The organism is Xanthomonas sp. LMC-A-07 (assembly GCF_030208825.1).
Lineage (GTDB): Bacteria > Pseudomonadota > Gammaproteobacteria > Xanthomonadales > Xanthomonadaceae > Xanthomonas > Xanthomonas campestris.
Genome location: NZ_JARVTF010000014.1, coordinates 113849 through 170247 on the forward strand (window position 1 = coordinate 113849; position 56399 = coordinate 170247).

The following is a 56399-nucleotide window of genomic DNA, read 5'->3' on the forward strand; positions in this document are numbered from 1 at the left end:
CAGCACTTCCAGGGTCTGCCGGGCGGTGGAGCGCAGGATCTGCGCATGCAGCTGCGCGCGCTGTGCCGGTGCCAGTTCCGGGTAAGCCAGTTCCAGGTTGCGCCGCGCCACGCGGCTTTCGCGGGCATCGAGCTTGCGCCAGCTCCAGGCCAGCGTGTCGGCTACGCGCTTGAGCAACGGCCAGGGCAGCCGGCCCACGGTGGCGGCGGTGACATACAACAGGCGGGCGCGGACATCAGGTTTCATCCGGGCAATTCTAAACAGCGCTGCCGGCGATGACCCGTACGTGACAGCACTGGCCGCACTCGGCATGCTCGTGCCGCCCGACTGACTGAGGTGTTGCCCATGCTTGCACTGATCCAACGCGTCACCCGGGCCTCGGTCGCGGTCGAGGCGCAGGTGGTCGGGCAGATCGGCCCCGGGTTGCTGGCCCTGATCGGTATCGAGCCCGGCGACACCCCGCCACAGCTGCGCCGCCTGGCCGAACGCCTGCTGGGCTATCGGGTGTTTTCCGACGAGGCCGGCAAGATGAATCGCTCACTCGCCGACACCGGCGGTGGGCTGCTGCTGGTGAGCCAGTTCACCCTGGCCGCCGACACCAAGGCCGGTATGCGGCCGAGCTTCAGCACCGCCGCGCCGCCAGAAGAGGCTGAACGGGCGTTCAATCAATTGGTGGCGATCTGCCGCGAAAAACATTCCGGCGGGGTGGAAACCGGCCGCTTCGGTGCCCATATGGTTGTCGACCTGGTCAATGACGGCCCGGTGACCTTCCTTCTCAGGCCCTAGCGCGCCTCACTCAACCAGCTGCCTGTCTTGATTCCGGCAGACCGGGCTTCACGCTGGTATAATGCTAGGTTCTCTTTCCAATCTCAAAGCCGGTGGCGCGAGCACTCATGGCCAACGAACGTCCTGCCCAGCAATCCGACATCAAGCTACTGATCAGCAAGGGCCTGGAACAGGGCTATCTGACCTACGCCGAAGTCAATGACCACCTGCCCGACGACCTGGTCGACCCGGAGCAGATCGAAGACATCATCAGCATGATCAACGGCATGGGCATCGATGTCCATGAAGTTGCGCCCGATGCTGAAACCCTGCTGCTCAACGATGGCAACACCGGCAACCGCGAGGTTGACGACACTGCCGCCGAAGAAGCCGCCGCCGCGCTGACCGCGCTGGACACCGAAGGTGGTCGCACCACCGACCCGGTGCGCATGTACATGCGCGAGATGGGCACGGTCGAGCTGCTGACCCGCGAAGGCGAAATCGCCATCGCCAAGCGCATCGAAGAGGGCCTGAGCCAGGTTCAGGCCGCACTGGGTACGTTCCCGCTGTCGACCGAAATGCTGCTCGCCGATTACGAAGCGCACAAGGAAGGCAAGAAGCGTCTGGCCGAGATCGTGGTCGGCTTCAACGACCTGATTGAAGAAGCCGACGCTGCCGCCGCTGCACTGGCCGCTGCCGGCCCGGTCGCCGTGGACGAAGACGCGGTCGATGAAGATGACGACGAAGACGGCGACGACGACGCTGCCGAGGAAGAGGCCGGCCCGACCGGTCCGGACCCGGTGGAAGTCGCCACGCGCATGGAGAACCTGGCCAACGAATACGCCAAGTTCAAGAAGATCTATGCCAAGAACGGCGCCGAGCACAAGCTGGTGGTCAAGGCGCGCGAAGACATGGCCGCCATCTTCACCACGCTCAAGCTGCCGCTGCCGCTGACCGACGCGCTGGTCACCCAGCTGCGTGGCGTGGTCAACGGCATCAAGGACCACGAGCGCAAGGTGCTGCACCTGGCGACCACCGTGGCACGCATGCCGCGCAAGGACTTCATCCGCTCCTGGGAAGGCAACCAGACCAACCTGGAATGGGTGGAAGACGCCCTCAAACGCAAGCAGAAGTGGTCGTCGGCGCTGCGCGACGTCAAGGACCAGATCGTCTCCGAGCAGCAGGGCTCGATCGAGATGGAAAAGGCCAACTACCTGACCCTGGGCGAGATCAAGGAGATCAGCCGTGCGATGGCTTACGGCGAAGCCAAGGCGCGCAAGGCCAAGAAGGAAATGGTCGAGGCCAACCTGCGTCTGGTCATCTCCATCGCCAAGAAGTACACCAACCGTGGCCTGCAGTTCCTCGACCTCATCCAGGAAGGCAACATCGGCCTGATGAAGGCCGTGGACAAGTTCGAATACCGCCGCGGTTACAAGTTCTCGACGTATGCAACGTGGTGGATCCGTCAGGCCATCACCCGTTCGATCGCCGATCAGGCGCGCACCATCCGTATTCCGGTGCACATGATCGAAACGATCAACAAGTTGAACCGCATTTCCCGCCAGATGCTCCAGCAGTTCGGCCGTGAGGCCACGCCGGAGGAGCTGGCCAAGGAAATGGACATGCCCGAGGACAAGATCCGCAAGGTGATGAAAATCGCCAAGGAACCGATCTCGATGGAAACCCCGATCGGCGACGACGAGGATTCGCATCTGGGCGACTTCATCGAGGACACCAACGTGGAGTCCCCGATCGACAACACCACCAACATCAATCTCTCCGAGACGGTGCGGGACGTATTGGCCGGTCTGACCCCGCGGGAAGCCAAGGTGCTGCGCATGCGCTTCGGTATCGACATGAACACCGATCACACGCTGGAAGAGGTCGGCAAGCAGTTCGATGTCACGCGTGAGCGGATTCGCCAGATAGAGGCCAAGGCGTTGCGCAAGCTGCGTCACCCGAGCCGTTCGGAACAGCTGCGGTCGTTCCTGGACATCGACTGATCGCGTAGCGGTCAGCGCACCTCGGTTCCACAACAGCCCCGCTCATGCGGGGCTGTTGCGTTATAGGTAGGCATCCACGCTCTGCAGTTCGCAGGAATCAACGCAGGCAGTACACCAAGCACGCTGCCTGGCGTGTTCACGGCACGCGCACGAAGCTACACAGGCCCGCAACATTAAGGGCGCGTTTCCCGATTACTCACGTATTTTTCTAGCGCCACGCCCTACCGTGCTAGTCGAATGGAAACGAGAGCGCCACCATGAGCAGGCAAAGCCGATTCGAAACCACCACCTACCGCGACAGCGAGATCCGCGTGCGTGTGGAACAGGCGTCTGTCGGTGCGAAGTGGACGCTATGCGTGGATGTGTACGTTGCCCGCGGCAAACGGTTGCCACGGATCAGCGAGCAGAACGTGGAGTACGACAATTACCAGGATGCCATCGCGCACGGCTTTCGTACCGGCCGCGCGCTGGTGGATGCGCAGCAAGAAGTGGCCGATGCGTGAGTGGTTGGTTGTTGTCGAGGACCACGAGTGCAGCGGAACAACCAGTACAGCAATACGCAAGTGCGGCAATGAGCGCGTTGTAGTGCTGGCCTGAAGCAGCCGGTGACGAAGGTCCGATGCGCAGCAGAGACGCCCAGCCAACCGCTGGGCTTTTTTGTGGGCGTGGCACAGCCGGGCGGCTGTGCTTTTTGCAGGTAAGCGCAGACAGCGAAGCGGCCGGGCAGGTAAACTTTGCCGACTCTGGGGGTAGCTGATGCATGCAGCACCGACGAGCCACGCGACGCAGGGCCTATAGCTCAACGGTTAGAGCAGAGGACTCATAATCCTTTGGTTCCAGGTTCGAATCCTGGTGGGCCCACCATTAAAACAGGCGCTTAGTGGCGAGCTGAGCGCTTTTTTTGTGGGCTCTGGAGAAATCCCAGGGAGTAATAGCGGTGCTTGGGAGCTTTTACGAGCGCGGGCGAATGGTCGTAGCGCTGTATGGTCGTGGACGAGACATGATCGTCTTTTTTAATCGATCGTCTTAAGCAGCGCGTCAATCGGCGCTTGTGGATTGAGCGGATCATCAGCGATCTGTCTGTCAGGCGTCAGCCACGTCGGTCGCCGAGCTCCGGACGGGCGATCCAGCACGAAGCGTGGATAGGACAGTACAAGGCCGGAGTTCGGAAGTATCAGGGTCCTGACGCCGCCGCTCTGTCGCGTCCTGACCGATTGACCGACACCGACCAAGTTCCCGAAGCGGTAGTCTTGGACGACATTAGAGAACAGCACTGCGGAGGAGTAAGTCAGTGGGCCGACCAGCACGTTGACCTCTCCCGTGAAGTGCGCCGCTTCCGAGGTTGCTGGTTGCACGATGGACTCGATCGTTCCTTCCACAAGCTGCCCGGCGACTTCGCCCGGCCCTGGTGTCAGCACGCGTTTGATGTAATGCGAACCGTGCCGGTAAGGTTGATCGGCGATATAGCGGAGAATGCCGTCGCGCCACATGTCGTCATCCCCACCGCCGTTTTCGCGAATGTCGATAACTAGGTGATGGACCTGTTCTTTGGCCATTTTCGTAAAGCATGCTTCCGTAAACGCGAAAAAGCGGGCCTTGTCTGGCCAGAAGAACGTGCTCACTGTCAGCACGGCGCCTGTACCTCTCATTTCGCAGCGGAACAGCCGCTCGAAGCTCGCGTCGCGCTGCAGGACAGCGGGGAGTACCGTGCGTGAGGCAGGCAGCTGCTCGCGACCTCGCCGGTCAGCAAATTCCAGATCAAAGGTCGCTGGTGTGCCGTAGACCTTGGCATAGAAGAGCCACCAACGTTGAGACAGAAGCGCTGCGCGGGAACTTGGCGTATCGCCGTGAGTGCGATTCAGCAGCGTACGTACGACTTCTTTGGCCGGCACGCCATTGATACGACTGATAGAACGCCCGGCATCGGCGGACGGGGCTCCACCGAGTAGCGCAATGAGGCGCAGACGTCCGGATGCCGCTACGGAGACCTCGAAAGGAAACCACGGTGCCCCGTGCTCGGTGGCTGAAGCGGCCGAAGCTCGCCAGTCGGGCAGGCCGATGAGAAGGTGGCCGTCGGCCAGCACGGGATTGAGCTGGGCCAGCACAGACCAAGCCTGTGTCTGATCCATCGGCCGGTCCAGCTCACGCGCGATCAACCTGGCGGTGCGGCGTAGTGTCGCTTTGTCCACCGAGTGTCCAAGGTCAGGATGATTCTTCTCGATGGCGTCGATCGCGGTCTGTAGGTCGGCACGCAAATCCGCTGCAGAAATGACGGAAGCAGGGGGTGCGGCAACTGCGGATATGGCAGGCGCTGTCACCAGCACCAGGGCTGCCAGGCCCAGGGTCTTCCATAAATCGATCGACACATTTGCTCCAGGCGGTTGATGAAGCGCGTCTTGCCGTACGCTGCTTGTGTTTAAATAATGCACACATATTTCAACAAGCGTCTATAGCCATGCGTACATCACCTCGGCATCTCATTTCCCGGCCCGAGCAAGTGAGACTCCTTAGCTCGTCAGTGCGGCAGGAGATTGTCGACACGCTCGCGTCTCTTGGAGGAACGGCAAGTACGGCCGAACTCGCTGAGCAGTTGGGTCGGCCTGCGGACGGCTTGTACTACCACCTGCGCGAACTGGTCGCCGGTGACTTACTCACGGAAGTGGCCGAAATTGGAGGCGAGCGTGTCTTTCGCCTGGCGGGCGAAGGCGCCGGCCCGGTTCGCCTGGTCTACGACCTAAGTCGCCACGGCAATGCAGACGAGTTAGCACGTTTCGCGCGTTCCTTGTTGCAAGTGGCGCAGCAGGACTTCGAGGCCGCGCTCAAGGCTGACGGTGTGGTCACTGAGGGCAAAAGGCGCGAACTGTGGGTCTCACGCAACAAGGGCTGGCTCAGCGACGATGACATCCAGGAGGTCAACGTGTTGCTGGAGCGACTCAGCGCGCTGACCAGCCAGCCCAAAGCCGAAGGCCGCAATCGACTCGCGAGTCTTGCGTTCGCCCTCGCGCCGACCAAGCCGCAGCCAAAGCGGCGCGGCACGCAGAGCGCCAATCCCGGTAAATGACAAGCAGCTCACGTGTTTTTGCGACGTCTGCGGGAAGCGCAATCGTCGCCCCGTCACGCCTGCGCTCTTCATAGGGCCATCTCGATGCGCTGCTGCAGGGGGCAGAAGTGCCCGCCGATCTTGGTGACATGGGAGCTACTGTTCCTTTACTAGAGCCTGCCGCCCCCCGATTTTTTCGCGGGGCGGTGCAAGGTGTCGCCGCTGCACTCCTAGTCCTGAGAAGGGACGGTATAGAACGCACCGCTAGCGCAGAGAAAGCGGAGATTCGCTTTGTCGAGGTTGCGCTACAGCCGCTGTCATTCCAGGCAACGTTTGGGGCTGATCCGCAACAGATCTACGCGCGGGCAGAAGACATGATCGAGGACGCGATCGTGCTGCTGAAAGCGCGAGGAGATTTGACCCCGTTGCATTGACTGCTTGCACATCAACACCTGCCTTCGATGTGCAGCGTTTCGCGGATGACAACGCGCCATCGCATCCTTACGGCGATCAACCCTGTCAAGCAAGGAAGAAATTGCTGCCATCTACCGCACTTAGTCGCACCTAAACAACGTTCGATTAAACGGACGACCTGTGGATGACCAATGGGCTTTCCAGCACGCTAGTTCGCAGCATTGTCGCAGGTGCGCTGCCTACGGTGACTGCAACAAAACGTGTAGTTTCGGCTTGCGTGCCACTTTCAAAAAGCTTCGACCTTCTAAGCGCAATAATCAATGGATGACGAAGAGCGTCGTGCAATATCAAGCCAGTGGCCCACTACAACAAGAAGACCAAACGTCTGAAAGAGATGTCCCGTCAAATTACCGAAGGCTTCGACGGGCAGCTTCCCGATGCCAAGGAGGACCTGCTGAAGCTTCAGGGCGTAGGGCTCAAGGCTGCCAGCCTGATCATGAACTTCATTTTCGACGAGCCATTGATCGCGGTCGACACGCATATCCATCGGTTGCTCAATCGTTCGGGCATCGTCCATACCACGTCTACCGACGTCACGACGCGAAAGATCGATGAGCTCACATCAAAGAACTACAAATGCCATGCACATGAGTGGTTAATCCAGCACGGCATGCAGATCTGCAGCGCTAGAAACCCCAGGTGCCAGGAATGCGTGATCCAGTCCCACTGTGAGTTCTACGCTGAGCGACAAGCGGTTTGAGCCGCCCACTGCTCTCGGGCAAGTAGATGACCGCGAGGGACTAGGGAAGAGCCCCGCAGAGCACCCGGCGTCAACGGTTCTGCGATCGGGTTGCAGCAAATTTTAGTGGCTAACCCATTGATCTGTTGGGTAAGTTGCCTTGCTTCATAGTCGTCGGTTCCAGGGTTCGCATCCTGGTGGGCCGTCACGCTTTCAGTCGCGTCCCGCACCGCCCATGCCGATACGTGCGGCGATGTCGCCATAAGTTCAAAGCTGATAGAGCACAGCCCTGGCCGAAGACGGATCTGCAGAGGCGCTTCGTGGTCTGCACGCCACTAGCCTGCATGCGTCTTGGGTTCCTCGGTCTTTGCTGTCAAACGAGCACGACCGCATTCGCGGTCTGCAGGGCGCTATGATCGAGACTGCTTCCCTGGTCCTCGACTATGCTCATTGCACCGTATCCGAAGAATGAGCAGGCGCGACTTCGCCTCCTGCGTCAGCTCGATATCCTGGACACAGCGGCAGAAGAGGTCTTTGACGAGATCACGCGCGAGCTGGCCGAGAAATTGCAGGTGTCCACTGCATTGATTTCTCTGGTGGACGCAGACCGGCAATGGTTCAAATCCAGAGTCGGTCTCGATGTCTGCGAAACATCGCGGGACGTGTCGTTTTGCGCGCATGCAGTGGGTGCGGGTGACTCGCTATTTGTGCATGACGCTTTGACGGACGTTCGATTCAAGGACAACCCGCTCGTCCAAGGTCCGCCCTACATTCGCTTCTATGCAGGGATACCGCTGCGCAGCGAAAACGGTCTGGTCGTAGGAACCCTCTGCGCCCTCGACGCACAGCCAAAAGAGCTGAATGAGGACGAGCTGCGGTTGATGAATCAGCTGGCGGAAAAGGCCAGCCATTATGTCTTTAGCCGTTTGAAGAGCGACCTGTCATCGAACCAGGAAGCGGATGCGAAGCAGATAGGCTTCGACTTCTCGCCAATCGCCATGGCGGTGTTCGGTGCCGATGAGGCGCTGGTCGCTGTCAACGCAGCGTGTTGCGCGTTATTGGGAACGACCAAGGCGGCGTTGCTTGCTTCTTCCGCCAATGCACTCTGGAAAGGCGATTCCGACGAACGCTTAAGCTTGAAAACGCGCGCCCACGATAGCGGTGTCCTTCCCGTCACCTTGAACGCGGGCAGCTTCTCGGGCAAGCGGGTCTGGCTGCAGGTGGTGACGAATGCGCAAACCGCACCGTCTTTTGTTGCACTTCTCTATCCAGAAAACGTGGGTGCGTCGTGGTCGAAACTCTAGGCTTTGCGCGTTTCGGGTTAGGCCGCCTCTTCGGATTCAGATTCCTTTCCTGTCGACAAGTAGATGCATGAGCGGCACACCTCATAGGGCGGGAAGCGCATGGTAGTTCCCTTCAATTGGCAACGCGTCATTCTAAGATCTGTTCCCTATTTTGCGGCGGCAATGATCCTGTTGATGGTCGGCACCAACGCCTACCAGACATGGACGGGATACCGTTCCGCATTGGACGCGGCTCGTAGCACAACTGAGAATCTTGCCCACTCTGTGGGGCAACATGCGGATGATGCAATCAAGGACGCTGACATACTCTCCATGAGCGTGGTGGAGCGAATCGAAGGTGATGGATTCGAGAACATCGACAGGAATCGGCTCCATCTTCTCTTCCAGCGTCAGGTACGCAGCCTTCCGCAATTGCACGGAATCTTCGTCTACGACGAAAAGGGTAACTGGATAGTCACCGACAAGGACAAAATTCCTGCGTCAGCCAACAATGCCGACAGAGAATATTTCCACTATCACAAGGCGCATGCGGGTGAGCGTGTGCACGTCGGCCCTGTGATTGCAAGTCGTTCGACCGGCGAGCTGATTATTCCGGTGTCCAGGCGAATCAATAACAAGGATGGAAGCTTCGGCGGGGTTTTTCTAGTGACTCTTCGCGTGCAGTACTTCAGTAGGTTCTATGCCGATTTCAGAATGGACGAGCAAGGTGTGATCGTTCTCGCAGATCAAAACGGAACCATCATGGTGCGTCATCCATTCGACACGAACATGATTGGCAGAAGTATCGCCAAGGGCGATATCTTTTTGAAGTACCTGCCGCATGCATCGCGGGGCGTGCACATGGTGGTTGCGATCACTGACAAGGTGGAGCGTATGTATGGCTACGAACGCCTCAATCGCTATCCGCTTGTCGTACTGGCCGGCAAGTCAAAGCGTGCAATTCTTGCGTCGTGGTACGAGAGTTTGTATGGCTCATTGATCATGCTCTGTCTGATCCTTCCGATTCCAGTCCTCTTTGCGACCCTTATTTCGCGCCAGATAAAGACAGCGCTGAAAGTCGAAGATGAGCTGCGACTGGCGTATGCCGCAGTGGAAGCCATTGCCATGCAGGACAGCCTGACCGGTCTGGCGAACCGCAGGCAGCTTGATGTGGTGTTGCCCGCCGAGATCAAGCGCGCAAAGCGAACATCGCAGCCGCTCGGCGTGATCATGGTCGATATCGATTATTTCAAGCGGTACAACGACTATTATGGCCACCCTGCAGGCGACCTCTGCATCAAGGCAATCGCCAATGTTCTGAAGAACCACACGCGGCGCGCTGGCAATCTCGCTGCCAGGTACGGTGGAGAAGAGCTGACTGTGTTGCTTCCCTCATGCGACCGGGCTGCGGTGATAGCAGCAGCCGAGCGCATTGTGGAGAGTATTCGTGGGCTGCAGATTGCGCACGACGACAGTCCGGAGGGCTACGTCACTGTCAGCGTCGGGGCATATAGCTATAGCGCGTTCAACAAGGAGGTCGATGCAAGCGGGCTATTGAAATGCGCCGACGATGCGCTTTACGCGGCAAAGCAGGCTGGACGCAATCGCGCCCGCTTGAGCGCGTAGCCAACGCGTGCCGCAGTGGGCTCAACCGCTCAGGATTGGGTGCTAGGAATCTGCACTCCGCACGCTATTCTTACGGCGCTGGAAAAACGAGGCTAGGTGGCTCTGCGCCAAGGTTTTCCGGCGGGAGTCAAATAAAAAGGAAAGCACTTAGCGTATTGGTCGATAAGGCAAATTGTGGGACTCGGCTTTTCGCTTTGCCCAGCGAGGTCAGTGCGTGAACTTGTGCAGTAAGCCCGAAAACAGCGCAAGTTCCTCTTCACGCCAGCCTTTCAATCTCGAATAGAACGCGGTTGCTTTCACCGCTGCGGCTGATGCGACACGAGCGGCGCCCTCAGGCGTGAGCGCGTAAAGGGTTCCCCGCCCGTCCAGTGGATCGGCCGATGACGTCACCAGGCCTCGATCGCATAACGCCTTGGTCAACCGGCTGATTGCGCTTTTGTCCATCTCCAGCCGCTGCACGAGCTGCGAAGCGCTAGCGCTACCTTGAAGCGAGATGACTACTGCGACGCGATAGGCGGCTGGTTGCATGTCCGGGTCAAATGCAGCAGAGGACGCAGCCATGACCGCACGCGACGTGGCCAGCAACACATTCAATTCTTCGCCGATCTGTCTGACCAGCTTTTCGCGCTTAGCCACGGTACTGCCTCACTAGTTGCGTTTCATCAACTACCTGTACAGTTGACATGAAGCAACTATAGCCGAGGGCTGCGATATGTCTAGTAGACCGATAATCCTCATCACCGGAGCGACGAACGGCATTGGCTTGCTGGCTGCCATCGAACTGGCCCGCAGAGGCGCCGACCTTATTCTGACAGCACGCACCGCCGTGAAGGCTGATGCGGCGAGGTCGGCGATCCTGGCCGCAGCGCCAAAGACGAAGATCGATATCTATGACGTCGACTTCGGTGACCTGGCATCGGTGGCAGCTTGCGGTGCGGTGATCGCGCAGCGTCATCCGCGCATCGATGTCATGGTCAACAATGCGGGAATTCACGCATTCAAGCCACGTGTCACCAAGGACGGTTTCATTGAAATGATCGCGGTCAACTATTTCGCGGCCTGGCTGCTCACAGACACTCTTAGGGAGACCATCGTCAGGTCAGCGCCATCCCGGATCGTTAACGTAGGGTCGGAGGCCTCCCGGCAAAGCGGGGGAGTCGACATCGATCGAGACCTGACAGACATCGCCGGGTTCTCCGCCCGCGGCTCGTCCAAGATCTATGGGCGAAGCAAGCTGCTCGACATCATGTTCTCTCTCGAACTGGCGGAGCAGCTGGCAAGCGCGCGCGTCACCGTGAACTGCCTATGTCCGGGATTCAACGTGACCGGGCTTGGGCGAGAGTTGGGCGTCTTTTCGGTCGTGTTATCGAAGGCGCTTAATCTGCTCGGGATCGGCGGTCCAGCGCGGGGGGCAGGGATGATTGTGAAGTTGGCGACGGATCCAGCCTTCGCGCTGCGCACGGGCGCCTATGTGAAAGGCGACAGGGACATCACGCCCCTTCCTCCTGCAGATAGCATGGAGGCGCGCCACCATTTGTGGGCTGAAACCAAGCGACTGCTGTCCCCGTTTTTGCCCTAGCGCCAACGCATTGGATCGAGATTGCCTTAGGGCAGATATCGCGCTTGGAGAAACTGACGCAAGCCACGCGATGCTTGACGCCTGGTCTTATGGCTCACGAAGGTTGCGAAGAACTGACCTGAAAGTTTCCTCGTGCCGGCGCTTGTTCTCGTATCAGTGGATCGCCATCGGTTGTCCCACCAACGCATAAATGATGGGCATCTTTTGTTCGCTCTCGCTTGGATCAATACGGCGCCGAAGTTACATCGCGCGGCGGTGGTGCGTGAGCCGCAACATCGAGTTGCGACTGCCCAGCCACACTGGAATAGAAGGCGCATCCCGTGACTCACGCCGCCGACGGATCAAGCTCTGCTTCAGTCAGTTTCGCCCACTTCACAAGCGCTTCGAAGGATGGGCCGAGTGCACGCCCCAGCGCGCTCATGGTGTATTCGACCTTGGGCGGTACCTGGGGATACAGCGTGCGGATCACGATGCCGTCTTCCTCCAGTGCTTTGAGTTGCTGGATGAGCATCTTCTGGGTGACACCTGGTATGCGGCGTTCCAATTCCGAGAAGCGTAGCGGCCCGCCTGCAGCGAGCAGGTGGACGATGATGGCAATCTTCCATTTGCCTTCAAGGACGCGCAGCGTGCGTGCTGCTGCATCGGCCCACGCGCGCTGCTCTTTGGGGTCCTGACAATGCTGTTCCTGTGCCATGTACTTACCTTCTGGTGGGTACCCTACCGTTCGGTAGGTTCTTGCTGATTCTACTGCATGCGATTAGCGTGGCGTCCTACATCGAACGCTAGGACTTAACGTGAAAATCGGCATCTTAGGCAGTGGCCACATCGGCAAGACATTGGTCCGCAGGCTTGCTGCGGCAGGACATGACGTGAAGGTCGCCAACTCGCGCGGGCCGGAGACGATCGACAGCGAGACGCTCGCCAACGGTGGCCGTGCGGTCACCGCAGAGGAGGCGATTGTCGATGTTGAGGTGGTCATCCTCTCGATCCCGTTCAAGCATATTCCGGCAGTTGCGCCGCTGCTGTCCTCGATCCCGTCCGAGACGGTTGTGATCGACACGTCCAACTACTATCCGGCACGCGATGGTGAGATTGCGGCGATCGATCAGGGGCAGGTGGAAAGCCTCTGGGTCGCAGAGCAACTTGGCCGCCCGATCGCCAAGGCCTGGAATGCGATTGGTTCGGGATCCTTCGCAGACAAGGACAAGACGGCGGGTGATCCGCAACGCATCGCGATCCCGATCGCGGCCGACCGCGAGCAGGACCGGCGCGTGACCGTGGAACTGGTCAACGACACCGGCCTCGATGCGGTCGATGCCGGCAGCCTGTCCGAATCCTGGCGGCAGCAGCCTGGAAGCCCGGTGTATTGCACCGATCTGACACGCGAACAGATCCCGCAGGCGCTGGCCGACGCTGACAAGGCGCGCCTGCGCAAGCGGCTGGAGCTGGTGATGGCGGTGATCGTCGAACGGTTTGGCCCCACCGGTTACCCGGATGGCGATTATCTGGTTCGTATCAATCGCGCCGTTTTCATGTAAACCCGCGTTACTGCGCGAAGACCGGTATTGCCTCGGTGATACCGATCTTCCACATGGCATGGGTCACGGAGCGTAGCCATGCCATCGCACTGTGCGCAGACGCTGCTGCTCCGCCATGCAGTGAGACGTGACTGGCCATCGCATCCATGCGCGGCTGTCTATAGGCCAGTGAGAAATGAAGTCACGCGCCGTGCGCGGCTGGCGCCTCAGCACATGCAGCTGAAAAAATATCTGACCTAACTGCGGGTCGTTGCGCATGCGCGTGGCGACGCGCACTCCTTGGTTTCAGGTCTGAATCCGGTTGCACCCGCCGCATACAGCGTGGTCGTTGCTGTGCGTGATTGCGAGCTGCCGTGGTCGCCACTGAAAAGTGGACCTCACCGCTTTTCTATACCTCTTCATTCACGTGTGGACCGTCGCTAGTGCGGCAGAGGTCCAGAACCACATTGGCAACGGTCGACCGACAGCTCGCGAACGCCGAGCCCGTCGGTGAGGCAGCCACGCCCTATGCAATAGGACTGCGCATGAGCGGCGCTTGATGACGTTGGACCGGCTTCTTGCGCGCGGAGTGCGAGCTGGCTGCGATAGTTACCGAATGTGGAAACAGTCAATTTTCGCCATCTGATCTTCTCGAACACCAAGCGCTTGCGCATAGTGCGTTCTGTCCAGCTGATCCTCTGCTCTTCGATGTGAAAGAAGGCGCATTGGTCAACGACTTAATTCATATCGCCTCATGGCGCAGCGAAAAGCAGGAGAAGAGAAATGGCACGGCATGTTCGTTTCCACACAACTGGTGGTCCTGAAGTTCTGCAAATTGATGACGTGCCCACCCCGGAGCCGAAGACTGGTGAAGTACGCATCAGCGTGCGTGCGCTTGGTTTGAACCGCGCAGAGAGCATGTACCGCAGTGGTCGCTATGTGATCGAGCCCTCATTCCCGGCCACCATGGGGTATGAGGCATCGGGTGTGATCGATGCGGTTGGGCAAGGGGTCAGCGATTTGGCGGTGGGCGACGCGGTTGCCGTCATTCCTGCCTTCATGTTTGACCAGTACGGCCTCTATGGCGATCTGGTGGTCGCCCCGGCCCGCGCCGTTGTCAAGAATCCGGCCGGTGTCAGTTGGGAGGCGGCCGCAGCGACCTGGATGCCGTTTACGACTGCATGGGGTGCGCTGATCGACCTGGCCGGTCTGGGCAAGGGCGACTTCGTGGTGTTATCGGCAGCGTCGAGCAGTGTTGGGCTGGCCGCGATGCAGATCGCCGAATCGGTGGGCGCCACGCCGATCGCCATTACCCGCAACGGCGAGAAGCTCGATGATCTGAAAAAGGCGGGCTTCGCCCACGTGCTGCAAACCGGCCTGGACGATATCACTGCGGAGATCCTGCGCATCACCGGCGGCGCTGGCGCACGCGTGGTATTCGACCCGGTTGGTGGTCCCGACTTCGAACACATCGTAAAAGCCACGAGCAAGGATGCAATCGTGTTCATCTATGGCGCACTGAGCCACGACACTACGCCGGTCCCCGTGCTGCACGTCTTGGGAAAGCACACCACGATCCGCGGCTACGAATTTATCGAGGTCACTGCCGACGACGAAAAACTTGCCCGTGCCAAGGCATTCATCACAGAGGGCTTGAGCGCTGGGAAATTCAAGCCTCAGATTGCCAAGGTCTTCCCGTTCGATGAGATCGTCGAAGCGACGCGCTTCCTTGAGTCCAACGCGCAGTTCGGCAAGATCGTGGTCAAACTGTAAGAGCCATGTTGGTGCCGGGCACCTGCGTTGGAAGCGCTGCATGCTGCGGGGCTTCTGTCAGCCGGCGACACGCGTGTGCCTATTCCTTGATTACGCGAGCCAGGTGCGGTCGATGCCAGGGAAGTGCTGCTGAAGCCAGTCCGAGAATGCCCACAGGGGTGGCGGAACATGCGACCGGCTGGGATACACCAGCGAGACCGGGAGCGGGACGGGGCGGAAATCCTTCAGAACCTCCACCAACGTGCCATCACGGAGATAGTGGTCAACCAGCATTCCGGGAACTTGAATCACACCGAAGCCAGCGCGGGCGCACTGGACATAGGCAGACGCATCGTTCACCGACAGCGAGCTTTCAGGCTGAAGCGACTTGCTCACTCCCTCGGCGCGGAAATGCCAAGGCATCGTGCGTTTGCTGATACCGGACAGGAATCTGATGCATGCGTGCTGGTCAAGCGAATCCGGGTGCGTGAGTGGTGGCGATTTCTCAAGATAGGCTGGCGCCGCGCAGGTGATCATCACGAGTGCGCCCAGGCGGCGAGCGACAAGGCTGGAACTTGGCAGTTCGCCGATGCGCAACACACAGTCAACCCCTTCTGCGATGAGATCGACCGAGCGATCGCTCACGCCTAACATGATTACCAACCGTGGATACGTCGCCCGAAACTGGCCGAGCAACGTCATGAATCCCTCCACTGCAAACGCCGACGGGATGTCGATTCGCAATCGTCCGCGAACCGCATCCGCAGGCGCCTGGAACATCGCTACCGCGTCCTCGACCCCACTCAGGATCTCCTCGACCTTCGCAAGGAAGGCTTCGCCTTCTGCCGTCAGACTGACCTTGCGTGTGGTGCGCTGAAACAGACGTACATCCAGGGATGCCTCCAGCTGGTTGATGGCCAGCGTGACCTGCGGCCGGCCAATCTGGAGAGCGTCGGCGGCCTTGGTGAAGCTTTGAAGTTGCGCCACCTTGGAGAACAGACGCATTGATTGAAAGAGCTCCATCGGCACCTCGACTGATGATTTGCGCTGCGGTGGTATCAGGCCGCCGACGCAGCAGTGAGAGTGTAGATGGGTCAATGGGCAGCATTACATGATCATCATGATCGATACGAGGCAATGGATGAAAACCGGAATTCTAGGAACCGGACACATCGGTAGATCGCTCTGCATGCGCTTGAGTGAGGCCGGGCACGAGGTCAAGGTGGCCAACTCACGTGGCCCGGAGACGATTGATGCCGAGCTGCTGTCCTTTGGCGCACGGGCTGTGGCGACTGAAGATGCACTCATCGATGTGGATGTGGTCATCCTGTCCATTCCTCTCAGCCGCATCCCCGGCATTGCGCCGTTGGTGGCCCGGCTTCCGCAAGACACGGTGGTCATCGACACCTCCAACTATTATCCGTTCCGCGATGAAAAGATCGAAGCCATCGAGCGCGGCCAGGTCGAGAGCCTTTGGGTTGCCGAACAGCTCGGCCGCCCGATCGCCAAGGCATGGAACGCGATCGGCTCGGACTCGTTGGCCAGGAAGGCAAAGCCTGCTGGAGCGCCAGATCGGATTGCCATCCCGGTGGCTGCGGATCGAACGCACGATCGTCACGTCGCCATGTCGCTGGTCAATGACACCGGTCTTGATGCCTTTGATGCGGGCGTGCTCGCAGATTCCTGGCGCCAGCAGCCAGGCGCGCCGGTGTATTGCACCGATCTTTCCTATGCGGAGGTCGGCGCGGCATTGCAAGCTGCCGAGCGCCACAGGTTGCCGGCGCGCAGAGATCTCGGCGTTGCGGTCATGCAGGAGCGTCTTGGAGACGGCACAACGAATCCGGACGCGGAGTGGGGCGTGCGCTTGGTGCGTGCGATCAACATGTAGCTGCACAGCCCTGCCAGGCCAGGCGAGAAGCCGAGCACTGGCGAGCAACACGCTTCGGTTTCAGATTTAGAGCGGCTAACCAAACGTAGCGAGCAGTCGTCAGGTGGGTGCGGACGGCGCGGAGGAACCGGAGTGTACGGGGGTACATGAGGATTCCGAGCACCGGCCGCGCCCGCCTGGCGGCTGCGCAGTAGTTTTGATAGCTGCTCTTAATATCGGTGCGTCCGCCGCGCACTGCGAGGCAATGACGATGGTTGAGGTACAGCAGGCACAGCAGGCATCGAGCATGCTTCAACCATTCATGACGCGCGCAAACAAGGGCTGATGTAGCCAACGTGGGGTGGCCCAGATCATGGCCGCGCCAAGCTTGTTACCCACCCCGGGCACAACGCTGATGCGACCCTTATGGAGTGCGCGGATGCCGGCACGGACTACCGGAGCCGGCTGCATCATCATCAGCTTCAATCCAAGGGTGATCTTTTGTTGCGCGGCCTGTGCGAAGCCTGTGTTGGACATGCCCGGGCACAGCGAGGTGACAGTGACACCGTCGCGCTTGAATTCCCGGTGCAGCGCATCGCCTAAGCGCAGGACGTACGCCTTGGATGCGCCATAAACCGCCATGTCCTGCACGCCCCAGAGCGCGAGCAAACTAGCCACCAGCAGGATCCTGCCGTGACCGCGCTTGCGCATGTCGGCGCCAAACAGGTGGGTCATGACCGTGAGGCTTGCGATGTCCAGCTGCACCATGTCCAGAGTGCTTTGCACCGACGTGTCCAGAAAGGCGCCTTGCAGCCCATGGCCGGCGTTATTGATGAGGATTTCCACGTCAATGCCCCGTTCGCGGAGGCTGGCATGCAGCGCCGTGATGGCGGCGACATCTGAGAGGTCAACGTGTTCGGTGATGACCTCCACGGCGTGTGCGCGGCGCAACTCCGCTGCCAGGGCCTGCAATCGGTCCAGCCGGCGCGCGACGAGAATCAAGGAGTGGCCCTTGGCCGCGTATTGCCTGGCGAACTCTTCGCCGAAACCGCTGGATGCGCCGGTAATCAGGACCCAGGCTGTGGTGTTGCTTGGCATGGTGGTGGCTCTGTGTGTGTGGACGAGGTGGCCTGGGCTCTGGCTTTCAGGCAAGATTGGAGACCGATGGTCTTCAATTTAGAAGACCATCGGTCTTTTATCAAGTGAAATGCAGGTGCTTCGTATGAATTCGTTCACGCCCTACGTCCGCGCGCGCTCGGTTGAGCAAAAGGAAGAACGCCGCCGCCACCTCCTGGCCACCGCCCGCGCCATGCTGGATGACAGCCCGGGCGCGCTGGACCTGGGGATCAACGAGCTGGCGCGCCAGGCGCAGATGACCAAGTCCAACGTGTATCGCTACTTCGAAAGCAGCGAGGCGGTATTGATCGACGTGCTCGTTGAGGAATATGCCGGCTGGCAGGCCGAACTTGGTGCAGCGCTGGCAGGGGGCAAGCGCAAAGCAACGGCCGAATCCATTGCCGCGGTGTTTGCGCAAACGTTGTGCGCGCGCCCTTTGCTGTGCCGGCTTACGAGCATCATGCCGTCCATTCTGGAGCGCAAGTTGTCGTTCGAACGCATGGTCGAATTCAAGCTCAACTTGCTGGCGTTACGCCACCAGGCGGCGCAGGCACTTCATGCGCGCTTGCCAGCGATGTCGGTGCAGGCGTTCGACGAGGTGATCAAACACGCGCTACCACTCATCATCGGGTTGTGGCCGCTCAGCCATCCAGTGGATGTCGCCGCGCAAGTGATTGCACTGCCGGAGCTGGAGGGGCTGCGCTACAACTTCCAGCAGGATGTTGAGCGCGCCTTGCTGATCTTGATGCGTGGTGCTGGCGTGTGAGTGGCTAGCTCACTCGCATGGCAGACAGCGCAGTGTCTCGGGCAAGCACCGCCGGCAATCGCCCGTACATTTCATGAGATCTCATGGAGAGGCCAAGTACTGGTCAGCGAAAGTCTAGGACTCGCAGACGACACATCCTTTTACAGGGCGTACTTAGCTAGGAAGAAGCCCCAGGGTGGCCGCCCGCATGCGAGCCAAGGCGTAAACGGTGCGCGTGTGAGGTATCGGCGCCCCGACCTGATCGGCCACTGACACAAGCGCTCCCAGAATGGCCTGAATTTCAACGGGTCTGTTCCCCTCGACGTCTTGCAACATCGACGTTTTGACGTTGCCGAGTTTGCGGGTGATTGCAATCCTTTGCTCAGGATCAATCGCTGGCGAAAGCCCCAGCCGTTGCCCGAGATCAAGCAGCTCGCCCATCATGTCGATGAACAACGCATGCAGAAACGGATCATCAATCAGCGCATCGGTCGCAGCACCGACCAGCAGGCTGACAGGGTTGTAGCAGGCATTCCCCAAGAGTTTCAGCCAGATCTCTTCGCGTACATTGTCGTGGGCATGGGCATCAAAACCGGCGCTACGAAAGATCTCGGCGATGGTTTCGATCCGCTCGCTGTCACCGCCCGCTGGCTCGCCAAAAACGAGTCTGCTCCCGGACGCGTGTTTGATCACGCCCGGACTCAGCGCGGTACAGGACGGGAACACGACACAGCCGATGACTGCATCAATCGGAATCGCCCTTTCTATGACACCACCCGGGTCGACAGACTGCAGACGGAAGCCCGAGAGCGCCTGTGTTGATTTCAGGAAATACCACCATGGCAGGCCGTTCAGTGCAGGGATGATCTGCGTCTGTGGGCCAATCAATGCCTTGGCAGCTGCCACAGCCATTGGCAGCGCCGGCGCCTTGACGGCAAATATCACCATGTCTTGAGCGCCAAGCTCTTCGGGCGCGGCTGTGGCCCGCACAGGGGCCGTTATAAGTTCGTCGTGCGTGTAAAGCTTCAACCCATTTGCATGAATCGCTTCAAGCGTTGCGCCACGCGCCACCACGCTGACATTGTGGCCAGCGGCGAACAATTTGCACGCCAGGAACCCTCCGATTGCTCCTGCACCTACGACTGCGACGCGCATGGTTTGCCTCATAGAAAGAAATGTCTAGCCAAACGCCGGAGATAAATCATGCTGAGTTGATGGCTGGATTCGAGATTGGGGATGAAGGAATTCGCCTAATTCTGCTGCGCTTGAACTGTCATTAGATCGATTTCCTAAATCGATACGGCAGCTTACGGCACGGTGCGTTCGTTGAACGGCCGGCCTCCGCAGATGGTTCCTCGATAACGCAGGACGGCCGTATTGGAACTCTCATCAGCTGCCCTTCGGTATAGCTACGGTGGTCGCACAGGATAGAGCGCGTGCGGCAGTTGCGATCGTCGTCCCGTCACGACGGGCAAAAGTTCAAGGTTAAAAACTGATGCCATACCTCTGCGCGTGAACTGAAAGCCGTTCTAGCGGACGCATGGGGCCCGCTCTTTACGTGCGACCGCCAACATCAGGCTGAATGGCTGCCGGATCATAGCGATCTCAAAGCGCCGCGACGCTCAAGAATTAGGGATCCCTGCCGTTAGCGACCTCTTCCAGCCCAAACGAGAGGTCGCCATGTTTTTCTCCGACAGTCACAAAGTGGAGACGCTGACCAGGGCGGTTGACGCGACCTTGAAAGGCGGTACGGCGCAGTGGCCGGTGAACGGTTCCGCGCAGTTGATCAAGACGATGGCAGAGCGGTTGTGTGCGGCCCAGGAGGAGCGTGATCTGGCGAAAGTGCAGGCAGCAGCGGCGGCGACGGCTTTGCAGCAACTGGAAGGTCGCTTTGAATTGGTTGCCAACAGCACGACCGACGGCCTGTGGGATATCGGCGTGATCAATGGTGATCCAAGCCATCCCGATAGCCCGGTGTGGTGGTCGCCGCAGATGCGCGCGTTGCTGGGGTTTTCGTCAGAGCAGGATTTCCCCAATGTGCTGGACAGCTGGGTGGCCTGCCTGCACCCCGATGACAAGCAGCCGACCCTGGACGCATTTGCAGCGCATCTGGCTGACCGCAGTGGTCGCACGCCATACGATGTTGAGAACCGCCTGCGTCTGAAGTCTGGCGAGTACCGCTGGTTTCGCGCCTTCGGCACCACGGAGCGTGATGCTCAGGGCGTGCCGCTACGTGTTGCGGGCTCGCTCACCGATGTGACCGAGCGCCGCGAGCGCGCGCAATTTCTGGATATCACGCTGACGCGCTTTGAGCTTGGCTCGCAGATGCTCAGTGATGGTCTGTGGGACATGAGTGTCATTGCTGGTGATCCGATCAATCCGAATAACGAGTTCTGGTGGTCGCAGCAGTTCCGCCACTTGCTGGGTTTTGAATCGGAGCAGGAATTCCCCAATGTGCTGGATAGCTGGGCTTCGCGCCTGCATCCTGATGACAAGGCGCGCTCATTGAACGCGTTTGCGGCGCATCTGAACGACCGCACTGGCCGAACCAATTTCGATATCGAGTACCGCCTGCAGCTCAAGAATGGCCAGTACCGCTGGTTCCGCGCGCGTGGCCTGACCAAGCGCGCGGCCGACGGTACGCCGCTGCGTGCGGTTGGCGCGTTGATGGATGTGGAAGCCGGCCGTCAGCTGGGTGAGGTGGCAAACACGCTCAGCAGTGCGGCGGGCGACATCGTGCGCAGCAACGATGAGCTGGCGCGGCGCACCGAACAGCAGGCAGCGGCGCTGGAAGAAACCGCAAGTTCGATGGAAGAAATGACCAGCACCGTGCGCAAGAACGCCGAGGGCGCACGCCAGGCCAATGCGTTGGCGAGCAGTGCCGCAGAGACGGCGTTGCATGGCGGTGAGCTGGTCAATGGGGTGGTCAGCACGATGGCGGCGATCCAGACGTCATCGCGGAAGATCGGCGAGATCATCACCGTCATCGACGGCATCGCGTTCCAGACCAACATCCTTGCCCTGAATGCGGCGGTGGAAGCCGCGCGTGCCGGCGAGCAGGGGCGTGGCTTTGCAGTGGTTGCTTCTGAGGTGCGTAGCCTTGCGCAGCGCTGCACCACCGCCGCCAAGGAGATCCGCGACCTCATTGCCGATTCCGGGGCGAAGGTGGCCCAGGGAGCGGAGCAGGTCAACGTGGCGGGCAAGGCCATGGAAGACCTGCTGTCTTCGGTGAAGCAGGTCAACGACATCATGAGCGGTATCGCCGCGGCCAGCCACGAGCAAAGCGCCGGGATCGAACAGATCAATCAGACCATCGCCCAGATGGACGCAGCCACGCAGCAGAATTCCGCGTTGGTAGACACGATGGCCTCTTCTGCGCGCGCACTTGAAGACCAGGCGAGCGAACTGGTGGCAAGCGTGGAGAGCAGTTCCCGAGGCAAGAGTGCCAAGCCCACGCTGGCAATGGTTGCCTGAGACTTGGCGGATTCACGACCGCGTTGTTGGCGGGGCCTGTAAGCATCAGCGGTGTTGCGGCATCGTCGTCTGCTGCCTCGGTCTGTGCAGCGACCGGTTACGGGCCCGGGCTGGTGGGTTTGGTCGAAGCGCTGAGCTCCTGATCAGGCCCGCCGCTCGCGCACGCCCCATGGGTGCCAGCTACCGGAAGTCACTATGCCGCCAGGCACTGCTGGATGTCGTGCGCGCGACGTATGCTCAGTCAACGCAGCTTACCGGTCGTGGCAGGTAGGCGCGGCTTTGTGGGCAACCAGCGGGTCTGAGGAAACGACATGCAGCAACGGAATGAGCGCTGGGTGCAATGGGCGGCTGTGCTACTCGCGGTTGTGGTGGCGGCACTGCAGCTTGGTTGGGAACAGGTGCATGGTGGGGTCAAGAGCCATCATCTGCTGAACCGTGCGGACCTGCCGACGATTTCGAACTGGTGGGGTTTGCTGGTGTTGCCAGCACTGGGTGCGCTGGCTGGCTACGTCGTTGTGCGTCGAGCACGTCGTGCATCGCAGGTGGTGCGGCATGCACTGATGGGAATGAGCGGTGCGCTGGTTGCGGGCGTTGCGCTCTCGGTTGCATTTGTTGCGGGTAGCGAATCTGCGGCGTCGGCGGTGTTCGTGGGCATTCTGGGCGCGAGTGTGGTGGTGCCCGCGTATCGCGCGGAATACGTGTTCGGGTTTGTGCTGGGAATGACGTTCGTGTTCGGCGCGGTACTTCCAACGCTGTTTGGTCTGTTGGTGGTGGCGGTATCTGCAATTGCGTGGCGCGTGCTGTTTCCCTTGGTGATGGGAGTGGTTCGTCTGGCACGGCGGTGACCGTCAGGGCAGCAGTTGCCCAAGCCAGACGCGACAAACAAACGCGCGGGATCGCCCCGCGCGTTTGCGCACATCAATCACATACGTTCACTCACGCCTGCGTGGTGGCTTCGCGCACGAAGTCGGCGTAGCTGCGCAGTGGGCGGCCGAGGAGGGCCTGCAGGCGGTCGACGGTGCCTGCGGCGGCGTGCATGCCGAACTGCTGGATGCCGGCCATCATCAGGCGCATGTCGTAGGCCATCCAGGCCGGGCCGTGCGCGGCGAGCTGGGCTTCGAAGGCGGCCACATCATCGCCGGCGTAGGCAATCTCGCGGCCCAGTGCGGTGCTCCAGGCCTGTGCGGCGTCCGCGCCGGTCAGGGGCTGCGGGCCGACCAGTTCCAGCGTGGCGCGCTCCAGTGCGGCCGGTGCGCGGTCGCGGCGCAGCAGTTCGGCAACGGCGATGTCGGCGATGTCGCGTGCGTCGATCATGGCGATGCCCTTCGCGCCGATCGGCATCGGGTACACGCCGTAGTCGATGATGGTCTGCTGCACCATGGCTTCGTTCTGCATGAAGTAGGCGGGCCGCAGAATGGTGGCGGGCAGGTTGTGGTGGTCGATCATGCGTTCGACCGTGTGTTTGCCGGTGAAGTGCGGCACGTTGGTGAACAGGTCCGCGTGGATCACCGACAGATAGACGATGCGCTCGATGCCGGCCTCCTTGGCCAGGTTCAAGGTGATCAGTGCCTGCGTCACTTCGTCGGGGGTGACGGCGTTCAACAGGAACAGCGTGCGCACCGATTGCAGTGCGGCGCGTAGCGATGCGACATCGGTGAGGTCGGCAACGACCTCCGTGACGCCGGCCGGGAAGCTGCGCTTGCCCGCCTGGCGAACCAGGGCATGGACGTCGGCGCCGGCAGTGGCCAGGCCTTGCACGATCAGGGAACCAACGGTGCCGGTGGCACCGGTAACGAGAATGCTCATGTGACGCTCCTGCGATGGATGGTGTGGGTGAAACGAAAGGGGGGATGGATCAGCGGGAAAAATCGGCAACCACCTTGCCGCTGTGCGCGGTGGTGCGGATGCGTTCGATGGCGAGCGGAAGGTCGGCAACGCTCACCACCTCGCCCAGGCGCGCCTGCAACGTGCCCTGTGCGACTTCCAGCGCCAGGCGCTGCAGCAGCGCCGCGTCGGGCTGACTGGTGAACCACAGGCCGCGGTGGCCAGCTGGCGTGTGTGCGGCGATGTCGGGCGCTGCGGTGCTCACGATGGCGCCGCCCGGCGCCAGCACCTGCCAGGAGGCTGCGAGCACGCTGTTGCCGACGTAGTCGAGCACCAGGTCGATGTGGGTGGCGATGTCTTCGAAACGTTGCGCGCGGTAGTCGATGACGTGGTCGGCGCCGAGGCTGCGCACGTAGTCCAGCTGCGTGGCGGATGCGGTGGCGAACACCTGGGCGCCGACGCGCTTGGCGAACTGCACGGCATAACTGCCCACACCGCCGGCAGCGCCGTGGATGAGGATGCGCTGGCCGGGCTGCACCGGCCCGGCGTGGCGCAGGCTCTGCCATGCGGTCACCGCGGCCACCGGGATCGCGGCGGCGTGCACATCGTCCAGGCCGTCTGGGGTGGGGGCGAGCCTGGCGGCGTCCAGCGCCACGTACTCGGCGTAGGCGCCCAGCCCGCCAACCGCGCCCATGACCCGGTCGCCCACCTGAAAGCGGGTGGTGCCCGGCCCGACCGCCACCACCACGCCGGCAAGCTCGGCGCCCAGCACGGCGGGCAATTGCAGCGGAAAGGCATCGCGCACGTAGCCGCTGCGCACCTTCCAGTCGATCGCGTTGACGCCGGCAGCACCCACCTGCACCAGCACCTGGCCGGGCCCTGCGGTGGGGCGATCGATGGTGGCCAGCTGCGCGGCGGTGGCATCGCCGTAGGCGTGGATCAGGACAGCGCGTTGGGTGGTCTGCATGGCGTTGATGCTCGTGCGTTGATTGGGTGACGCCACGGTAGGCTGTTGCGTGATCAATACGAAGACGCCAGGATGTGGACGCCCTGGTTCAAATCTGGAACACCGTGGACCTCAATGCCTTGATCGATTTCGCGCTGGTTGCCACCAACCAGGGCCTGGGAAAGGCCAGCCGTGCGAGCGGGCGTTCCAAGGCCACGTTGTCGCGGCGCATCGCCGAGCTGGAAGAGCAACTGGGCGTACGGCTGGTGGAGCGCAGTGCACGCGGACTAAAGCTCACCGAAGCCGGGCAGCTGTTGATGGAACGCACCGAGGCACCGCTGGGCGAAGTGGCCGAAGCACTCACCGCCGCGCGCGAAGGCCTGTCCGCACCGCGCGGGCGTCTGCGCGTGGCCGCGCCGGTGCTGTTTTCGCAACTGGCAATGGGCCACATCGGTGCCGACTTCTGTGCGGCCTACCCGGAAATCAGCCTCGACGTGGTGGCCGAAGACCGCATGGTCGATCTGGTGGACGAACAGTTCGACGTGGCGATCCGGATCAACCCGAAGCCGGACAGCGCGCTGGTCGGCCGCTGCTTTGCGCACGACCGTTTGGTGGTGGTGGCCGCGCCGAGCGTGCCGCTGCCGGCGCCGGGTGCGGTACGCGCGGTGCCGGGGATCGTGATGACAGGCTTCCAGCCGGGCACCTGGCTGCTGGACGGCGGGCGCCTGGAACTGGAGCCGATTGCGCGTCTGAGGTTTTCATCGTTCCTGATGATCCGCGATGCGGCCATTGCCGGCGGCGGCGCGGCGTTGCTGCCGCAGTCCATTGCCTGGCAGCCGCTGGCGCGCGGGGAACTGGTGCAGTGGGGAACGGTGTCCGGCGTGACGCCGGCGCTGTGGGTGTTGCACACCTCGCGGCGGCTGGCCGCGCCCAAGGTACGCGCGTTCGTGGACTTTCTGTGTGCGCGCTACCCGGAGGGGTCGCTGGTGTTGCAGGGCTGACGATTGCGGGTGGCGCGTGCAGCGGCGTGGCGGCCTGTGGCTACGCTTTCTTCGGCGACACCCACATCGCAATCACCGCACGGAAGACGGTGTCTCCGGCGGTGTCCTTGATCAGCACTTCAACCGGGTACTCCCTGGCCACATCGAAGGTGGGCGACGGGTCGAGCGGGCGGGCTTCGGCCACCACCGCGGTCGTGGCTTTCTTGAGGTACTGCACGTCCATGCCGCGCGGGATCCAGCGATGCGTGGCGGGCACGGTCACCTCGGTCATGGTGCCGCCGGCCAGTTCGGCCGCGTTGCACATGGCGATCGCATGCACGGTGCCGATGTGGTTCAGCACCTTGCGCCGCTTGCGCACGGCCACCACGCACTGGCCGGCGCGCAGCACTTCGAAGCGCGGGGAGATCGAGCCGAAGTAGGGCGCCTTCAGGCACAGCAGCCGGGAAAACAGCCATTTGCCAGCAGGCAGCGGGCTTAGCCGTGTCCAGATGTCGAGGGTCTGCGATTGCGTGGCCATGTGCTGCGTTCGCCGTGTGCGGGGTCGGGTGGTCGAAACATACCATGCAGTATGGTGGCCACTGCAAGCGCCACGCAGCGCCGCCCGATCCGGCTGTGCAGGTGTACGCCAGCCGGTGCAGCGGTGAGCGTTGCGCTGCCACCGCCTGGTGCAGCCGCACGGGCGCCCAGTGCTCAGGCATGCTCAGGACACGGTCCGCCCGGACCACACACAGGACGGACCCATGCTGTACGTGCTGATCGCGCTGCTGTTGATCGAAGCGGTGCTGATGCTGTGCTGGAACCGCTGGTACTGCCGCTGGGGCGTGCCCCTGTACGTGCGGCGCATCCCGGCCACCGCAACGGCGCTGGCGCACTTCCCGTTGGGCCGCATCGAGATGACGCTGGATGACTCCGCGTGGGCGCCGCTGGTGTTCCACCCGCTGTCGGAAACAAGCAGTGCGTTTCGTGAAAGCGTGTGGATGCGCCTCAAGCCGAACTACGCACCGGTGATGCGTGGCGTGGTGGTCGTGGACAAGCGCGATCGCGAAATCCGCATCGTGGGCCTGTGCAACTGGAGCATGCTGTGGGTGGCGCTGATGCTCGTCCAGGCGCTGCCGGTGGTGCCGCTGCCAGTGCTGGCATTTACGGTCTTGCTGGGGGTGATCTATGCCATCCAGCGGCATCGCTTCAACCACGTGAGCGATGTGGCGGCGCGCTTGCTTGCCGAGCCCGCGCCGTGGCGGCCCGAGGTGCGTGTGTAAATCTGGGCGCGTGCGCTGTTGCTGCGTGATCTGGTTGCGTAGGCAGCAGGCATGTAGACGTACAGTGCGTGCTTGAAGTTGCGTCAGCGGTGTTGACTCACGAACAAAGCGCTGGGCAATGCGTGTGTCTGACGACACAGTGCACCGAATCCACAGAGCCATCGCAGTGCGTTGCATGGCGATGACGCAAGCAACGGGCAGCACGCAGTACGCGCTGCCCGTTGGCGTCAGGCTGCTTGGGCGTGCAGCGCTTTTTCCAGCTGAAACAGCGAGACCAGTTGCGTCAATGCACCGGCCTGCTTTTCCATCGCGCGTGCCGCCGCCATGGCTTCTTCCACCAGCGCCGCATTCTGCTGGGTGGTTTCATCCATCTGGATCACGGTCTGGTTGACCTGCTCGATGCCTGCGGACTGCTCACTGCTGGCCGCGGTGATCTGCGCCATGATGCCGGTGACACGGTTCACGCTGGCCACGATGTCGGTCATGGTGCTGCCGGCCTTGTGCACCAGCGCCGAGCCTTCGGCCACCTTGCCCACCGACGCGTCAATCAATTCCTTGATCTCCTTGGCTGCGCCTGACGAGCGTTGTGCCAGCGTGCGCACTTCCGAGGCCACCACCGCGAAGCCGCGGCCCTGTTCGCCCGCGCGCGCTGCTTCCACCGCCGCATTCAAGGCCAGGATATTGGTCTGGAACGCGATGCCATCGATGACGCTGATGATCTCGGCGATCTTCTTCGATGACACTTCGATACCGGACATGGTGGTGACCACCTGGCTCACCACGTCGCCACCTTGCGAAGCCACCGACGCGGCGCTTTTCGCCAGGTCGTTGGCCAGGCGTGCATGCTCGGCATTCTGTTTCACCGTAGCGGTGAGCTCTTCCATGGAGGCGGCGGTTTCTTCCAGATTGGCCGCCTGTTGCTCGGTGCGGCGCGACAGGTCCTGATTGCCAGCGGCAATTTCGCCGGCGGCGCTGTCGATTTCCGACGACGACTGCTGGATGCGCCCAACGATGTCGGTCAGCCGATCGACCGTGCTGTTGGCATCGTTGCGTATGCGCGCGAACACACCCGCCGACGCGCCCTGCATGCGCACGGTGAGATCGCCGCTGGCAATGGCTTGCAACAGCTGCGACACCTCGCCCAGATTGCGATCGGAAGTGCCCATCAGCTGGTTGAGGTCGACGATGATCTGGCGGAAGTCGTGCTCGAAAGTCTGCTCGTCGCCGCGTGCGCTGAAATCGCCCGCGGCGGCCGCCGCTGCCAGGCGCTTGATCTCGCCATTGATGGACAGCAGGCTGCGCCGCACATCGTTGATCGACTGGCTGATCACCGCGCGTTCGCCGGGCAGCTGTTCCAGCTGCTGCGACAGATCACCGGCGGCATAGCGTTCGGTCAGTGCAACGATACGCATGGTGACCGCGATATGGCCGGCCACCAGCTCGTTGCTGGCTTTGACCATGCTGCCGAACTCGCCGGGAAACTCATGCTCGGCAATGCGGTGGCTGACCAGACCGGCTTCGTGCTGGCTGCCCATGTCCGTCTGCGCCTGGATCACGCGGCGCAGCTGACGCTGCATGCTGTCCATCGCCTGCAACAGTTCGCCCACTTCATCGTTGCGGTCGACCAGGATGGCGTTTTCCAGTTGCCCGGACGACACCGCACGCGCAATGCCGATTGCCCGCTGCAGCGGTTGGGTGATGGCACGGCCCACCATCCAGCCGAACAGCAGGCAGACGATGGCGCCACCCACACCGACCACCAGGCCGCCGATGCTGGCGGCCACCGAGCTGTCCACCGCTTCCTGCACCGTGCTGCGGAAGCGCGCATCGGCGCGTTTCTGCATGGCGGTGAGGTCATTGCGATAGGTTTCCAGCGCCGGTGCCATGCCCTCCATCTGCGTGGTATCGGGCTCGCGTTGCTCGACAAAGGCCAACGCCACCGCGTGCGCGAGCGCGTAGTACTGGTCGAATTCCTTGCCCAACCGCGCCAGTTCCTGCGCGTGGCTGGGGTCGGATTTCTGCAGCTTGGCGTAGGAACTGCGGATCTCATCGGCCACCGGCTGGGTGGCCTGCAGCATGTCGGCATCGCCAGCAGCGGCAGCGCCATTGAGGCCGTTGATGAGTTTGTCCAGCGCAGCCACGTTGCGCGTCATTGCGTCGAGAATCGGGAAATGCACATCCCGCACCGCTTCCAGGCGGTCGTTGTTGCGGTGGAAAACCACGGTACTGAAGGCGACGTAGCTGCACAGGCAGGCGATCGCCACCGCGGCCGGCATCAGGATTTTCCAGAACAACGGCAGCGACAGAATGCGTTTCATGACGGAACTCTCGCGCAAGTGGGCGATCACGGTTTCAGGACGACCTTGACGCTGGCATCGACAGCGCCGGCGCTGATGTAACCGATGGCACCGGGCGTGGCGGCCACGGCCTTTTTCACCGCGTCATCGCCGCTGACCCGCTTGGGGCGCTGCGCCTTGCCTGTGAACATCAGCTGCGACCAATACGATTTCAGCTGCGCGGAGTCGCGCGCGGCGACCTTCTTGTAGAACTCATCGCGCACCGGCACGCCTTCTTCCTGGTCGATCGGCACGGCCTGGCCGCCGCCGGGCAAGCTGTTGGACTTGGCCAGAAAGATCTGCGACACCTGCGCCTGGCTCAAGCTGTCCGGGCCACCCTTGGCCGACATCACCACCACCACATCGGCCTGGGCGCAGAAGGCGACCAGCGACAGCAGGGCAAGCGTCGACGCTGCAAAACACGTGGAAATCTTCATGGGGCTCTCTTAGAAAACGAAGTCGACGGATGCGGACAGCAAGTTGTAGCTGCCGCCCGGGCGGAAGCCCGGCTGGATGTTGTTCAACGATCCGAAGGAGCCTGCGTTGTTGTCGATATGGCTGGCCTGCAGCTTGAAGGCGACGCTCTCACGCGCGTCCCAGCGCAACGAGGCGGTGTAGCTGTGACGGCCGCTCTCGGCCTGCGCCAGTGCATTGGTCATCACGCCGATCGGGTCCTGGCCCGGTGCAATGGTCGGGCCCTTGCGGTCGACATTTGCATAGGTGAGCGAGGGCGTGAGCGTGCCGAAACGGCCGCCAACGCTGAGATAGCCGGAGGTGGTCTTGCCATTGAGCGAGGGCGAATAGTCGGCGCGGATGACTTCACTGCGCAGGAACCAGCTGCCCGGATCGTAGGCGTAGCCCACGCTGGCGAAGCTGCCGTCCACGTCATAGGTGGTGAGGCGGTCGGCCAGTGCGGGATTGATGCGCTGATACACCGAGAACAGCCGCTCCAGCGACGGGGTGTCGAAATTGCTCTTGCCCACGATATAGCCGGCACGGAACGTCGATGCCCCAGTTTCCAGGCCAATGGCCAGGCCACGCATCGCGTTGACGTCGGCCTTCTTGGAATCGATGCGGCCGTAGAAGCCCTGCACGCTCACCACGCTTTCGCCAGCATTGATGGTGTAGACGCCTTCGATGCCATCCATCGGCAACAGGTAGTTATAGACCTCGTACGGCGGGCGCACCCACGGCGTGGCATAGCCAACGCGCTGGTATTCGGACAGCATGTACAACGGCGCGGTGATGCGGCCCAGGCGCGCGGAGAACTGCGGGCCGAACTGATACTTCACATGGGCCAGGGTGACCTTGGGCGAGTACGAGGCGCGCTCGGCGTACTCGCTGGTGACCTGCAGCACACCGGTGAACTTGTCGGTGAAGTTGGCGTTGACCTGCCCGGCAATGCGCGAGTCCGGACGCGCCGAGGTGGAATGGCTGGCGCCGACGCCTTCGTTGGTCTGGATGTCGGGGGTGAAGTCGGCCTGATCTTCGGTGGAGTGCACCACGCCGAGCGTGCCGAAACCGCTGAAGGAAAACATCGATTCCTGCTGCGCGTAGGCGCAAGTCGACGACGTCAGTGCGATGGCTGCACTGAGGAGCTTGACGGTGAATTTCATTGAGGTCTCAGCTGAGAGTTGCGGTGGACGCGGCGCCAGTGGGCGCACAAAAAGTAAGCACTTGTATGCTTGCGCTCCCCAGTAGCGGCCGCTATGCGGCTGGCTTGAGCGCGCTTGCCGACTCTCAGCTGTACGAATTAAAAAACGGATTTCCAGGCAGATTTGATAGGTGGCCGCTATGGTCGGCCGGTGTCGAGCCGTAAGCGTTTCCAGTCGCGGACTGCAAGCTGACGTTTGCAGCCAACTGCAAAATCGCGGTGCTGCTAACGCGGGTCTCCGCCGTGCGTTGTCCTGTTGCGGGTTGCGCTTCGGCGGCTGGCACGCTTGCCAGGGTGAGTGCGGGTCAACCGCTCGCTACGACACTGCAGTCAGCCTGCAATGCCGACGCGCCTGCCATGACGGGATGGTCGGTGCGGTCTTCGGCCGCTGCCTCGCGTGGCGGCGTTGCCAGATAGCGTTCGAACGCGGTGACCAGATGATTGAAGGTGGCGCGGATGCGTGGCACATCGCGCAGGTCTTCGTGGGTCACGATCCAGGTGGTAAGTGCGGGCAGTGCGACCTCGGGCAGCACCTGCACCAGGCATGGGTCTGCCTGGGCGGTCGGGCATTGCGCAATGGCGATGCCCAGGCCGGCACGTGCGAGCGCAAGTTGCGCAGGGTGGCTGTCGGTGCGGGTGGCCAGGCGGTCACGCAGCAGGTGCGGATGCAGGGCGCGGGCCAGGCTCAGGTCGGCGCGGTTGCGATCGGGGCCGATGAGCTCGTGTTCGAGCAGTGCCTCCACCGTGGCCGGCACGCCGCGGCGCGCGATGTAATCGCGGTGCGCAAACAAGCCCAGGGCGATCGCACCGACCTTGCGTGCCACCAACGCACCTTGCGTGGGCGGCTGCATGCGCACGGCAATATCGACTTCCTGCTCCAGCAGGTCCGCCGGCGTGTTGCTGAGCACCAGCTCGGTGACGATATGCGGATGCACCTGGCGCAAGCGCGCCAGCATCGCCGGCAGGACTTCGACGCCAACAAACTCCGACACGCTGATCCGCACGGTGCCGGCGACCAGGCCGGGCGGTGCAGACGCCAGCCGCACGAACATCGCCGAGGCACGCGCCATGGTGCGGGCCGCCGCTTCCAGCCCGCGCGCTTCGCTGGTGGGGATCAGGCCGGTGATCGCACGGGTGAACAAGGTGGTGCCCAGCGCGGCTTCAAGCGAAGCGATGCGTGCACGCACGGTGGGCTGTGCAACGCCCAGCTGGCGCGCGGCAGCCGAGAGACTGCCGGTATCGAGAACCGCCAGGAAGGTGCGTTGATCTTCCCAGGCGATGTCATGGCTCATAAAAATTTTTCCGGCGGCTGGGCATGTTTTGTCAGTTCCATCCTAGCCGCTGCAACGGCACTCTTGCGCTGCTCTGCAGTGATGCCACGTGCGGGCGACCAGCACCTACCGCTGAGATCGTTTGATGTCGCTGTGCGCATCACGTGTGGGCGAAGACAGCGCTGGCCTGCGGCCTCTGCGGCGGTGCGCAGCGCCATCGGCCGTGCTGGGTGTCCACAACGCGGCGATGCAAAGGTTGGTCGCGCTGATGTGGTTGCGCGCATACGATGCGGTCGCGCCTGCCACGGTGGAGCGGCCGGTTGTGCGCTCGGCGGATCAGGCAAGGATTGCGGAGGATGCGGCTACCGGCCCCGCGCACGCCTGCAGCACAGTGTTCCCCAGCGCAGTGCAGTACCGCGCGTTACTTCAACAGGAGGAATTTCCTATGCAGCACGCAACGTCTCTGGATCAGTATCGCTTGCTCGGCCGCTCCGGTCTGCGCGTCTCGCCGCTGGCACTGGGCACGATGACCTTCGGCAAGGAATGGGGCTGGGGTGCCGATGAAACCGACGCCACGCGCATCTTCGATGCGTATGTCGAGCGTGGCGGCAACTTCATCGACACCGCGGTGAACTACACCAACGGTGAATCCGAACGCATGCTGGGCCGGCTGATCGCCGACAAGCGCGAGCGTGTGGTGGTGGCGACCAAGTTCACCATGGCGCGCGACCCGGGCAACATCAATTCCGGTGGCAATCACCGGCTCAACCTGATGCGCTCGGTGGAAACCAGCCTGCGCCAGCTCGCCACCGACCGCATCGACCTGTTGTACCTGCACGCCTGGGACTTCACCACCGCGCCGGATGAAGTGATGCGCGCGCTGGATGATCTGGTGCGTGCCGGCAAGGTGCTGTACCTGGGCATCTGCAACACGCCGGCCTGGCGCGTGGCGCAGCTGCAGACGCTGGCGGACCTGCGTGGCTGGTCGCCGTTGGTGGCCCTGCAGATCGAGTACAGCCTGGTCGAACGCACGGTCGAGCATGAGCTGATGCCGATGGCGCGTGAGTTGGGCTTGGGTGTCATGCCCTGGTCGCCGCAGGGCGGCGGCATTCTCACCGGCAAGTACACGCGCGCAGATCTCTCCGACGAGAACGGCGCGGAGGTGGCTGCCAGCCGCAAGGGCGTGATTGCCTCCACCGGGCATCTCAACGCGCGCTCGCTGGACATCGCCGATGTGGTGGGCGAGATCGCCGACGAACTGGGTGCCTCACGCTCGCAGGTCGCATTGGCGTGGACCTTGCGCAACCCGGCGGTGGTTGCGCCAGTGATGGGCGCGCGCACGCTGGAGCAGGCGCTGGACAACTTCGGTGCACTCGGCCTGACGTTCAGCGATGCGCAACTGCAGCGGTTGGATGACGCCAGCGCGCCGGCACCGATCTTTCCCGAGCGTTTCATCGGCCGGCCGATGGCGCAGCAACTCATCTACGGCACCGGCAGCGTGCAGCTGCGCCGTTGAGCACAGGAGTACCGCACATGAGCAGACACACCGCATTGCCTGCCGTCCTGCTGGCGGCCGTGCTGTGGCTGCCCGGCGCACAGGCGGCCAGCGTGGCCGCCCCCGCCGCAGCCGCACAGCACGACACCTCGCGCATGGCTGCGCACAACAAGCAGCTGGTCGATACCGCGTTCAAGCAGTGGGCGGCCGGCGGCAGCGGGTTGTTCGACACGCTGCTGGCCAGCGACGTCACCTGGACCATCGAAGGCTCCGGCCCGTTCGCCGGCACCGTGCATGGGCGCGACGCGCTGGTCGATAAAGCGGTGCGCCCGTTGGCCAGCCGCCTGTCCACGCCGCTGCGGCCGCTGCACTGGCAGCTGTGGGCCGATGGCGCGCATGTGATCGTGCAATGGGAAGGCGCGGCCACCGCGCGCGATGGCGTCCCGTACCGCAATCGTTATGCGTGGATCATGCGGATGCGCGACGACAAAGTGGTGGAGGTCAACGCCTTCCTGGATCTGCCGCACTACACCGATGTGTTGCAACGCATCCCGGACACGGCTGCAAGCGCGGGCAGCCCATGAACGATACCCGGATGCAGCTCGCTGTTGCGGTGGCCATCGGCGCCGGCGCTGCCGTGCTGTGCGAGCCCACCAGCGCATGGCGCGGCGATGCATCCGGCGTCAACAGCGCAGCCTCTTCTTCTCCTTCGGAGCATGTCATGCAACACCATCCGTACTTGGGCATGTGGGTCACCGGTGACGGCCGTATCCGGCAGGAACTGCTGCCCACCGGCCGCTACGACGAGGCCCGCGGCACACGCAAGAGTGCCTATCAAGGCCGCTATGAAGTGGAAGGCAATCGGATCCAGTATTGGGACGACACCGGCTTCACCGCCGATGGCACGTTCGTCACCGCCGATGAACTGCATCACGGTGGCATGGTGTTCTATCGCGAAACTGGCGAGTAACGAAGCCACACAGCGCTGCAGTGTGGAATGCCACTGCAGCGTGCGTGACCAGACACACCGCTTCAACCCGCAGCGCAACGCACCGTTGAATCTCTGCTCCGGCCTTCGCCTCCGCGCCGGTGGCAAAGCCTGCGCGCAATCCGGAGGCGTCATTGCATCGGAGACAACATGAAGACAGTGCTGATTTCAGGATCCGGATCGGGCATGGGCCTGCTCACGGCGCAAACGCTCATGCGCGCGGGCTATGTGGTGTATGCCGGCGTGCGCGACCCCGACGGGCGCAGCAAGGAACGCCGGCATGCGCTGGAAGACTACGCACGTGCGCACGCCGCGCAGGTGCGGGTGGTGGACATGGACATCGACAGCGAGGCGTCCTGCCAGCGCGCGGTGGAACAGGTGGTGGCCGAGCACGGCCATCTGGATGTGGTGATCCATAACGCGGCGCATCTGTATATCGGCATGGCAGAAGGGTTCACTGCCGAGCAGTTGGCCGACAGTTTCAACACCAACGCGGTGGGCGCCCATCGGCTCAATCGCGCCGCATTGCCGCAGCTGCGCAAGCAGGGCCACGGCACCTTGCTGTATGTGGGCAGCACCATCACCCGCATCGTTGCGCCATTCATGATGCCGTACGTTGCCGGCAAATATGCACTCGATGCAGTGGCCGAAACGACCGCCTACGAAGTGCAGCCGCTGGGCATCGAAACCGTCATCGTCATGCCCGGCACGTTCATGGACGGCACCTCGCACTTCCAGACCGCGGTGCATCCGCAAGACACCCAGGCGGTGGACGGCTACGCCGCCGTGCAGCCGGAATTCGACAACTATTCGCCCGGCCTGCGCCGGTTGTTCCGCGATGCGCAGCCGGCGCCGGTGCAGGCGGTGGCCGATGCGATTGCCCGCGTACTGGCGTTGCCGGTAGGTACCAAACCACTGCGAATCACCGTGGATTTTGCCGATTACGGTGCCGAGGCAATCAATGCCGTGGTGGAGGCGCAGACCGAGCGCGTGTTCCGCATCATGGGCATGGAGCGCTTGCGCAAGGTGGCAACGCAGCCGCCAACATCCTGAGCGCTGAGAAGATGCAGGGGCCGCCATACGCGGCCCCTGCATTTGCGATCACGCCGCCACCTGCTCCGGCAGCTTGGCAATCACCTTGATCTCGAACTGGAAGCCGTACAGCCAGGTCACGCCAACGGCGGTGACGGTCGGGTAGGGCGGCGGGCCCCAGTGCGTGGCCCACTGCTTGAACACGGCGTCGAAGATGGTGTCCGGGTCGACCATGAACCAGGTGACGTCGATGACGTCGTCCCGCGTGCAGCCCGCCGCGGCGAGCACCGCGTCGAGGTTGGAAAACGCCCGTGCGATCTGGGCGTCCAGGTCGGGTTCGGGCGAGCCATCGTCGCGGCTGCCGACCTGGCCGGAGACAAACAGCAGGCCCTCCGCACGGAGGGCGGGCGAGTAGCGGTTGCGCTCATACAGCGCCTGACGGCCTGCGGGGAAAACAGCGTCACGTGTTGCCATGGGGATTCTCCTGTGTGGGCAACGTGCCCATCGAACGTGCAACCACAGTAAGCAGCGCGCGGCAGCGGATAAATCCCTGCCAGCCCACATGACTATTTGTAGAATCCAAACAATTGAGCAGACCGCAGGATGGCGATGGATCGGTTCGATGCAATGCAGGCATTCGCACGTGTTGTCGAGTCCGGCAGCTTCACCAAGGCCGCCGACACCCTGCAGATCAGCAGGGCAACGGTGACCCAGCTGGTGCAACAGCTGGAGGCGCGCCTGCGGGTGACCTTGCTCAACCGCACCACGCGCCGCGTGGCGGTCACCGCCGATGGCGCGGCCTATTACGAGCGTGTGGTGCGCTTGCTGGCCGACATGGACGATGCGGAAACCAGTTTGTCGGTGGCATCCAGCGTGCCGCGTGGGCGCTTGCGCGTGGATGTGCCCAGCCCGCTGGCGCGCCTGATCCTGATGCCCGCGCTGCCGGACTTTCATGCGCGGTATCCGGATATCCAGTTGCACATGGGCGCCAGCGATCGCCGCGTGGATCTGATCGGCGAGCAGATCGACTGCGTGGTGCGCGGCGGCACCATCACCGATCAATCGCTGGTGGCGCGGCACGTGGGTGACCTGCAGGCGGGCGTGTATGCAGCGCCCGGCTATCTCGCACGCCTGGGCATGCCTGCGCATCCACGCGAGCTAGAAGACACCGCCCACCGCACCGTAGGCTTCATGCGCTGGGGCGATGGCGTGCCGTGGCCACTGGTGATGCAGCGCGATGGCGAACACGTGCAGGTGCACGGCCGCTACGTGGTCGCCAGCGACGACGGCAACGCCTACCTGGCCGCGGGGCTGGCCGGCATGGGCGTGTTGTGGTTGCCGCAGTACATGGCGCGTGCACCGCTGAGTCGCGGCGAGCTGCTGCCGGTGTTCGCGGACTGGCAACTGGACCCGATGCCGCTCTCGATCGCCTTCCCGCCCAACCGGCACGTGAGCGCGAAGCTCCGCGTGTTCATCGATTGGGTGATTGCGTTGATGGCCGAGCATGCGCCGGTAGTGCAGCGACCGATGGCGTAGCTGCATCACCGGCAATGTGGTGATCATGGTGATCACTGCGCATCCGTTGAAAGCGACGTGTCGGGCGACGTCACCGCCGGTGAGGTGTGCCTTCCTGCGCGCTTGCGTGGTGCCCTCTGCGCTGTATGCAGTGACACAGCCTCGCCAGGCACTGCCGCACGCCAGCGGCCGCAGTGCGGCCGTTCACTCGCGCAGCTCACGCCGTACCGGGTATTGCCAGCCGCTCAGTGCGGCGTACGGCGAGCGTGCGTAGATCCATTGCAGGCGCGCGTCGCCATCGGCGCGAAATGCGGGGTCAGCGGCGAGCTTGCGTTCGAAGTCGCTGCGCAAGGCTGCGTCGTGTTGCAACACGCGTTCGGTGAAGCGCACCAGCTCGGCGCCGTAGAGGCCGCTGTCCGTGTTGCCAGCGTGGCGGAACAGGCCGCTGGCCAGCAGCGAGTCGCTGCTTTGCGGCTCCAGCAATGCGGCGGCCAGCATGCGCATCGGCTGGTCAGAAGGAATGCGGATGCTGCCGGGCGCAAAGGTTTCTTCCACCTGCGCGCTGTGCGGGCTGTTGCGGCCAGATTGCTTGACCATGCGGGTGCGCTCCACGCGCAACTGGCGTGGCTGCTGCAGACGTTCGTACTGAATGCCGTGGGCATCCAATCGCGCGACCACATCGGCGTTGCCGGGTGGAATCCACCAGGCCTGCGGGTACGTCACTGCCTGGGTCTGGCGATAGCCGATCACCGGCATGGTCCAGGTGGCATCGCGGCCTTCCCAGCGCAGCTCCTGCCGGCCCGATGCCGGCGACAGCGCACGCGTGTAGGTCACGCCCTTGAAGGGCAGCTGCGCGATCGGCTGCTCCAGGCGCTCCCAGGCCACCATCAGTTCGGCAGGCCGCGCGGCGCGGTCGGTGCGTTTGGCGGCGGCAATGCGCGCGGAGTCGCGGGCCACCACGCGCAGCGCCGCTTCCAGTAGCACGTAGTCGCCGAGCACGCGCTGGCGATAGGGCTTCAGCCGGTGGTTCTCCACCAGCACGGTGGGGATGCCGGCAAAGTCGCCGTAGCCGGTGGAATAGCGCGGGCCTTCCGGCGAGTAGCGCAGGCCCGAGCGCGGGTCGTTTTCGTCGATCAGGCTGGGGTAGATCGTGGGGGTGTGGCCCTGCGTGCGCAACGCGGTATCGACCGCCGGGGTGAAGCGCTGCTGCAGCCAGCCGGCAGTGGCGCGCGAGCGTGCATACGTGCCCCAGCCGGCGAAGGTGTAGGTGATGTCGTATTGATGATCCAGCCCCTCGCTGACATGCAGGTCGATGTACAGCGCCGGGTCCAGCCGGTGCAGCAGCGCCACCACCGCGCGGGCTTCCGGCGTCTCGAGGTTGAGATAGTCGCGATTGAGGTTGATGCCGCGCGGGGTGCTGTTCCAGCCCGCCCCCTGCGGGCCACGAAGGGCCGCGCCCACCAGCGGGCCGCGCTGCTCGTGGCCATCCACATTGAGGATCGGCACGAACACGAAATCCACCTGGTCCAGCAGCGCGTCCTTGCCGCCCTGCGCGATGTCGCGCAACAGCATCAGGCCGGCGTCCTTGCCATCGATCTCGCCGGCGTGGATGCCGGCCTGCGCCAGCACCACCGGCTTGCCAGCGGCTCCCTTGCGGGCGCGCACCAGCAGCAGGTCGCGGCCTTCGCTGCTGGTGCCGAACACTTCCAGCGACAACAGCGGCGAGGTGGCGACCAGGCGCTTCAGCCACGCGCGGGTGTCCGCATAGCTGGGCGTGCTGACGAAGTCGCTGCGTTCGGCCGGCGTTGCCCACTCGGCGTTCGCCTTCATCACCAGCGACTCGCTGGCGCCATGCCAGGCGCGCACCGGCGGCAGCGGCGCGCGGGTATCCAGGGCTGGCTGCGCGGACGCGTGCAGGCTTGCCAGCAAGGTCAGCGCGAGCAGGCTGGCACGGGCGGGTGTGCAGCGCGGCGCGGTGGCGTCACCGGCGATGGGGTTGCGGGTGGAGGTGCGGGGCAAGCGGCCGTGCGGGGGAGAAGGCATGCAGTGATCAAGGTCTCGTTGACGAATACGGTGTGGATGTAGCGATATTTCGTAACAGAATAACATTGCACTTCCTGGTGCTTCAGTGGTGCCGGCGGGCCGGTGGGCGTCGCTCCAAAGCCAGCCGTGTCCGCTTTGCTGGTCGAGTGCATGCAGACGGCGCGCGCCGAGCTTTTAAAAGCGCTGTTCCTGGAGCAGCGCAAACAGCTGCATCACTGCGGCACCGGCGACACATCAGGCGGGCATCGCGCCGGCCCCACGAGCGCCATCCGCAATGTGATAACGTATCAATTCATTTGTAATGACCGCTTGCCATGTCAACTGCCGCGCCGCCTTTTTCCGCCATTTCCCTTGTCGACGTGCACGTGTCCTACCGCGGCCGCGCGGTATTGCAGGGGCTGCACCTGCAGGTGCAGCCGGGCAGTGTGTATGCGCTGCTGGGGGGTAACGGCGCGGGTAAGTCGTCCACGTTGTCGGCGTTGCTGGGCTTTGTGCGGCCGGTGTCCGGGCAGCTGCAGGTGGATGGTGTGGACCCGGTGGCTAACCCCGGGCGGGCGCGGGCGCGCCTTGCGTATCTGCCGGAAAACGTGGCGCTCTACGAGCACCTCAGCGCGCTGGAAAATGCCGACTACCTGCTGGCGCTGGCCGGGCAGCGGCGTAGCCCGGAGGCGATTGGCACTGCGCTGGCCGCGGCCGGGCTGCAGCGCGAGGCGTGGACACAGCGGCTAGGCGGATTTTCAAAGGGCATGCGGCAGAAGGTGGCGATCGCCGTGGCCACCTTGCGCGAGGTGCCGGTGCTGTTGCTCGACGAACCCACCTCCGGATTGGACCCGCGCGCCATCGGCGACTTCAACCAATTGGTGAGCAGCGTGCGTGCGCGCGGCGGCGCGGTGCTGATGGTCACGCACGATCTGCTCGGTGCGGTGGACGTGGCCGACCGTATCGGCTTTTTGGAAAACGGGCGCATCGTCGATGAAGTCGGCGCCGGTGACAGCGGCTTCGACGTGCGCACCCTGCATGCACGCTTTGCGCGGCCGCAGGACCGCGCCGCATGAGTGCTGTGCTGTGGGTGGCATGCGAAGAGCTGCGCTACATGGCACGCAACCGGTCCGCGGCCATCGGCCTGGTGTTGCTGATGGCGTTGACGCTGGTGGCCGCGCTGACCGCCGCGCAGCATCAGCGCGAGGTTTCCGAGTTCCGCACCCGTCAGCAACAGGCCGCGCAGCAGGCGTTCGAAGCGCAGCCAGACAGGCACCCGCACCGCGTAGTGCATTACGGGCACTTCATCTATCGCCCGTTGCCGGCACTGGCGGCCTTCGATGCCGGCGTGGATGCCTTCACCGGCAACAGCATGTTTCTGGAAGGCCACCGCCAGAACACCGCCAATTTCGGCGACGTGCGGCAAAGCTCGTTGCTGGTGCGCTTCGGGCAACTCACGCCGGCGTTCGTGCTGCAGGTGCTGGCGCCGCTGCTGCTGGTGTTCCTGGGCTACGGCGCAGTGGCGCGCGAACAGGAAACCGGCACCTTGCGGGTGGTGTTGCTGCAGGGCGCCACGCGGATGCAAGTACTGAGCGGAAAATATCTGGCCCTGACCGCAGTGGCGGCGGCCTGCCTGTTGCCGGCGCTGGTCGGTTTGGTGCCGGTGGCGGTGCTGCCGGGGCAGGGTGTGCGGGTGGCGGTACTGGTGCTGTCGTATGCGGCGTATCTGCTGGCATGGTGCGCGTTGGTGCTGACGGTGTCGGTGCTGTGCCGGCGTGGCCGCGATGCCTTGCTGGTGGCGCTGGCGCTGTGGGTCTGGCTGGCCCTGCTGGTACCGCGGGTGGCGCCGGATGTCGCCAATGCCGCGTATCGCCTGCCCACGCGGCTGGAAACGGACGTGGCGATCCAGCGCGATCTGCGCACACTCGGCGACAGCCATAACCCCGATGACCCGCACTTTGCGCAGTTCAAGCAACAGGTGCTGGCGCGGTACGGCGTGCAGCGGGTGGAAGACCTGCCGGTGAACTACAAGGGCCTGCTGGCACTGGAAGGCGAACGCCTGACCGCCAGCCTGTTCGAACGCTACGCGGCGCGCGATTCGGCGATCCAGCAGCAACAGAATCTGTTGGTGCGCGTGTTTGCGCTGCTCAGCCCCACGGTGGCCTTGCGCGAGGTCTCGATGACAGTGGCCGAGACCGATCTGCGCGCGCACGAACGTTTTCTCAGCCAGGCCGAGCGGTATCGCTATGGCCTGGTGCAGCAGCTCAATCAATTGCAGGCCGATGCGGTGAGCCTGGCCGACGATACCGCCAAGGATGCCGGTGCCGACCAGCGCAAGCGCATCGATGCAGCGCATTGGCACCGCATTCCTGTGTTTGCATTCGAGCCATCGGCCACGGCGCAGTTGCTGCACGCAGGGCGTGCCAGCCTTGCCTTGCTCGCCGGCTGGTTGCTGCTGTCGCTGTGCCTGGTCACGGTGGCCGCGCGGCGGATGGGGGTGGCACGCTGATGGCCGTCTGGCGCTACGAATGGCTGTTGCTGCTGCGTGCACGCGCGGCGGTGGCGGGGCTGGCCTTGCTGGTGCTGCTGGGCGTGTGCAGCCTGGTTTCCGGGCACCACCTCATGCAGGCGCAGCGCGACAACATCGCGCGCATCGCGGCCTTGCAGCAGGAAGACATCGCCGCGGTGCAGGCGTATGTGGCGCGCAGCAACGATGCCGGCAGCGCGGCCTATTACAGTTTCCATCCCACCTGGGATCCGCCTGCGCCACTGGCGTTTGCTGCGGTGGGCATGCGCGATGTGTCGCCGTACATCCTGCGCGTACGTGCGCTGGGCCTGGAGGCGCAGATCCATGACGGCGACAGCTACAACCCCGAACTCGCGCTGGCTGGCCGCTTCGACTACGCATTCGTGGTGGTGTTTCTGTTGCCGCTGTTTGTCATTGCGTTGTTGTTCGACCTGCGCTCGGGCGAACAGGCGGCCGGGCGCGCGCGCATGTTGGCGGCGTTACCCGGATCCGGCACGGCGCTGCTGGCGCGGCGGGTGACGGTGCGTGCGCTGGCGGTGCTGCTGTGCCTGGCGTTGCCGTTTGCGGTGGCCGCCACGCTCAATGGCGTGCCGCTGGGCCAGCAACTGGCGGTGCAGGCGTTGACTTGCGCCTACCTGTTGTTCTGGGTGGTGGTGGCGGTGCTGGTGGGGCGGCTGCCATGGCGGCCGGCCGCGCATGCCACTGCGCTGGCCACGTGCTGGGTGGTGCTGGCGCTGGTGGCACCGGCGCTGGCGCATGTGGCGATCAACCAGGCGGTGCCGGTGAATCAAGGCACCGAGATTGCGCGGCTGCAGCGCGAAGCAGTCAACCACGCCTGGGACATTCCGCGCCAGGACACCATGCAGGCGTTCTACGCGCGCCATCCGCAGTGGGCGGATTCGCCGCCGCTGACCGATGCATTCCACTACAAGTGGTATTTCGCCTTCCACGCCAACGGCGATGCGCAGGTGGCACTGCAGGTGAGCGCGTACCGGCAAGGCCTGCTCCGCCGCGAAGCGCTGGCGCAACGCGTGGCCGCAGTGTTGCCACCGGTGGCGCTGCAGGCCGCATTGACGCGTCTGGCCGGCACCGATCTGCAGGCGCAGCTGGCCTACCAGGACCGCATCCGCGACTACCACCGCGCGTTGCGCACGTACTACTACGGGTTTCTGTTCCGCGATCGCGCGTTTACCGGGGACGACTTCGCACGCGCACCGCGCTTTGAAGCGATGGCAGACCCGGCGTCCTAGCGGCGCATTCCCGCATCACCGTCGCATCGATGTTTTGTGTGCCTTCATCGCGACAGCCGCCCACCGGCGGCTGTCTTTCAGGAGTCCTGCCCCGTGTCCAGTCTTCTTCCGCAACGCCGCGCTGTCTCGACGCTGCCGCTGCTTGGCGTGCTCGCCTGCGCCGCCGCGCCGGCCACTGCGGCCGAGCCACAGGCGCGCAGCCTGGATGCGGTGCAAGTACGCAGCGATTACGCACCGTACCGCGCATTGACGGTGACCGGTGCCACCAAGACCGAAGCACCGCTGCGCGATCTGCCGATCAGTGCACGCGTGCTCGACCACAGCTTGCTGGAGGATGCCGGCGTCACCGATCTGGCCGGCGCACTGGACATGGCCAGCGGCATCACCAAGGCCAATAACCTGGGCGGGCTGTGGGACAGCTACTCGATCCGCGGATTTACCGGCGACCCCAACTTCAGTTCCGACTACATGGTCAACGGCTTCAATGCCAGCCGCGGTTACAACGGCCTGCGCGATGGCGCCAACACGCAGAGCGTGGAAGTGATCAAGGGACCGGCGTCGGCGTTGTACGGGCGCGGCGAGCCGGGTGGTGCGGTGAATATCGTCACCAAGAAACCCTTGTTCGATGCGCAGCACAGCGTGGATCTGTCCGCCGGGCGCTTCGCCAGCTACCGCGCCGCGCTGGACAGCACCGGCCCGCTCAGCGAGACCGTGGCCTACCGCGTGAATCTCATGCACAAGGACCAGCACAGCTTTCGCGACACGGTCGATAGCGACGCCACGCTGCTGGCGCCATCGCTGCTGTGGATGCCCACGCCCGACACCACGGTGTCCTACGAGCTGGAACTGCTGCGCATCCACACCCCGTTCGATCGCGGCGTGACCGCGATCGATGGCGATGCCAACCGCCTGCCGGCGTCGCGCTTTCTGGGTGAACCGGGCGATGGCGACATCGATCTGCATTCCACCGGCCACCAGGTGTTCGCGGTGCATGGCTTGAATCAGACCTGGTCGTTGCAGGGCGGTGCCACGTATCGCGACAGTGGCATGCGCGGCTTTTCCACCGAGCCGTGGACGCTGCAGGCCGACGATCGCACGCTGCGGCGCGAGCGCCGCTACCGCGACTACCAGGGCCGCGACATCGCCGCGCGCGCAGAACTGCTGGGCACGCTCGGCAGCGGCAAGGTCAGCCATCACGTGTTGTTCGGCATCGACGGCAACCGCTTCAACGACAGCCGCTACCAGCTGCGCGCGCGCTCTGCGGCCACGCCCTATAGCATCGACGTGCTGGCACCGCGCTATGGCGTGGCGCAACCCGGGCGGTTGGCGCCGATCACCGATACCGACGAGCGGCAACAGGTGTGGGGCGTCTATGCACAGGACCAGATCGATCTGGGCGCGCGCTGGAAGGCCTTGCTCGGCGTGCGCTACGACCACTATCAGCAGGACATTGCCAACCGTCTGCGCGCAACCACGCAGCAAGCCTCCGACGGTGTCATCAGCCCGCGTGCCGGGCTCACCGTGCATCTGGATGACACGCTGTCGCTGTACGCCAGTGCGGCGGCCGGGTTTCGGCCCAATAGCGGCGTGGGTGCCAACGGGCAAAGCTTTGCGCCCGAGAAGAGCCGCTCGCTGGAAACCGGCCTGAAATACGTGCAGCCCGGCGAGGGCCTGGAAGCGACGCTGGCGGTGTTTCGTATCGACAAGGAGAACGTGTTGAGCCTGGATCCGGCCGACACCAGTTTTTCGTTGCCGGTGGGGCAGATGCGGAGCGAAGGCGCAGAGCTGGATCTGCTGGGCCGGCTCACCCCGCACCTGGCCGCCTCGGTGGGCCTGGCGTATACCGATTCGCAGGTGACCCGCAGCAGCGCCGCTGCAGTGGGCACCGGGCTTGCCGAAGGGCGTCGCTTTCCGAACGTGCCACGCGTCAGCGGCAATGCCTTCGTCAACTACGCACAACCGTTGAGCGGCACGCGCAGCGCCGCGGTGGGGGTGGGCGTGTCGCGCACCGGTGAGCGTCTGGGATCGGTCGACAGCAACACCGGCTTCGTGTTGCCGGCCTACACGGTGTGGCGCCTGGTAGGCCATTACGACCTCAGCGAGCGCCTGCGGCTGTATGCAAAGGTGGAAAACCTCACCGACCGCCGCTACGCCGCGTTTTCATACAGCGAGCAATGGGTGTATCCGGGCGCGCCGCGCACCTGGACGGTGGGCGCACGGCTGAGGTTCTGAGGTGCGCGCCCGTTCGTCTGCTGCGCGGTCGCCGTGCGGCACGCTGCGCCGTTGCAGCGGGCGCTGCACGGCGCGCGAGACCGGATCGAAAGAGTGCCCCGAAGGCGATAGTGCGCGCGACGCGATGCCGACGCGCATCACGCACATCGCATTCGTGCGGCTAAGCGCGGCTAACAAAACGTAGCGAGCAGTCGTCAGATGGGTGCGGATGGCGCGGAGGCACCGGAATGTAGGTGGGGACATGCCGATTCCGAGCACCGGCCGCGCCCGCCTGGGGGCTGCGCAGTCGGTTTGAAAACTGCTCTAAGCGCGTCGCTTCGGCGCCGCGCTACGGCTGCGTTTCTTGCCCGGCAATGCCGGTGCCGGCGCTTCGGTGGCCAGTGCGCCGCCGTGCTGCAGCTGCTCCATCCACGACAAGGCATCGACGTAGGCGAGGAAGTGCTGCAGATAGCCGGGCGCCTGCGCGCGCATCAGGCTGATGCACCGATGCACCAGCACGCTGGAATTGAGCGGGCCGGCATCGGCGGGCGCGTCCTGCAGCGATTGCCGCACCTGGCTGGCGGTGCGCACCGTGGCCCAGGTGCGGCGGAAGTCGTCCAGCGCCGGCAACTCGGGGAATTGCGGAGCATGCGCGGCATTGCCGGTGCTGCTGTCGCTGAGCAGTGCGGTGTGGCCGGCCATCTGCGTGAGCAGCTCGCTCAGTGCCTGGCGTGCGGAGACCGGTGCAGGCGCAGGTGCGGCGCTGCGCTTGTTGCGCGCGCGCGATTTGGGCGCGGCCGGTGGTTGTGCCGGCGCAGGTACGGGCGCGGAGACCGGCGCCGGCTGCAGCGCCTGTGCATAGGCCGTCACCAACGCGGCAAGCTTGTCTTCCAGCACCTGACGCACGGCCGGCGGCTGCGTGGCGGCACGTGCCTGCAAGGTCTGCATCAGATGGAAGCGCACCGGGTCGCGCTGGTCGGCGCCTTGCGCGCGCCACTGTTCCAGCTGCGCCTGGGTGGATGACGCGGTGCGGCTCATCGTGGTGTAGCAGCAGCGGCAGCAGCGGTGGCCGACGGGCGCGGAATCGGCGCGATTTCCACACGGCGGTTCTTGGCGCGGCGCGTTTCGTCGGCATTGGAATCCACCGGCTGTTGCGAGCCGAAAGCGGCCGCGAACACCGAAGAGGCGGGCACGCCTTCGGCGATCAGCGCACGGGTGACGGTGAGCGCGCGTTGCGCGGACAGTTCCCAGTTGTCGGCATAGCGACGGTTGCTGTCCAGCACCGGGCGGTCGTCGGTGAAGCCGCTGATCATCAGGATCTCTTCGCGCGACACCAGGTACTCGGAGAGTGGCGCGGCCAGGCTCTTCAATACCTCGCGGCCTTCCGGCTGCAGCTGGTCGGAATTGAGCGCAAACAGCACGCTGCCGCGGATGCCGATGCGGCCGTTGACCAGGGTGACGCGGCCGGCGGCCAGCGGTGCGGCCAACGCCTGTTCCAGGGTCTTGCGGCGCTGCGCTTCGGCCTGGCGTTGCTTGACCTCGTCGTCCAGGCGGCTGGACAGCTGCAACTGCACGCCGATCACGCCGACCAGGATCAGCACGAACGCGCCCAGCAGCACCGACATCAGGTCGCCGAACGCGGCCCAGATCGGTGCGGCGGATTCGCCATCAAGGTCGATCTCATCGCTCATGCCGGCTGCGCTCCATTGGCGTCAACGCGGCGGTCATCGAGCATGCGCAGTTCTTCGATGATCTGCTTCTGCGAAAGCATGCTCAGGTCCACTACTTCGCGCGCCTGCGCCACGTAATACGCCAGCTGATCGTCGCTGCGCGCCTGCGCGGCATCCAGTGCGCCGGCGATGTGCTGCAGGCGGTCGTTGAGTTCGCCGGTGGAGGTGCTGAACAACTGCACCGCGTGCCCAAACGCATCGCCCAGGCTGGCCACTTCCACCGCGCTGCCGGTGACCTGCGCGGCCACCGCCTCGAGTTTGCTGGTCTCGGTGCCGATCTGTTCGGTGAGCTGGCTGCCCACACGCTGCAGCAGATCGGCCGAGGTGCTGACCAGTGCATCGACGGCGACGCGTTGTTCGGTGGAAGCGTGATTGACCGCGTTGAGCAAGGTGTCCAGCGTGGCGAGCAGGCGGCTGCGTTCTTCCAGCATCGCGGTGTCGCGCACCATGCTTTCGGAGAGGTTCTGGCGTAGCTCGGCCACGACGTCGGCAGCGGCTTTGGGGGCTTCGGCGGCGATCTGCATCAGGCGCGACACTTCGGCGATGGTGGCGCTGGCCTGTGCCTGTGCCTGCGTGGAGAGCTCGCTGGCGGTGGCGGCCAGGGTGTCGCAGATGGCCTGTTGTTGCTGCGCCACCTGCTGGCCGGTGTGTTCCCATTGCGCGCTCAGGCGCGTGCTCATCGCGGTGAAGCGCTCGCTCCACAGCGCCAGGCGGGTGTCGTCGCGTGCTTCCAGTGCGGCCTGCAAGTCAACATGCGCCTGCTGCAGCGTGCCGATCAACGCGGCGGCGTGCGCCTCGCTGCTGGCGGTGGCTGCGCTCAGTGCGCCCTGGTGCTGTGCGGCCAGCTCCGCGCTGGCCTGCTGCTGTTGCGCCAGCGCGGCATTCCAGGCATCGGCGGTCTGGCTGCTGGACTGTTCCAGGCGCGCGGACACCGCATCCACCAACGCTTCGGAGCGGGCTTCAAACGTGCTGGCGAAGTGCGTCAGCGTGGTGTGCAGTGCATCGGTCAGGCTTTGGTTGGCGCGTTGCTGCTCGCTCGCTGCCGCCGTCCAGGTTTGCGCGGCAGTGGCGGTGCTGGCAGCGAAGCCGGTGCTCAGCCCATCGAGCTGTTGCTGCACCGCCTGGCCCACGCCGTCCTGCAGCGTGGTGCTGTGCTCGGCAATCTGCTCCAGCGTGCGCTGCAATTGCGCGCTGAGCGCCTGGGTGGACTGCTGGTGTTCGGCCAGCACCGCGGCCCAGCCTGCCGCCGCCGCGGCGGTGCTGTGCGCAACGCCATCGTTGAGCGCAGCCAGTTGCTGCTGCACCGCCTGGCCAAGGTTGTCCTGCAGTGCGGTGGTCTGCGTGGCGAGTTTTGCGAGGGTGCTCTGCAGTTGTTGTGTGAGCGCCTGCTGGGCCTGTTCCTGCGCGGTGAGCGCGGCCTGCCAGTTGGCGGCGGCAGCGCTGGTGCTGCGTTCGAATCCGTCTGTCAGCACGCCCAGCTGCTGCTGCACGGCCTGGCCCACGCTGTCCTGCAGGGCAGTGGTCTGCTGCGCCATCTGTGCGAGCGCGTGCTGTAGCTGTTCGGTCTGCGCCTGCTGCGCACGTTCCTGCGCGGTCATCGCCGTGCTCCAGTGCGCGCTGGCGGCGCTGGCACTGTGCGCAAAGCCGGTGCTGATGCCTTCCAGTTGCTGCTGCACCGCGTCGCTGATGCGCGCATGCAGGGCGGTGGTTTCCTGTGCGATGCCGGCCATGGTGGCGGCCATCGCCGGCTGCAATGCATCGCCCACTGCGCGGGCGCTGTCGGCCATACCGGCCTGCAATGACTGCTGCAGGGACTCGGCCAGACGCAGGTAGGCAGCTTCGGTGCGCGCGTGGAAGTCGGCCTGCTGCGCGGTGAGCCGTGCATCGGCGGCGCTGCTGTGCTGTTCGATGCTGGCCATCAATGCCTGCAGGCGATCGATCAGGGCCGGCATCAGCGCGCTTTGTTGCTGCTGCAGCTTGAAGGTCTCGCCACGCTGGTGCGCGTCCGAATACGGGTGCAACGCAGTGGCGATCTTCAGGTCGAGCTGTTGCACGGCCTGCAGGCGCTCACGCCGGCACAGCGCCGACAGCAGCCCGAGCATGGCCGAGGTGGCAACGCCGGCGATGGAGGTGCCGAACGCGAATGCCAGGCCTTCCACCGGTGCCGCCAGCGAGCCGCGGATGGCCTGCAGGTCGGTGGCGCTCTGCAACGCAAAACCGGTGCCCTTGAGCGTGGCCATCATGCCAAGCAGGGTGCCGAGCATGCCCAGCAGCACCAGCAGGCCGACCAGGTACGGCGTGAGCACCGGCGCCGGCAGCGCCACGCGTTCGCCCTGGATGCGCAGGCGCACGGCGTTGCGCAGCCCGGCGGGCACGGTCTGCAGCCAGTCGGCCAACGCGGCGGGTGCGCTGCTCACACCTTCGAGCGCCTGCTCCAGCGCAATGGTGGCTTGGCGGTAGCGGTACAGCTCCAGCGCACCGGCGATGTAGCAGGCACCGATGACCGCGGCGACCAATGCGCCAAGCGGGTTGGAGCCGAGGTAACCGATGCCGACCCAGCACACCGCCAGCAGGCCGACAAGAAACACGAAAACGGACACGAGAGTTCTGAACATGACGTCCCAATTAGCGGGTGCGAAGCGCTGCAAGCAGGCCTTCGATAGGGTGAAAACGAACTTCCAGTTCGGCGAGCAACACGCTCTGCAGATCGTTGCGGAACACGTCCAGCCAGGCATCCGAGCCGGGGCGTGCTGGCGCGGTGTCGGTGTCCTGCGCGGGGTGGTGGGCCGCGCGCAGGCGTTCGAAATGGGTGCCGAGCAGGGTGGGCACGGTGGCCAGCAGGCTCTGCTCGCGCGGGCTGAGGGTGAGTTCCATCACCGCGTCCACTTCGGCCAGGCGCGCCATCTCGCCGTTGCCCGATTGCGCCAGCATGTCGCGCAGCCGGCCGCGCAAATCGCCGGTGGTGCTGCGCATGCCGCGCTGCATGGCCAGGTAGTGCTGCCGGAACGGTGCGTAGTCGGCCAGTGGTGCGGGGGCGCCTGCGGCCGCGGCGGCGCGGGCCTCGCTGCGCAGCCGGGTGAGCAGCGTGTCCAGCTCGGTCACGCAACTGGTGGCCAGGGTGGCGCGCAGGCGCGCGCAGTCGTCGGCACCGATGGCGTTCACCTCGGGCAGCGTTTCGGCGTCGGGCAGCTTGCCGTCCAGTGCCTTGGACACGGCAACGGCGCGCGTCCAGTCGATCCACTGGCTCAGCCGATCGGCCAGCGCGTGGTTGGACTGCGCGACGTGGACGTCGGTGAGGCGAGCGAGCAGGCGAATGAACGCCGGGCCCGAGAGGGGCGCCCGTGGAGGAGCTTTCGCCATTCTTCCGGTCAAAGACCGCGCATTTTACACGGGAATGACAGCCGCTCCCTTTGCCGGGGCGGGCGGGCGCTGCGGCGGGCGGTGGCGTTCATGGAGGGGGAATCGGGAATGGGGAATCGGGAATCGGGAATCGGGAATGGGGAATGGGGAATGGGGAATGGGGAATGGGGATTCATCGGGGCGCGGGGAGATCGCGGGGAGATGGGAGGGGATGGGCTTTCCTCCAGGCGGCTGCTTGGCCATGCAAGCTTTGCCGGTCGCAGCGCGGGCAATGTCTGTGGGGAGAGGCAGCCATTGCCCGCAGCCCTTGCATCCCGCCGATTCATGAAGCCTGTTCATGACCCCATGCCGGGAAATGGGCTCCGGACGGCGCCTGTGTTTGCTAAAACGGGTAGGCATTGGCGGCTGTCCGAGCCGCCGCGTGCGCCGGCTGATTCGGGCCGATCTGGCAGTGCCAGGCCCTCGCCAGCGCCCAGGCGCCCGGTGGCGCGCAGCCCGCCCGTCCCCCTCAGGAGCACCCACATGAAGTTCGATACCCCCGCAGGCGCCACGCCCGCCGACCAGCTCAAAGTGCTGGGTCAGCCGGTCGACCGCGTGGATGGGCCGCTCAAGGTGACCGGGCAGGCCCGCTACGCCTATGAATGGCACGACCAGCCCGGGCAGATGGCCTACGGCTACATCCTCGGCGCGGCGATCGGCAAGGGGCGCATCACCGCACTGGACACTGCCGCCGCACTCGCCGCGCCCGGGGTGATCGCGGTGCTTACCCACCAGAACGTGCCCGCGCTGGGCACCGGCGACTTCTATGTGCAGCGGTTTCTGGCCGCGCCGCAGGTGGACCACTACCATCAGCCGGTGGCGGTGGTGGTGGCGGAGACCTTCGAACAGGCCCGCGCCGGTGCGGCGCTGGTGCGGGTGCGCTATGCGCGTGAGCGCGGCCACTACGACCTGGCGGCCGAGCAGGCCAGCGCCCCGGTGGCGCCACAGGCGCCATTCGGCGGGCCGCCGCAGACCGCCCAGGGTGACTTTGCCGCCGCCTATGCCGCCGCGCCGTTCACCGTGGATGCCACCTTTCGCACGCCCGACCAGGCGCACGCGATGCTGGAGCCGCACGCCACCATCGCGCGCTGGGAAGGCGAGCAGCTGATCTGCCACACCGCCATCCAGCAGATGAACTGGGGCACGCGCGACCTGGGCAAGGCGCTGGGCATGCCCAAGGAGCGCATCCGGCTGCTGTCGCCGTTCATCGGCGGCGGCTTCGGCGGCAAGGGCACCGCACAGGCGGATCTGGTGCTGGCGGCGCTGGCCGCGCGCGTCACCCGACGGCCGGTCAAGCTGGCCCTGCAGCGCCCATTGATGTTCAACAGCACCATCCACCGGCCGGCGACCCTCCAGCGCCTGCGGCTGGGCGCCGGCGCCGACGGGCGGCTCACCGCGATCGGCCATGAAAGCTGGTCCGGCAATCTGCGTGGCGGCCGCAGCGAGCCCACCACCTTGTCCACGCGCGCGCTCTATGCCGGCGCCAACCGCATGACCGCGGTGCGGCTGGCGGTGCTGGACCTGGCCGAAGGCAATGCCATGCGCGCGCCCGGCGAGGCGCCTGGGATGATGGCGCTGGAAGTGGCCATGGACGAACTGGCCGAACGCGTGGGCATGGACCCGGTGCAGCTGCGCATCGTCAACGACACCCAGGTGGATCCGGAGCAGCCGCAGCGGCCGTTCTCCACGCGGCCCTTCATCGCGTGCCTGCGCAGCGGCGCGCAGCGCTTCGGCTGGTCGCGGCGCAACCCCACGCCGGCCAGCGTGCGCGACGGCCGCTGGTTGATCGGCATGGGCATGGCCGCGGCCATTCGCGGCGCGCCGATCTCCAAGGCCGCTGCGCGTGCGCGGCTGGATCGCAGCGGCACGCTGACCATCGAAACCGACATGACCGACATCGGCACCGGCAGCTACACCATCGTGGCGCAAACCGCGGCCGAGCTGCTCGGCCTGCCGCTGCACCAGGTGGTGGTGCGGCTGGGCGACTCCAGCTTTCCGGAAACGCCCGGTTCCGGCGGGCAGCAAGGTGCCGCCTCGGTGACTGCCGGCGTGTATGCCGCCTGCATGCAGCTGCGCGAGACGGTGGCGCAGCGCCTGGGCATGCCGGTGGACCAGGCCCGCTTTGCCGACGGCCAGGTGCACGCCGGCACGCGCTCCATTGCGCTGGCACAGGCGGCCGCCGGCGGCGAGCTGGTGGCCGAAGACGCGATGGAGTTCGGCACGCTCAAACAGCAGTACGCGCAGCAGACCTTCGGCGCGCATTTCGCCGAGGTTGCGGTCGATGCCGACACCGGCGAAATCCGCGTGCGCCGGTTGCTGGCGGTGTGCGCGGCCGGGCGCATTCTCAATCCCAAGACCGCACGCAGCCAGGTGATCGGCGGCATGGTGATGGGCGTGGGTGCGGCGTTGATGGAAGACATGGTGGTGGACACGCGGCTGGGCTTTTTCGTCAATCACGACCTGGCCGGTTACGAGGTGCCGGTGCATGCGGATATCCCGCATCTGGAGGCGCATTTCATCGACGAGGTGGACCCGACCATGTCGCCATTGAAAGCCAAGGGCGTGGGCGAACTGGGGCTCACCGGCGTGGCGCCGGCGCTGGCGAATGCGGTCTACAACGCCACCGGCATCCGCGTGCGCGACTACCCGATTACGCTGGACAAGTTGTTGGCGCAGTTGCCGCGACGGGCGGGATGAGTGGTGGTTACGCGTGGTGTGCTGCGGCAATGCGCAGTGAGCTGATTGCGTCGTGATCTGGGTCGGTCGCAGGCGTTGCCGAAGCTGTCTTGCGACGAGGACGCGACAAGATGCAGCCCTGGCAAAGCGGCCTGACCGGGGTTTAGATGTGCTGCATTTGTGTGGGCAAGTGTGGTGCTCGCCAACGCACTTGAAGCGGCAAATTCGTTCATTCCAAACGCAGATGTGTGGCCAGGCGGTTCGAGAGTAGAGCCGTAGCTTGGGAAGCTGCAGCGCACATGGCGAGTGCTCGCGTTACGAGCAGATGCGAGCGTGCCTGCTAGGCATGCAACTGGTTCCACAGTTGAGTGCGCCTGCAGCGTCAACAATGCATTTGGATAATGCGGATGGACATGCGCTGCTGCGGATGTGTCGTGCGTGTCAAAAAGCGCTGCAGAATCGCGGTGTTGGCGGCCGCAGACACACTGTTTCAGGCATTGAGAAGCCGGCAATTTAACCAATTCAGGTTCGCCGCCGCTGTCGCCTGGTGGACCCGGTTTTGTAAGGTGAACGGGTATAAGCTGCGGGCCGGGGACATTCCCCAACGAGGTAAACACAATGGACCGCTCTGACATGCAAGTGTCCGATCTGCTGGTCTTGGAGCTGCAAGGGTTCCACGACGCCTATGGCAGTGGACCGGACTTCTGGGACGCTTATCAACGCATCATGACCACCGCCGCACAGGCCGGTGGCGACGTCATCGCGCTGGCCAACGAAATGGCTGCGCTGGCACAAGGCCTCGGCGCGGTCGGCCGCGCGCAGCTGTTGTAATCCGCTGAGCGTGCATGGCGCTGCGGCGTAGCGCCATGCGCGCGCTGCCGCCACACGGCTCACTCCACGCTGCCGCAGTGTTCACGCCTGCCTGCGGCGTCCGCTTCTAGACTCCATGCAATCGATGGCACGCGCTGGTGGAAACACGGGCGCTGCCAGTCGGGGCGTCGTCTGGCAACCGTGCAGTGCACCGTTGCCATTGCATGCGTCCGTTTGCGCACCGCGCCGCCCCAACCCGCTGGATGCGACCAGTCCCGCCATGTTGAGGAGTACGGTCGTGAACGAAGGAGAAGGGTGCGTGCGTCTGCATCTGGTTGGCGGCCCGCAGGATGGGCAGACGCTGCAGGCCGATTCGGCGCCGGAATTGCTGATCCCCGAGGGGTATCAGATTTCACCGTGGCCCGGCGGCGAGTTCGGCATCCACTGGCGGCACGAACTCAATCTGGCCTGCCCGCATGATTCGATGCCCGAAGGCGACGTGCATGACGCCCTCGGCGTGCACTGGCGGCGGTATCTGGTGCTGCGGCGGCAGGAGGACTAAGAGCAGCTATCAAAACTACTGCGCAGCCGCAAGGCGGGCGCGGCCGGTGCTCGGAATCGGCATGTACCCCCGTACACTCCGGTTCCTCCGCGCCGTCCGCACCCACATGACGACTGCTCGCTACGTTGTGTTAGCCGCTCTAAGCGGGCAGGGCGCTGTTCGACCCGCCATTCCGCAGCGCGAGCGGGGGGATTTGCTGTAGCCGCTGTCGTTGACGTTTCGCTTGGTCATTGCGCGACTGTTTGCCTGCAATGCGCTTGATGACGTTGAGCTGCTGTGCGTGCCCTGGTCGTGCCAAGTGCAGCGGACTTCCCGCTGGCCGGCCCGTCTAGGAGAAACGGCGCAGCCTGCAGCGAGGTTCAACGCTTGATGTTGGTGACAGGCGCCGTGCGCGGCAGTGGTGCGGCGCAGGCAGCAGATGCATCGGAGGCGCAGCGACCGCTCGCCTCAACCGCAACGCGCGTACGGCACGACAGCGGCGCCTGGCCGGCTGTCGTCTTGCGGCGTGCTTATTCCGCGTCCGCGTCCGCGGCGGCCTTGGCGGGCGCAGCTGCTGCAGCCGGGGTCTCCGGCGCGCCACGCTTCTTTTCACGGCGCAGCGGCGTGTCGCCCAGGCGCTCGATCGCACCGCCGGACTTCTGGAATTCTTCCAGATCGGCGGCCAGGCGCTGTTCGGACAAACGCGGCTTGCCCGGCTGGTTGCTGACGGTCATCGACTGGCGGCGGGAATTATTCATCGCAAATCCTCATGCGTTGTAGAGCGTCAAGGGAATGCCCCGCCGGCGTTGATCGTCGTAGGTGGCACGCACGTCGCGGCAATACGGCCCGGACATGACGAAGCGACGGCAGATCGCCGGGCGCGTTTCGTAGATGGAGCAACACATGCGCGCGGCATCAATGGCCACGCACCAGCCTTCCTCGTCGCGCGCCATCACGTGCCAACCTTCCGGTGTCACGCTGGTCAGATGGTGTGGGATGCGGTCGGTTGGATCGACCAGGACGGTGAGCCGGCAACAGACGGCGTCGCAGCGTTCGCAGAGATTCTTGATGGAAAAGGCCAGAAAGATGAGGAGGCGACACCGGACTCCGGCCGCCCTTGCACCATACACCCTGGGCGTATCCGGGTGTGAACCGTACCCGGGCGGCAGCTGTATCAGACATGCTTGGCGGTATTGGCGTGGATGTAGATGGCAGTACCGCTGATCGCTTTGGGTGCCGATCGACAGATGCAGCACTCCACAGCGTCCTGCGTCTGCATGCTCCGCATGCAATGCGCTGGCCAGGGTCCCGATGTCGATCTGCATCGTGCGAGCAAGGCCAGCTGCGTCCATCGCCTCGTGCTGAGAGTGCGGCGATGCCACGCGCCACGCTCCAGCCAATCGGCAACGCGTTGTGTTTGTGCAGCACATGCGAAGGCAGTTTTCACTGCCATTGGCGATGCACGGCCGTAGCGTGTGCGAGTACGCGGGTCTGTCTACCCGCCCTGCAGGAGAACCTCATGAGCACATCCCATTCGACCCCGTCCACGCACGCCGCCAACACGCAGCACGAGCAGGCGCACGAGGAGGACAAAAAGCAGGACGAGCGCCAGGACGAAGCGGTGGAAGAAACTTTCCCGGCCAGCGATCCGGTCTCGCCGTTCGTACCGGCCAAGGCGCCGGACTAAGCGCCGCTATCCAAACGACCGCGCAGCAGCCAGGCGGGCGCGGCCGGTGCTCGGAATCGGCAGGTACCCCCGTACACGCCGGTTCCTCCGCGCCCTCGCACCCACCTGAAGACTGCGCGCTACGTTTTGTTGGTAGCTCTAAAGCAGTCCACGCGCGCTGTACGCGTCACTCAGCATCAAGTGCAGGAACGACAACGGCGCGGCCCTCAGGGACCGCGCCGTTGCGCTTTCTGCAGGATGCGTGTGCCGATCAGGGCGTCAACACCACCTTGCGGCAATCGTCCTGCTTCTTGTCGAACACCTCG

At 64.1% G+C, this 56399-nt stretch carries 52 protein-coding genes, 1 tRNA gene, 4 other RNA genes and 1 pseudogene (2 of these 58 running past the window's edge); 33 read left to right on the top strand and 25 right to left on the bottom strand.

Annotation, left to right across the window (positions count from 1 at the left end; genetic code table 11):
- Positions 1-246: the beginning of a lauroyl acyltransferase gene (locus QRM89_RS15625; protein WP_100666294.1), read on the bottom strand. It extends 669 nt beyond the left edge of the window; only the first 246 of its 915 coding nucleotides appear in the window; it begins with the start codon at positions 244-246; its stop codon lies beyond the left edge, outside the window.
- Positions 247-345: 99 nt separating this feature from the next.
- Between QRM89_RS15625 and dtd the strand changes: the two genes are divergently transcribed.
- The 4 genes and pseudogenes from dtd to QRM89_RS15645 all read left to right on the top strand — a co-directional run bounded on the left by dtd (position 346) and on the right by QRM89_RS15645 (position 3632).
- Complete coding sequence (dtd, locus tag QRM89_RS15630) at positions 346-786, top strand: D-aminoacyl-tRNA deacylase (RefSeq protein WP_285448428.1); 441 nt, start codon at positions 346-348, stop codon at positions 784-786.
- Positions 787-893: 107 nt separating this feature from the next.
- A complete protein-coding gene (gene rpoD / locus QRM89_RS15635) occupies positions 894-2768 on the top strand; it encodes an RNA polymerase sigma factor RpoD (RefSeq protein WP_103700390.1) in 1875 nt (624 codons plus the stop codon).
- A gap of 202 nt (positions 2769-2970) precedes the next feature.
- A pseudogene (locus QRM89_RS15640) lies at positions 2971-3271 on the top strand (hypothetical protein).
- 285 nt (positions 3272-3556) lie between these two features.
- A tRNA-Ile gene (locus tag QRM89_RS15645) sits at positions 3557-3632 on the top strand.
- A 149-nt stretch (positions 3633-3781) separates the two neighbouring features.
- On the opposite strand, the gene QRM89_RS15650 is transcribed toward QRM89_RS15645, so the two are convergent.
- The gene (locus tag QRM89_RS15650; RefSeq protein ID WP_285448429.1) at positions 3782-5134 is read right to left on the bottom strand and encodes a S41 family peptidase; all 1353 of its coding nucleotides are present in this window, start codon (positions 5132-5134) and stop codon (positions 3782-3784) included.
- Between the two features lie 89 nt (positions 5135-5223).
- Here QRM89_RS15650 and QRM89_RS15655 point away from each other — a divergent pair, with 89 nt between their 5' ends.
- The 5 genes from QRM89_RS15655 (at position 5224) to QRM89_RS15675 (ending at position 9870) form a co-directional block, all read left to right on the top strand.
- Complete coding sequence (locus QRM89_RS15655; protein WP_115003786.1) at positions 5224-5829, top strand: helix-turn-helix domain-containing protein; 606 nt, start codon at positions 5224-5226, stop codon at positions 5827-5829.
- Between the two features lie 107 nt (positions 5830-5936).
- The gene (locus QRM89_RS15660; RefSeq protein ID WP_285448430.1) at positions 5937-6242 is read left to right on the top strand and encodes a hypothetical protein; all 306 of its coding nucleotides are present in this window, start codon (positions 5937-5939) and stop codon (positions 6240-6242) included.
- A gap of 335 nt (positions 6243-6577) precedes the next feature.
- Entirely contained in the window at positions 6578-6982 is a 405-nt protein-coding gene (locus QRM89_RS15665) for a hypothetical protein (protein WP_285448431.1), read from the top strand.
- Between the two features lie 422 nt (positions 6983-7404).
- A complete protein-coding gene (locus QRM89_RS15670; protein WP_285448432.1) occupies positions 7405-8265 on the top strand; it encodes a GAF domain-containing protein in 861 nt (286 codons plus the stop codon).
- 99 nt (positions 8266-8364) lie between these two features.
- A complete protein-coding gene (locus QRM89_RS15675; RefSeq protein ID WP_285448433.1) occupies positions 8365-9870 on the top strand; it encodes a sensor domain-containing diguanylate cyclase in 1506 nt (501 codons plus the stop codon).
- A 207-nt stretch (positions 9871-10077) separates the two neighbouring features.
- Here the strand turns inward: QRM89_RS15675 and QRM89_RS15680 are convergent, their stop codons facing one another.
- The gene (locus QRM89_RS15680) at positions 10078-10506 is read right to left on the bottom strand and encodes a MarR family transcriptional regulator (RefSeq protein ID WP_285448434.1); all 429 of its coding nucleotides are present in this window, start codon (positions 10504-10506) and stop codon (positions 10078-10080) included.
- A gap of 76 nt (positions 10507-10582) precedes the next feature.
- On the opposite strand from QRM89_RS15680, the gene QRM89_RS15685 reads away from it, so the two are divergent.
- Positions 10583-11449, top strand: a complete 867-nt coding sequence (locus tag QRM89_RS15685) for an SDR family NAD(P)-dependent oxidoreductase (RefSeq protein WP_285448435.1) — start codon at positions 10583-10585, stop codon at positions 11447-11449.
- Positions 11450-11774: 325 nt separating this feature from the next.
- On the opposite strand, the gene QRM89_RS15690 is transcribed toward QRM89_RS15685, so the two are convergent.
- A complete protein-coding gene (locus tag QRM89_RS15690) occupies positions 11775-12143 on the bottom strand; it encodes a helix-turn-helix domain-containing protein (protein ID WP_115539495.1) in 369 nt (122 codons plus the stop codon).
- 100 nt (positions 12144-12243) lie between these two features.
- On the opposite strand from QRM89_RS15690, the gene QRM89_RS15695 reads away from it, so the two are divergent.
- Together QRM89_RS15695 and QRM89_RS15700 are read left to right on the top strand one after the other, a co-directional pair.
- Complete coding sequence (locus QRM89_RS15695; protein ID WP_285448436.1) at positions 12244-12987, top strand: NAD(P)-binding domain-containing protein; 744 nt, start codon at positions 12244-12246, stop codon at positions 12985-12987.
- 762 nt (positions 12988-13749) lie between these two features.
- A complete protein-coding gene (locus QRM89_RS15700) occupies positions 13750-14739 on the top strand; it encodes a zinc-dependent alcohol dehydrogenase family protein (RefSeq protein ID WP_285448437.1) in 990 nt (329 codons plus the stop codon).
- 90 nt (positions 14740-14829) lie between these two features.
- On the opposite strand, the gene QRM89_RS15705 is transcribed toward QRM89_RS15700, so the two are convergent.
- A complete protein-coding gene (locus QRM89_RS15705) occupies positions 14830-15723 on the bottom strand; it encodes a LysR family transcriptional regulator (protein WP_285448438.1) in 894 nt (297 codons plus the stop codon).
- A gap of 106 nt (positions 15724-15829) precedes the next feature.
- Between QRM89_RS15705 and QRM89_RS15710 the strand changes: the two genes are divergently transcribed.
- The gene (locus QRM89_RS15710; RefSeq protein ID WP_285448439.1) at positions 15830-16606 is read left to right on the top strand and encodes an NAD(P)-binding domain-containing protein; all 777 of its coding nucleotides are present in this window, start codon (positions 15830-15832) and stop codon (positions 16604-16606) included.
- A gap of 73 nt (positions 16607-16679) precedes the next feature.
- Here QRM89_RS15710 and QRM89_RS15715 read toward each other — a convergent pair.
- Together QRM89_RS15715 and QRM89_RS15720 are read right to left on the bottom strand one after the other, a co-directional pair.
- Positions 16680-16754, bottom strand: a non-coding RNA gene (locus QRM89_RS15715) — sX9 sRNA.
- Positions 16755-16897: 143 nt separating this feature from the next.
- Entirely contained in the window at positions 16898-17683 is a 786-nt protein-coding gene (locus QRM89_RS15720) for an SDR family oxidoreductase (RefSeq protein ID WP_285448440.1), read from the bottom strand.
- A gap of 124 nt (positions 17684-17807) precedes the next feature.
- On the opposite strand from QRM89_RS15720, the gene QRM89_RS15725 reads away from it, so the two are divergent.
- On the top strand, positions 17808-18467 hold the full coding sequence (locus QRM89_RS15725) for a TetR/AcrR family transcriptional regulator (RefSeq protein ID WP_115539499.1): 660 nt from the start codon (positions 17808-17810) through the stop codon (positions 18465-18467).
- A gap of 153 nt (positions 18468-18620) precedes the next feature.
- On the opposite strand, the gene QRM89_RS15730 is transcribed toward QRM89_RS15725, so the two are convergent.
- The gene (locus QRM89_RS15730; RefSeq protein ID WP_285448441.1) at positions 18621-19601 is read right to left on the bottom strand and encodes a 2-dehydropantoate 2-reductase; all 981 of its coding nucleotides are present in this window, start codon (positions 19599-19601) and stop codon (positions 18621-18623) included.
- Between the two features lie 525 nt (positions 19602-20126).
- Here QRM89_RS15730 and QRM89_RS15735 point away from each other — a divergent pair.
- A complete protein-coding gene (locus tag QRM89_RS15735; RefSeq protein WP_285448442.1) occupies positions 20127-21920 on the top strand; it encodes a methyl-accepting chemotaxis protein in 1794 nt (597 codons plus the stop codon).
- Between the two features lie 368 nt (positions 21921-22288).
- Positions 22289-22765, top strand: a complete 477-nt coding sequence (locus QRM89_RS15740; protein WP_285448443.1) for a hypothetical protein — start codon at positions 22289-22291, stop codon at positions 22763-22765.
- A 91-nt stretch (positions 22766-22856) separates the two neighbouring features.
- Here the strand turns inward: QRM89_RS15740 and QRM89_RS15745 are convergent, their stop codons facing one another.
- Positions 22857-23726 (bottom strand): NmrA family NAD(P)-binding protein, encoded by an 870-nt coding sequence (locus tag QRM89_RS15745; RefSeq protein ID WP_285448444.1) that lies wholly within the window; start codon positions 23724-23726, stop codon positions 22857-22859.
- A gap of 49 nt (positions 23727-23775) precedes the next feature.
- Positions 23776-24711 (bottom strand): NADP-dependent oxidoreductase, encoded by a 936-nt coding sequence (locus tag QRM89_RS15750; protein ID WP_285448445.1) that lies wholly within the window; start codon positions 24709-24711, stop codon positions 23776-23778.
- Between the two features lie 104 nt (positions 24712-24815).
- Here QRM89_RS15750 and QRM89_RS15755 point away from each other — a divergent pair, with 104 nt between their 5' ends.
- Entirely contained in the window at positions 24816-25691 is an 876-nt protein-coding gene (locus QRM89_RS15755; protein WP_285448501.1) for a LysR substrate-binding domain-containing protein, read from the top strand.
- 40 nt (positions 25692-25731) lie between these two features.
- Here the strand turns inward: QRM89_RS15755 and QRM89_RS15760 are convergent, their stop codons facing one another.
- Entirely contained in the window at positions 25732-26208 is a 477-nt protein-coding gene (locus QRM89_RS15760; protein ID WP_119958927.1) for a hotdog fold domain-containing protein, read from the bottom strand.
- A gap of 223 nt (positions 26209-26431) precedes the next feature.
- Between QRM89_RS15760 and QRM89_RS15765 the strand changes: the two genes are divergently transcribed.
- Complete coding sequence (locus QRM89_RS15765; protein WP_285448446.1) at positions 26432-26950, top strand: hypothetical protein; 519 nt, start codon at positions 26432-26434, stop codon at positions 26948-26950.
- A 227-nt stretch (positions 26951-27177) separates the two neighbouring features.
- On the opposite strand, the gene QRM89_RS15770 is transcribed toward QRM89_RS15765, so the two are convergent.
- The 4 genes from QRM89_RS15770 to QRM89_RS15785 all read right to left on the bottom strand — a co-directional run bounded on the left by QRM89_RS15770 (position 27178) and on the right by QRM89_RS15785 (position 32232).
- Positions 27178-29298 carry a methyl-accepting chemotaxis protein gene (locus QRM89_RS15770; RefSeq protein WP_285448447.1) on the bottom strand — a complete coding sequence of 707 codons (2121 nt, stop codon included), beginning with the start codon at positions 29296-29298 and terminating at the stop codon, positions 27178-27180.
- Complete coding sequence (locus QRM89_RS15775) at positions 29295-29723, bottom strand: phosphate ABC transporter substrate-binding protein (protein ID WP_042595180.1); 429 nt, start codon at positions 29721-29723, stop codon at positions 29295-29297. The genes QRM89_RS15770 and QRM89_RS15775 overlap by 4 nt, the downstream gene beginning before the upstream one ends.
- A gap of 9 nt (positions 29724-29732) precedes the next feature.
- Entirely contained in the window at positions 29733-30902 is a 1170-nt protein-coding gene (locus QRM89_RS15780) for a hypothetical protein (protein ID WP_042595178.1), read from the bottom strand.
- Between the two features lie 343 nt (positions 30903-31245).
- Positions 31246-32232, bottom strand: a complete 987-nt coding sequence (locus QRM89_RS15785; protein WP_285448448.1) for a LysR family transcriptional regulator — start codon at positions 32230-32232, stop codon at positions 31246-31248.
- 424 nt (positions 32233-32656) lie between these two features.
- Here QRM89_RS15785 and QRM89_RS15790 point away from each other — a divergent pair, with 424 nt between their 5' ends.
- The 4 genes from QRM89_RS15790 to QRM89_RS15805 all read left to right on the top strand — a co-directional run bounded on the left by QRM89_RS15790 (position 32657) and on the right by QRM89_RS15805 (position 35747).
- Positions 32657-33727, top strand: a complete 1071-nt coding sequence (locus QRM89_RS15790) for an aldo/keto reductase (RefSeq protein ID WP_285448449.1) — start codon at positions 32657-32659, stop codon at positions 33725-33727.
- A gap of 17 nt (positions 33728-33744) precedes the next feature.
- A complete protein-coding gene (locus QRM89_RS15795; protein ID WP_285448450.1) occupies positions 33745-34290 on the top strand; it encodes a nuclear transport factor 2 family protein in 546 nt (181 codons plus the stop codon).
- 11 nt (positions 34291-34301) lie between these two features.
- The gene (locus tag QRM89_RS15800; RefSeq protein ID WP_042595786.1) at positions 34302-34676 is read left to right on the top strand and encodes an Atu4866 domain-containing protein; all 375 of its coding nucleotides are present in this window, start codon (positions 34302-34304) and stop codon (positions 34674-34676) included.
- 168 nt (positions 34677-34844) lie between these two features.
- Entirely contained in the window at positions 34845-35747 is a 903-nt protein-coding gene (locus tag QRM89_RS15805; RefSeq protein ID WP_285448451.1) for an SDR family oxidoreductase, read from the top strand.
- A 48-nt stretch (positions 35748-35795) separates the two neighbouring features.
- On the opposite strand, the gene QRM89_RS15810 is transcribed toward QRM89_RS15805, so the two are convergent.
- The gene (locus tag QRM89_RS15810; protein ID WP_103702288.1) at positions 35796-36200 is read right to left on the bottom strand and encodes a Rid family hydrolase; all 405 of its coding nucleotides are present in this window, start codon (positions 36198-36200) and stop codon (positions 35796-35798) included.
- A gap of 129 nt (positions 36201-36329) precedes the next feature.
- On the opposite strand from QRM89_RS15810, the gene QRM89_RS15815 reads away from it, so the two are divergent.
- Positions 36330-37262: a LysR family transcriptional regulator gene (locus QRM89_RS15815; RefSeq protein ID WP_011038802.1), complete on the top strand. Its 933-nt coding sequence runs from the start codon at positions 36330-36332 to the stop codon at positions 37260-37262.
- 183 nt (positions 37263-37445) lie between these two features.
- Here the strand turns inward: QRM89_RS15815 and QRM89_RS15820 are convergent, their stop codons facing one another.
- A complete protein-coding gene (locus QRM89_RS15820) occupies positions 37446-39284 on the bottom strand; it encodes a M14 family metallopeptidase (protein ID WP_285448452.1) in 1839 nt (612 codons plus the stop codon).
- A 314-nt stretch (positions 39285-39598) separates the two neighbouring features.
- Here QRM89_RS15820 and QRM89_RS15825 point away from each other — a divergent pair, with 314 nt between their 5' ends.
- The 4 genes from QRM89_RS15825 (at position 39599) to QRM89_RS15840 (ending at position 45272) form a co-directional block, all read left to right on the top strand.
- Positions 39599-40339: an ABC transporter ATP-binding protein gene (locus tag QRM89_RS15825; RefSeq protein WP_285448453.1), complete on the top strand. Its 741-nt coding sequence runs from the start codon at positions 39599-39601 to the stop codon at positions 40337-40339.
- Positions 40336-41772, top strand: a complete 1437-nt coding sequence (locus QRM89_RS15830) for a DUF3526 domain-containing protein (protein ID WP_285448454.1) — start codon at positions 40336-40338, stop codon at positions 41770-41772. The genes QRM89_RS15825 and QRM89_RS15830 overlap by 4 nt, the downstream gene beginning before the upstream one ends.
- Positions 41772-43040, top strand: coding sequence for a DUF3526 domain-containing protein (locus QRM89_RS15835; protein ID WP_285448455.1), 1269 nt, complete (start codon positions 41772-41774; stop codon positions 43038-43040). The genes QRM89_RS15830 and QRM89_RS15835 overlap by 1 nt, the downstream gene beginning before the upstream one ends.
- 93 nt (positions 43041-43133) lie before the next feature.
- Entirely contained in the window at positions 43134-45272 is a 2139-nt protein-coding gene (locus tag QRM89_RS15840; protein WP_285448456.1) for a TonB-dependent siderophore receptor, read from the top strand.
- Between the two features lie 168 nt (positions 45273-45440).
- On the opposite strand, the gene QRM89_RS15845 is transcribed toward QRM89_RS15840, so the two are convergent.
- The 5 genes from QRM89_RS15845 to QRM89_RS15865 form a co-directional block, all read right to left on the bottom strand.
- Positions 45441-45515: non-coding RNA, sX9 sRNA (locus tag QRM89_RS15845), on the bottom strand.
- 60 nt (positions 45516-45575) lie between these two features.
- On the bottom strand, positions 45576-46289 hold the full coding sequence (locus QRM89_RS15850; RefSeq protein ID WP_285448457.1) for a DUF2894 domain-containing protein: 714 nt from the start codon (positions 46287-46289) through the stop codon (positions 45576-45578).
- Entirely contained in the window at positions 46286-46942 is a 657-nt protein-coding gene (locus QRM89_RS15855; RefSeq protein ID WP_228417555.1) for an OmpA family protein, read from the bottom strand. Before QRM89_RS15855 ends, QRM89_RS15850 begins: the two co-directional genes overlap by 4 nt.
- A complete protein-coding gene (locus QRM89_RS15860; protein WP_285448458.1) occupies positions 46939-49596 on the bottom strand; it encodes a DUF802 domain-containing protein in 2658 nt (885 codons plus the stop codon). The genes QRM89_RS15855 and QRM89_RS15860 overlap by 4 nt, the downstream gene beginning before the upstream one ends.
- 10 nt (positions 49597-49606) lie before the next feature.
- A complete protein-coding gene (locus QRM89_RS15865; RefSeq protein ID WP_011270032.1) occupies positions 49607-50341 on the bottom strand; it encodes a DUF3348 domain-containing protein in 735 nt (244 codons plus the stop codon).
- A gap of 522 nt (positions 50342-50863) precedes the next feature.
- Here QRM89_RS15865 and paoC point away from each other — a divergent pair.
- The 4 genes from paoC (at position 50864) to QRM89_RS15885 (ending at position 54564) form a co-directional block, all read left to right on the top strand.
- Entirely contained in the window at positions 50864-53077 is a 2214-nt protein-coding gene (gene paoC, locus QRM89_RS15870) for an aldehyde oxidoreductase molybdenum-binding subunit PaoC (protein WP_285448459.1), read from the top strand.
- Between the two features lie 597 nt (positions 53078-53674).
- Positions 53675-53887 carry a hypothetical protein gene (locus tag QRM89_RS15875; protein ID WP_011038791.1) on the top strand — a complete coding sequence of 71 codons (213 nt, stop codon included), beginning with the start codon at positions 53675-53677 and terminating at the stop codon, positions 53885-53887.
- A gap of 277 nt (positions 53888-54164) precedes the next feature.
- Positions 54165-54428, top strand: a complete 264-nt coding sequence (locus QRM89_RS15880; RefSeq protein WP_114999901.1) for a hypothetical protein — start codon at positions 54165-54167, stop codon at positions 54426-54428.
- A gap of 61 nt (positions 54429-54489) precedes the next feature.
- Positions 54490-54564: non-coding RNA, sX9 sRNA (locus QRM89_RS15885), on the top strand.
- A 373-nt stretch (positions 54565-54937) separates the two neighbouring features.
- Here QRM89_RS15885 and QRM89_RS15890 read toward each other — a convergent pair.
- Together QRM89_RS15890 and QRM89_RS15895 are read right to left on the bottom strand one after the other, a co-directional pair.
- On the bottom strand, positions 54938-55165 hold the full coding sequence (locus tag QRM89_RS15890; RefSeq protein ID WP_014506434.1) for a hypothetical protein: 228 nt from the start codon (positions 55163-55165) through the stop codon (positions 54938-54940).
- 9 nt (positions 55166-55174) lie between these two features.
- Positions 55175-55426 (bottom strand): YkgJ family cysteine cluster protein, encoded by a 252-nt coding sequence (locus tag QRM89_RS15895; RefSeq protein ID WP_029217180.1) that lies wholly within the window; start codon positions 55424-55426, stop codon positions 55175-55177.
- Positions 55427-55926: 500 nt separating this feature from the next.
- Here QRM89_RS15895 and QRM89_RS15900 point away from each other — a divergent pair, with 500 nt between their 5' ends.
- Positions 55927-56094, top strand: coding sequence for a hypothetical protein (locus QRM89_RS15900; RefSeq protein WP_068573785.1), 168 nt, complete (start codon positions 55927-55929; stop codon positions 56092-56094).
- Between the two features lie 61 nt (positions 56095-56155).
- Positions 56156-56229: non-coding RNA, sX9 sRNA (locus QRM89_RS15905), on the top strand.
- A 115-nt stretch (positions 56230-56344) separates the two neighbouring features.
- Here QRM89_RS15905 and QRM89_RS15910 read toward each other — a convergent pair.
- Positions 56345-56399, bottom strand: the 3' end of a protein-coding gene (locus tag QRM89_RS15910; RefSeq protein ID WP_011038786.1) for a zinc-dependent alcohol dehydrogenase. The gene runs 1109 nt beyond the window's last position; 55 of the gene's 1164 nt are visible here — the last part of the coding sequence; its start codon lies beyond the right edge, outside the window; it ends in the stop codon at positions 56345-56347.

Excerpts from the sequence above, each read along its gene's own strand:
- dtd (WP_285448428.1), top strand. The coding sequence starts at position 346 with ATGCTTGCACTGATCCAACGCGTCACCCGGGCCTCGGTCGCGGTCGAG.
- rpoD (WP_103700390.1), top strand. The coding sequence starts at position 894 with ATGGCCAACGAACGTCCTGCCCAGCAATCCGACATCAAGCTACTGATC.
- QRM89_RS15655 (WP_115003786.1), top strand. The coding sequence starts at position 5,224 with ATGCGTACATCACCTCGGCATCTCATTTCCCGGCCCGAGCAAGTGAGA.
- QRM89_RS15670 (WP_285448432.1), top strand. The coding sequence starts at position 7,405 with ATGCTCATTGCACCGTATCCGAAGAATGAGCAGGCGCGACTTCGCCTC.
- QRM89_RS15675 (WP_285448433.1), top strand. The coding sequence starts at position 8,365 with ATGGTAGTTCCCTTCAATTGGCAACGCGTCATTCTAAGATCTGTTCCC.
- QRM89_RS15685 (WP_285448435.1), top strand. The coding sequence starts at position 10,583 with ATGTCTAGTAGACCGATAATCCTCATCACCGGAGCGACGAACGGCATT.
- QRM89_RS15690 (WP_115539495.1), bottom strand. The coding sequence starts at position 12,143 with ATGGCACAGGAACAGCATTGTCAGGACCCCAAAGAGCAGCGCGCGTGG.
- QRM89_RS15700 (WP_285448437.1), top strand. The coding sequence starts at position 13,750 with ATGGCACGGCATGTTCGTTTCCACACAACTGGTGGTCCTGAAGTTCTG.
- QRM89_RS15705 (WP_285448438.1), bottom strand. The coding sequence starts at position 15,723 with ATGCGTCTGTTCTCCAAGGTGGCGCAACTTCAAAGCTTCACCAAGGCC.
- QRM89_RS15710 (WP_285448439.1), top strand. The coding sequence starts at position 15,830 with ATGATCATCATGATCGATACGAGGCAATGGATGAAAACCGGAATTCTA.
- QRM89_RS15720 (WP_285448440.1), bottom strand. The coding sequence starts at position 17,683 with ATGCCAAGCAACACCACAGCCTGGGTCCTGATTACCGGCGCATCCAGC.
- QRM89_RS15725 (WP_115539499.1), top strand. The coding sequence starts at position 17,808 with ATGAATTCGTTCACGCCCTACGTCCGCGCGCGCTCGGTTGAGCAAAAG.
- QRM89_RS15730 (WP_285448441.1), bottom strand. The coding sequence starts at position 19,601 with ATGCGCGTCGCAGTCGTAGGTGCAGGAGCAATCGGAGGGTTCCTGGCG.
- QRM89_RS15735 (WP_285448442.1), top strand. The coding sequence starts at position 20,127 with ATGTTTTTCTCCGACAGTCACAAAGTGGAGACGCTGACCAGGGCGGTT.
- QRM89_RS15745 (WP_285448444.1), bottom strand. The coding sequence starts at position 23,726 with ATGAGCATTCTCGTTACCGGTGCCACCGGCACCGTTGGTTCCCTGATC.
- QRM89_RS15750 (WP_285448445.1), bottom strand. The coding sequence starts at position 24,711 with ATGCAGACCACCCAACGCGCTGTCCTGATCCACGCCTACGGCGATGCC.
- QRM89_RS15760 (WP_119958927.1), bottom strand. The coding sequence starts at position 26,208 with ATGGCCACGCAATCGCAGACCCTCGACATCTGGACACGGCTAAGCCCG.
- QRM89_RS15765 (WP_285448446.1), top strand. The coding sequence starts at position 26,432 with ATGCTGTACGTGCTGATCGCGCTGCTGTTGATCGAAGCGGTGCTGATG.
- QRM89_RS15775 (WP_042595180.1), bottom strand. The coding sequence starts at position 29,723 with ATGAAGATTTCCACGTGTTTTGCAGCGTCGACGCTTGCCCTGCTGTCG.
- QRM89_RS15780 (WP_042595178.1), bottom strand. The coding sequence starts at position 30,902 with ATGAAATTCACCGTCAAGCTCCTCAGTGCAGCCATCGCACTGACGTCG.
- QRM89_RS15785 (WP_285448448.1), bottom strand. The coding sequence starts at position 32,232 with ATGAGCCATGACATCGCCTGGGAAGATCAACGCACCTTCCTGGCGGTT.
- QRM89_RS15790 (WP_285448449.1), top strand. The coding sequence starts at position 32,657 with ATGCAGCACGCAACGTCTCTGGATCAGTATCGCTTGCTCGGCCGCTCC.
- QRM89_RS15795 (WP_285448450.1), top strand. The coding sequence starts at position 33,745 with ATGAGCAGACACACCGCATTGCCTGCCGTCCTGCTGGCGGCCGTGCTG.
- QRM89_RS15800 (WP_042595786.1), top strand. The coding sequence starts at position 34,302 with ATGCAGCTCGCTGTTGCGGTGGCCATCGGCGCCGGCGCTGCCGTGCTG.
- QRM89_RS15805 (WP_285448451.1), top strand. The coding sequence starts at position 34,845 with ATGAAGACAGTGCTGATTTCAGGATCCGGATCGGGCATGGGCCTGCTC.
- QRM89_RS15810 (WP_103702288.1), bottom strand. The coding sequence starts at position 36,200 with ATGGCAACACGTGACGCTGTTTTCCCCGCAGGCCGTCAGGCGCTGTAT.
- QRM89_RS15815 (WP_011038802.1), top strand. The coding sequence starts at position 36,330 with ATGGCGATGGATCGGTTCGATGCAATGCAGGCATTCGCACGTGTTGTC.
- QRM89_RS15820 (WP_285448452.1), bottom strand. The coding sequence starts at position 39,284 with ATGCCTTCTCCCCCGCACGGCCGCTTGCCCCGCACCTCCACCCGCAAC.
- QRM89_RS15825 (WP_285448453.1), top strand. The coding sequence starts at position 39,599 with ATGTCAACTGCCGCGCCGCCTTTTTCCGCCATTTCCCTTGTCGACGTG.
- QRM89_RS15830 (WP_285448454.1), top strand. The coding sequence starts at position 40,336 with ATGAGTGCTGTGCTGTGGGTGGCATGCGAAGAGCTGCGCTACATGGCA.
- QRM89_RS15835 (WP_285448455.1), top strand. The coding sequence starts at position 41,772 with ATGGCCGTCTGGCGCTACGAATGGCTGTTGCTGCTGCGTGCACGCGCG.
- QRM89_RS15850 (WP_285448457.1), bottom strand. The coding sequence starts at position 46,289 with ATGAGCCGCACCGCGTCATCCACCCAGGCGCAGCTGGAACAGTGGCGC.
- QRM89_RS15855 (WP_228417555.1), bottom strand. The coding sequence starts at position 46,942 with ATGAGCGATGAGATCGACCTTGATGGCGAATCCGCCGCACCGATCTGG.
- QRM89_RS15860 (WP_285448458.1), bottom strand. The coding sequence starts at position 49,596 with ATGTTCAGAACTCTCGTGTCCGTTTTCGTGTTTCTTGTCGGCCTGCTG.
- QRM89_RS15865 (WP_011270032.1), bottom strand. The coding sequence starts at position 50,341 with ATGGCGAAAGCTCCTCCACGGGCGCCCCTCTCGGGCCCGGCGTTCATT.
- paoC (WP_285448459.1), top strand. The coding sequence starts at position 50,864 with ATGAAGTTCGATACCCCCGCAGGCGCCACGCCCGCCGACCAGCTCAAA.
- QRM89_RS15875 (WP_011038791.1), top strand. The coding sequence starts at position 53,675 with ATGGACCGCTCTGACATGCAAGTGTCCGATCTGCTGGTCTTGGAGCTG.
- QRM89_RS15890 (WP_014506434.1), bottom strand. The coding sequence starts at position 55,165 with ATGAATAATTCCCGCCGCCAGTCGATGACCGTCAGCAACCAGCCGGGC.
- QRM89_RS15900 (WP_068573785.1), top strand. The coding sequence starts at position 55,927 with ATGAGCACATCCCATTCGACCCCGTCCACGCACGCCGCCAACACGCAG.